This is a genomic window from Arthrobacter sp. AL12 (assembly GCF_029960645.1).
Lineage (GTDB): Bacteria > Actinomycetota > Actinomycetes > Actinomycetales > Micrococcaceae > Arthrobacter.
On sequence record NZ_JASBQY010000003.1, the window covers coordinates 246,679 to 304,349 of the forward strand.

51 protein-coding genes, 1 tRNA gene and 1 pseudogene (1 of these 53 running past the window's edge) are annotated in these 57,671 nt (G+C 68.7%); 37 read left to right on the plus strand and 16 right to left on the minus strand.

Features of this window, described 5'->3' with window-relative positions:
* Positions 1-192 precede the first annotated feature (192 nt).
* From alr to tsaD, 5 genes are all read left to right on the plus strand, one after another.
* A complete protein-coding gene (alr, locus tag QK291_RS05595) occupies positions 193-1,428 on the plus strand; it encodes an alanine racemase (RefSeq protein ID WP_282379885.1) in 1,236 nt (411 codons plus the stop codon).
* The gene (gene tsaE / locus QK291_RS05600) at positions 1,425-2,051 is read left to right on the plus strand and encodes a tRNA (adenosine(37)-N6)-threonylcarbamoyltransferase complex ATPase subunit type 1 TsaE (RefSeq protein ID WP_282379887.1); all 627 of its coding nucleotides are present in this window, start codon (positions 1,425-1,427) and stop codon (positions 2,049-2,051) included. Before alr ends, tsaE begins: the two co-directional genes overlap by 4 nt.
* Positions 2,051-2,722, plus strand: a complete 672-nt coding sequence (gene tsaB, locus QK291_RS05605) for a tRNA (adenosine(37)-N6)-threonylcarbamoyltransferase complex dimerization subunit type 1 TsaB (RefSeq protein WP_282379889.1) — start codon at positions 2,051-2,053, stop codon at positions 2,720-2,722. Before tsaE ends, tsaB begins: the two co-directional genes overlap by 1 nt.
* A 113-nt stretch (positions 2,723-2,835) precedes the next feature.
* A complete protein-coding gene (gene rimI / locus QK291_RS05610) occupies positions 2,836-3,303 on the plus strand; it encodes a ribosomal protein S18-alanine N-acetyltransferase (protein WP_282379891.1) in 468 nt (155 codons plus the stop codon).
* On the plus strand, positions 3,300-4,439 hold the full coding sequence (tsaD, locus tag QK291_RS05615) for a tRNA (adenosine(37)-N6)-threonylcarbamoyltransferase complex transferase subunit TsaD (protein ID WP_282379894.1): 1,140 nt from the start codon (positions 3,300-3,302) through the stop codon (positions 4,437-4,439). The genes rimI and tsaD overlap by 4 nt, the downstream gene beginning before the upstream one ends.
* A gap of 117 nt (positions 4,440-4,556) precedes the next feature.
* On the opposite strand, the gene QK291_RS05620 is transcribed toward tsaD, so the two are convergent.
* On the minus strand, positions 4,557-5,708 hold the full coding sequence (locus QK291_RS05620; RefSeq protein ID WP_282379896.1) for a glutamate--cysteine ligase: 1,152 nt from the start codon (positions 5,706-5,708) through the stop codon (positions 4,557-4,559).
* Positions 5,709-5,834: 126 nt separating this feature from the next.
* Here QK291_RS05620 and QK291_RS05625 point away from each other — a divergent pair, with 126 nt between their 5' ends.
* Positions 5,835-7,646: a glycoside hydrolase family 3 N-terminal domain-containing protein gene (locus QK291_RS05625; RefSeq protein ID WP_282379898.1), complete on the plus strand. Its 1,812-nt coding sequence runs from the start codon at positions 5,835-5,837 to the stop codon at positions 7,644-7,646.
* Positions 7,647-7,718: 72 nt separating this feature from the next.
* The gene (locus tag QK291_RS05630; protein WP_282379900.1) at positions 7,719-8,561 is read left to right on the plus strand and encodes a shikimate 5-dehydrogenase; all 843 of its coding nucleotides are present in this window, start codon (positions 7,719-7,721) and stop codon (positions 8,559-8,561) included.
* Between the two features lie 14 nt (positions 8,562-8,575).
* On the opposite strand, the gene QK291_RS05635 is transcribed toward QK291_RS05630, so the two are convergent.
* On the minus strand, positions 8,576-9,820 hold the full coding sequence (locus tag QK291_RS05635) for a class I SAM-dependent methyltransferase (RefSeq protein WP_282379901.1): 1,245 nt from the start codon (positions 9,818-9,820) through the stop codon (positions 8,576-8,578).
* Between the two features lie 56 nt (positions 9,821-9,876).
* On the opposite strand from QK291_RS05635, the gene QK291_RS05640 reads away from it, so the two are divergent.
* From QK291_RS05640 to groL, 3 genes are all read left to right on the plus strand, one after another.
* The gene (locus QK291_RS05640) at positions 9,877-10,350 is read left to right on the plus strand and encodes a hypothetical protein (protein WP_348994558.1); all 474 of its coding nucleotides are present in this window, start codon (positions 9,877-9,879) and stop codon (positions 10,348-10,350) included.
* Positions 10,351-10,660: 310 nt separating this feature from the next.
* Positions 10,661-10,957: a co-chaperone GroES gene (groES, locus tag QK291_RS05645; protein ID WP_069949240.1), complete on the plus strand. Its 297-nt coding sequence runs from the start codon at positions 10,661-10,663 to the stop codon at positions 10,955-10,957.
* Between the two features lie 77 nt (positions 10,958-11,034).
* Positions 11,035-12,645 (plus strand): chaperonin GroEL, encoded by a 1,611-nt coding sequence (groL, locus tag QK291_RS05650; RefSeq protein WP_282379902.1) that lies wholly within the window; start codon positions 11,035-11,037, stop codon positions 12,643-12,645.
* A 134-nt stretch (positions 12,646-12,779) separates the two neighbouring features.
* On the opposite strand, the gene QK291_RS05655 is transcribed toward groL, so the two are convergent.
* On the minus strand, positions 12,780-13,751 hold the full coding sequence (locus tag QK291_RS05655; protein WP_282379903.1) for a DUF389 domain-containing protein: 972 nt from the start codon (positions 13,749-13,751) through the stop codon (positions 12,780-12,782).
* A gap of 165 nt (positions 13,752-13,916) precedes the next feature.
* On the opposite strand from QK291_RS05655, the gene QK291_RS05660 reads away from it, so the two are divergent.
* The 3 genes from QK291_RS05660 to QK291_RS05670 all read left to right on the plus strand — a co-directional run bounded on the left by QK291_RS05660 (position 13,917) and on the right by QK291_RS05670 (position 19,622).
* Positions 13,917-15,977 (plus strand): acyltransferase family protein, encoded by a 2,061-nt coding sequence (locus QK291_RS05660; RefSeq protein ID WP_282380005.1) that lies wholly within the window; start codon positions 13,917-13,919, stop codon positions 15,975-15,977.
* Positions 15,978-16,159: 182 nt separating this feature from the next.
* Positions 16,160-17,671: an IMP dehydrogenase gene (gene guaB / locus QK291_RS05665; RefSeq protein WP_282379904.1), complete on the plus strand. Its 1,512-nt coding sequence runs from the start codon at positions 16,160-16,162 to the stop codon at positions 17,669-17,671.
* A gap of 109 nt (positions 17,672-17,780) precedes the next feature.
* Positions 17,781-19,622 (plus strand): ABC transporter ATP-binding protein, encoded by a 1,842-nt coding sequence (locus QK291_RS05670; RefSeq protein ID WP_282379905.1) that lies wholly within the window; start codon positions 17,781-17,783, stop codon positions 19,620-19,622.
* Positions 19,623-19,839: 217 nt separating this feature from the next.
* Here QK291_RS05670 and QK291_RS05675 read toward each other — a convergent pair whose 3' ends face one another.
* Complete coding sequence (locus QK291_RS05675) at positions 19,840-21,738, minus strand: S8 family serine peptidase (RefSeq protein ID WP_282379906.1); 1,899 nt, start codon at positions 21,736-21,738, stop codon at positions 19,840-19,842.
* A gap of 273 nt (positions 21,739-22,011) precedes the next feature.
* Between QK291_RS05675 and QK291_RS05680 the strand changes: the two genes are divergently transcribed.
* The 7 genes from QK291_RS05680 (at position 22,012) to QK291_RS05710 (ending at position 33,186) form a co-directional block, all read left to right on the plus strand.
* A complete protein-coding gene (locus QK291_RS05680) occupies positions 22,012-23,148 on the plus strand; it encodes a GuaB3 family IMP dehydrogenase-related protein (RefSeq protein ID WP_282379907.1) in 1,137 nt (378 codons plus the stop codon).
* A gap of 74 nt (positions 23,149-23,222) precedes the next feature.
* Positions 23,223-24,974: a glycerol-3-phosphate dehydrogenase/oxidase gene (locus QK291_RS05685; RefSeq protein WP_282379909.1), complete on the plus strand. Its 1,752-nt coding sequence runs from the start codon at positions 23,223-23,225 to the stop codon at positions 24,972-24,974.
* Between the two features lie 70 nt (positions 24,975-25,044).
* Positions 25,045-25,533 (plus strand): PTS sugar transporter subunit IIA, encoded by a 489-nt coding sequence (locus QK291_RS05690; RefSeq protein ID WP_282379911.1) that lies wholly within the window; start codon positions 25,045-25,047, stop codon positions 25,531-25,533.
* A gap of 178 nt (positions 25,534-25,711) precedes the next feature.
* The gene (locus QK291_RS05695; RefSeq protein ID WP_282379913.1) at positions 25,712-26,605 is read left to right on the plus strand and encodes an SURF1 family protein; all 894 of its coding nucleotides are present in this window, start codon (positions 25,712-25,714) and stop codon (positions 26,603-26,605) included.
* Positions 26,602-27,114 (plus strand): DUF3817 domain-containing protein, encoded by a 513-nt coding sequence (locus tag QK291_RS05700; protein ID WP_282379915.1) that lies wholly within the window; start codon positions 26,602-26,604, stop codon positions 27,112-27,114. Before QK291_RS05695 ends, QK291_RS05700 begins: the two co-directional genes overlap by 4 nt.
* A 108-nt stretch (positions 27,115-27,222) precedes the next feature.
* Positions 27,223-28,812, plus strand: a complete 1,590-nt coding sequence (gene guaA, locus QK291_RS05705; protein ID WP_282379917.1) for a glutamine-hydrolyzing GMP synthase — start codon at positions 27,223-27,225, stop codon at positions 28,810-28,812.
* Positions 28,813-29,085: 273 nt separating this feature from the next.
* The gene (locus tag QK291_RS05710; RefSeq protein ID WP_282379919.1) at positions 29,086-33,186 is read left to right on the plus strand and encodes an AAA family ATPase; all 4,101 of its coding nucleotides are present in this window, start codon (positions 29,086-29,088) and stop codon (positions 33,184-33,186) included.
* 79 nt (positions 33,187-33,265) lie between these two features.
* Here QK291_RS05710 and QK291_RS05715 read toward each other — a convergent pair whose 3' ends face one another.
* The 3 genes from QK291_RS05715 to QK291_RS05725 form a co-directional block, all read right to left on the minus strand.
* Positions 33,266-33,847, minus strand: coding sequence for an RcpC/CpaB family pilus assembly protein (locus QK291_RS05715; RefSeq protein ID WP_348994559.1), 582 nt, complete (start codon positions 33,845-33,847; stop codon positions 33,266-33,268).
* A 359-nt stretch (positions 33,848-34,206) separates the two neighbouring features.
* Entirely contained in the window at positions 34,207-34,464 is a 258-nt protein-coding gene (locus tag QK291_RS05720) for an FmdB family zinc ribbon protein (RefSeq protein ID WP_282379922.1), read from the minus strand.
* Between the two features lie 147 nt (positions 34,465-34,611).
* Positions 34,612-35,250 (minus strand): 5-formyltetrahydrofolate cyclo-ligase, encoded by a 639-nt coding sequence (locus tag QK291_RS05725; protein ID WP_282379925.1) that lies wholly within the window; start codon positions 35,248-35,250, stop codon positions 34,612-34,614.
* A 99-nt stretch (positions 35,251-35,349) separates the two neighbouring features.
* Between QK291_RS05725 and galU the strand changes: the two genes are divergently transcribed.
* The 11 genes from galU to QK291_RS05780 all read left to right on the plus strand — a co-directional run bounded on the left by galU (position 35,350) and on the right by QK291_RS05780 (position 45,408).
* Positions 35,350-36,267: a UTP--glucose-1-phosphate uridylyltransferase GalU gene (gene galU / locus QK291_RS05730; protein ID WP_282379927.1), complete on the plus strand. Its 918-nt coding sequence runs from the start codon at positions 35,350-35,352 to the stop codon at positions 36,265-36,267.
* A 5-nt stretch (positions 36,268-36,272) separates the two neighbouring features.
* Positions 36,273-36,893, plus strand: coding sequence for a GNAT family protein (locus QK291_RS05735; protein WP_282379928.1), 621 nt, complete (start codon positions 36,273-36,275; stop codon positions 36,891-36,893).
* Between the two features lie 116 nt (positions 36,894-37,009).
* The gene (locus QK291_RS05740) at positions 37,010-37,996 is read left to right on the plus strand and encodes a hypothetical protein (RefSeq protein WP_282379930.1); all 987 of its coding nucleotides are present in this window, start codon (positions 37,010-37,012) and stop codon (positions 37,994-37,996) included.
* Positions 37,997-38,116: 120 nt separating this feature from the next.
* A complete protein-coding gene (locus QK291_RS05745; RefSeq protein ID WP_282379931.1) occupies positions 38,117-38,917 on the plus strand; it encodes an NAD(P)H-binding protein in 801 nt (266 codons plus the stop codon).
* A gap of 46 nt (positions 38,918-38,963) precedes the next feature.
* Positions 38,964-39,036: transfer RNA gene (locus tag QK291_RS05750), tRNA-Ala, on the plus strand.
* 273 nt (positions 39,037-39,309) lie between these two features.
* Positions 39,310-39,849 carry a PadR family transcriptional regulator gene (locus QK291_RS05755; RefSeq protein ID WP_282379932.1) on the plus strand — a complete coding sequence of 180 codons (540 nt, stop codon included), beginning with the start codon at positions 39,310-39,312 and terminating at the stop codon, positions 39,847-39,849.
* A 5-nt stretch (positions 39,850-39,854) separates the two neighbouring features.
* Entirely contained in the window at positions 39,855-41,567 is a 1,713-nt protein-coding gene (locus QK291_RS05760) for an AarF/UbiB family protein (RefSeq protein ID WP_282379933.1), read from the plus strand.
* A gap of 36 nt (positions 41,568-41,603) precedes the next feature.
* The gene (locus tag QK291_RS05765; protein WP_282379935.1) at positions 41,604-42,071 is read left to right on the plus strand and encodes a GatB/YqeY domain-containing protein; all 468 of its coding nucleotides are present in this window, start codon (positions 41,604-41,606) and stop codon (positions 42,069-42,071) included.
* Between the two features lie 179 nt (positions 42,072-42,250).
* The gene (locus QK291_RS05770) at positions 42,251-43,354 is read left to right on the plus strand and encodes a class I SAM-dependent methyltransferase (protein ID WP_282380009.1); all 1,104 of its coding nucleotides are present in this window, start codon (positions 42,251-42,253) and stop codon (positions 43,352-43,354) included.
* A 59-nt stretch (positions 43,355-43,413) separates the two neighbouring features.
* Positions 43,414-45,006 (plus strand): ABC-F family ATP-binding cassette domain-containing protein, encoded by a 1,593-nt coding sequence (locus QK291_RS05775; protein WP_282379937.1) that lies wholly within the window; start codon positions 43,414-43,416, stop codon positions 45,004-45,006.
* 87 nt (positions 45,007-45,093) lie between these two features.
* Positions 45,094-45,408: a hypothetical protein gene (locus tag QK291_RS05780; protein WP_282379938.1), complete on the plus strand. Its 315-nt coding sequence runs from the start codon at positions 45,094-45,096 to the stop codon at positions 45,406-45,408.
* A gap of 58 nt (positions 45,409-45,466) precedes the next feature.
* On the opposite strand, the gene QK291_RS05785 is transcribed toward QK291_RS05780, so the two are convergent.
* The 6 genes and pseudogenes from QK291_RS05785 to QK291_RS05810 form a co-directional block, all read right to left on the minus strand.
* Positions 45,467-45,730: a hypothetical protein gene (locus tag QK291_RS05785; RefSeq protein WP_282379940.1), complete on the minus strand. Its 264-nt coding sequence runs from the start codon at positions 45,728-45,730 to the stop codon at positions 45,467-45,469.
* 169 nt (positions 45,731-45,899) lie between these two features.
* A pseudogene (locus tag QK291_RS05790) lies at positions 45,900-46,019 on the minus strand (AarF/UbiB family protein); the annotation flags it as partial.
* 2 nt (positions 46,020-46,021) lie between these two features.
* Complete coding sequence (locus QK291_RS05795) at positions 46,022-46,255, minus strand: AarF/UbiB family protein (protein WP_282379959.1); 234 nt, start codon at positions 46,253-46,255, stop codon at positions 46,022-46,024.
* 343 nt (positions 46,256-46,598) lie between these two features.
* Positions 46,599-46,745, minus strand: coding sequence for a hypothetical protein (locus QK291_RS05800; RefSeq protein WP_282379961.1), 147 nt, complete (start codon positions 46,743-46,745; stop codon positions 46,599-46,601).
* Positions 46,746-46,786: 41 nt separating this feature from the next.
* Positions 46,787-47,782, minus strand: coding sequence for a magnesium/cobalt transporter CorA (gene corA, locus QK291_RS05805; protein ID WP_282379963.1), 996 nt, complete (start codon positions 47,780-47,782; stop codon positions 46,787-46,789).
* A gap of 76 nt (positions 47,783-47,858) precedes the next feature.
* Positions 47,859-48,356, minus strand: a complete 498-nt coding sequence (locus tag QK291_RS05810; protein WP_282379965.1) for an Lrp/AsnC family transcriptional regulator — start codon at positions 48,354-48,356, stop codon at positions 47,859-47,861.
* Positions 48,357-48,536: 180 nt separating this feature from the next.
* On the opposite strand from QK291_RS05810, the gene QK291_RS05815 reads away from it, so the two are divergent.
* Positions 48,537-49,775: an MFS transporter gene (locus QK291_RS05815; RefSeq protein ID WP_282379967.1), complete on the plus strand. Its 1,239-nt coding sequence runs from the start codon at positions 48,537-48,539 to the stop codon at positions 49,773-49,775.
* 80 nt (positions 49,776-49,855) lie between these two features.
* Here QK291_RS05815 and QK291_RS05820 read toward each other — a convergent pair whose 3' ends face one another.
* Complete coding sequence (locus QK291_RS05820; protein ID WP_282379968.1) at positions 49,856-50,362, minus strand: Lrp/AsnC family transcriptional regulator; 507 nt, start codon at positions 50,360-50,362, stop codon at positions 49,856-49,858.
* A gap of 132 nt (positions 50,363-50,494) precedes the next feature.
* On the opposite strand from QK291_RS05820, the gene QK291_RS05825 reads away from it, so the two are divergent.
* Complete coding sequence (locus QK291_RS05825) at positions 50,495-51,658, plus strand: PLP-dependent aspartate aminotransferase family protein (protein WP_282379969.1); 1,164 nt, start codon at positions 50,495-50,497, stop codon at positions 51,656-51,658.
* Positions 51,659-51,711: 53 nt separating this feature from the next.
* Here QK291_RS05825 and QK291_RS05830 read toward each other — a convergent pair whose 3' ends face one another.
* Positions 51,712-53,031 (minus strand): MFS transporter, encoded by a 1,320-nt coding sequence (locus QK291_RS05830; RefSeq protein WP_282379970.1) that lies wholly within the window; start codon positions 53,029-53,031, stop codon positions 51,712-51,714.
* A gap of 90 nt (positions 53,032-53,121) precedes the next feature.
* Here QK291_RS05830 and QK291_RS05835 point away from each other — a divergent pair, with 90 nt between their 5' ends.
* Complete coding sequence (locus QK291_RS05835; RefSeq protein WP_282379971.1) at positions 53,122-54,105, plus strand: LysR family transcriptional regulator; 984 nt, start codon at positions 53,122-53,124, stop codon at positions 54,103-54,105.
* A gap of 190 nt (positions 54,106-54,295) precedes the next feature.
* Here QK291_RS05835 and QK291_RS05840 read toward each other — a convergent pair whose 3' ends face one another.
* Complete coding sequence (locus QK291_RS05840; RefSeq protein ID WP_282379972.1) at positions 54,296-55,342, minus strand: nitronate monooxygenase; 1,047 nt, start codon at positions 55,340-55,342, stop codon at positions 54,296-54,298.
* Between the two features lie 96 nt (positions 55,343-55,438).
* Here QK291_RS05840 and QK291_RS05845 point away from each other — a divergent pair, with 96 nt between their 5' ends.
* From QK291_RS05845 to rsgA, 3 genes are all read left to right on the plus strand, one after another.
* Complete coding sequence (locus tag QK291_RS05845) at positions 55,439-56,326, plus strand: BadF/BadG/BcrA/BcrD ATPase family protein (RefSeq protein WP_282380011.1); 888 nt, start codon at positions 55,439-55,441, stop codon at positions 56,324-56,326.
* Between the two features lie 46 nt (positions 56,327-56,372).
* Positions 56,373-56,825 (plus strand): NUDIX hydrolase, encoded by a 453-nt coding sequence (locus QK291_RS05850; protein ID WP_282379973.1) that lies wholly within the window; start codon positions 56,373-56,375, stop codon positions 56,823-56,825.
* Between the two features lie 302 nt (positions 56,826-57,127).
* Positions 57,128-57,671 carry the 5' portion of a ribosome small subunit-dependent GTPase A gene (gene rsgA / locus QK291_RS05855; RefSeq protein ID WP_282380013.1) on the plus strand. The gene runs 644 nt beyond the window's last position, so 544 of the gene's 1,188 nt are visible here — the first part of the coding sequence; it begins with the start codon at positions 57,128-57,130; its stop codon lies off the right edge, out of view.

Consider the following 57,671-nt stretch of genomic DNA (forward strand, 5'->3'; position numbering starts at 1 on the left):
TCCCGTGGGTGAGCAGGGGTGTGCGCGGGCCTGGACCCGGTGGCCGCGGGACATGCCCTCCCTGCGGGCTCAGGGATGGACATCATGCCATTGTGCCCATGCGTGGGCTCGAAGACTGGGCATGTCCCCCGGAGGGGCGGTGCAGGGAGGCCCGAATTAAGCCGCATGCGCAGCCACCCCTAGAATTGTTAAGTGACTTACCCAGCAGCAACAGGTGACTTCCGGCCCGTCCCGCACGCTCCGCAGGCCTCCGCCGAGGACCGCTCGGCAGTAATCGACCTCGAAGCCATCCGGCACAACGTCCGCCGCCTGGCGGCTGTGGCGTCACCGGCCCAGGTGATGGCGGTGGTCAAGGCCGACGCCTACGGCCACGGAGCCGTCCCCGTCGCCCGCGCCGCGCTAGGTGCCGGCGCCAACTGGCTGGGTACCGCCCATATTTCCGAGGCCCTGGCCCTGCGCGCCGCCGGCATCGAGGCCCCCCTGCTGGCCTGGCTACACACCCCGGAGAGCAACTTCGCCGCCGCGGTGGCCGCGGGCATCGACATCGGCTGCTCGGGCTGGGAACTGGAACGCATTGTTGCAGCGGCCCGCGAGCAGGAACGGCCGGCCCGCGTGCATCTCAAAGTGGACACCGGGCTGGGCCGCAACGGGGCGACGCTGGATGCCTGGGACAGCTTCGTTGGCGAAGCCATGGACTTCCAGGACCAGGGCCTGCTGCGGGTGGTGGGCATCTTCTCCCATCTGGCCGTCGCCGACGAACCCGAGCGCCCGGAAACCGACGACCAGCTGGCAGCCTTCCGCGAGGCGCTCGCCATCGCCCAGGACGCCGGCGTGGATCCCGAGGTGCGCCACCTCGCCAACACCCCGGCCACCCTGTCCCGGCCGGACACCCACTTTGACCTGGTCCGCGTCGGGCTGGGACTCTACGGACTGTCACCGTTCGACGGGCAGAGCTCGGAAGAGCTGGGCCTGCGCCCCGCAATGACGGTCCGCACCCTCGTGGCGCACTGCAAGGATGTGCCGGCCGGCCAGGGTGTCTCCTACGGACTGAACTACCGCACCGGCGGCACCAGCACACTGGGGCTGATCCCGCTCGGCTACGCCGACGGCGTCCCCCGCATCGCCACCGGAGGACCGGTCCGCGTCGGAGGCGTGAACTACCCGGTGGTGGGACGCATCGCGATGGACCAGATGGTGATCGACCTGGGCCCGCTCAACGTCTCCGCCGGCGGCCCCAGCGTCCTCGGCGCCGAAGCCGTGCTCTTTGGCAACGGCGACGACGGCGGGCCCACCGCCGAGGACTGGGCCAGAGCGGCCGGCACCAACAACTACGAGATCGTCACGCGCATCAGTCCCCGGGTGCCGCGCCGCTACATTAACGAAGAACCTCCCACCGAAGACCCCGCCAGCGGCGAGCCGCGGCCGTGAGCGCGCCGGCCTGGGTACGGACCCTCCGGGTCGGGACCGCGGACGAGACGCACGCCCTCGCGGCAGTCCTCGGCGCCCAGCTCCAAACCGGTGACCTGCTGGTTCTCACCGGCGAGCTGGGAGCGGGAAAAACCACCTTCACGCAGGGCGTCGGTGAGGGTCTGGGGGTCCGGCCCGGCATCATCTCACCGACGTTCGTGCTGGTCCGGATCCACCCGAACCTGCCCGACGGGCCGCGGCCGGGCGGCCCGGACCTGGTGCACGTTGATGCGTACCGGCTGGGTTCAGCCTCGGAAATTGATGACATCGACCTGGAAAACACGATGGACAGCGCCGTGACCGTGGTGGAATGGGGCCGCGGCCGGGTGGAGCACCTGAGCGAGAGCAGGCTTGAGGTGGACCTGGTCCGCAGCCTCGGCGGCGCCCAGGCGCCCGCACCTGCCCACTTCCCGGAATCCGCCCACGGCCCGGCCACAACCGGGGATGCTGAGGTGCTGGATTTTGACACCGACGACGACGACGAGCCCCGCACCATCGTGATCCGTGGCTTCGGTCCCCGCTGGGTGCACCCGCCCGCCCTCCCCGCGCCACAGCCGCCGCCCCACACCCCGGAAGGGACCTGATGCTGATCCTTGCCATCGACACCTCGGCGGTGGCCAGCGCCGCGCTCGTCTCCGATGACACCCCGGAATCCCTCGTGGGAAGCTTTGCCACGGAAGACACCCGGAGCCACGCCGAAGTGCTGGCGCCGGGAATTGAGGCGCTCCTGGCCGAGGCCGGCCTGAGCGGCGCCGACGTCGACGCGGTTGTCACCGGGGTGGGGCCGGGCCCGTTCACCGGACTGCGCTCGGGGATCGTCACCGCCCGCACGCTCTCGTTCGTCTGGGGCATACCGCTCTACGGGCTGATGAGCCTGGACGCCATCGCACTGGAAGTGGCGGAGTCCACGGACGCGGCGCCGGAGTTCATCGTCGCCACGGATGCCCGGCGCAAAGAGGTCTACTGGGCCCGGTATGCGCTCAGCAGCGGGCAGTTGCCGCAACTGCTGGACGGCCCGCATGTCGGTTTCGCCGCGGACCTTCCCGATCTTCCCGTCTACGGCGCCGGCGCCGGCTTGTATGCCGACGTCGTGAAGGCCGTCCCGGAGTTCCGCGACCGCCAGCCTGAGGCCCTCTCGCTGGGCCAGTTCGCGCTCGCACGGCTCGCTGCGGGGGAGCGGCTGCTGGACTCTACCCCGCTGTACCTGCGCGAGTCCGATGCCCAGGTCCCCGGCCCGCGGAAGAGGGCGCTGTGAACGCCGAGTCCGCACGACAAAACACCGGGCAAAACACGGGACAGAAGCCAGGACAGGGCCCGCGAACGGGAGCCGTGCCGGCGGGGCTGCCCGGCGGGGTGATGCTCCGGGACATGACCGAGGCGGACATCCCGGCCGTGCACGAGCTGGAGCGCAGGCTGTTCCCGGTGGACGCGTGGCCGCTGCAGATGTTCGCCGCCGAGCTGGCCCAGGCCGACACCCGGCGCTACCTCGTGGCCGAGCGTGCCGGGGAGATCGTCGGCTATGCCGGGCTGATGTGCATCCAGCCGATCGCGGACGTCCAGACCATCGCCGTCGTGCCGGACCAGGAAGGCCAGGGGATCGGTTCGGCGCTGCTGACCGAACTCATCCGGGAAAGCCGGCTGCGCCGTGCCGAGGACGTGCTGCTGGAGGTCCGGGCCGACAACCCCCGCGCACAGCAGCTCTACCGCCGCTACGGATTCGAACAGATCCACGTCCGGCCCCGCTACTACCGCGACGGCGTCGACGCGCTGATCATGCGGCTCCGGCTCGGCACCGCCGACTCCACCACCACCCCCAGGGAAGCAGACCGCCCATGAACAGCACCCAGCAGGACCGGCCGCTGGTCCTTGGCATCGAGTCTTCCTGCGACGAGACCGGCGTCGGGATTGTCCGCGGAACGCAGCTGCTGACCAACACCGTGTCCTCCTCCATGGACGAACACGTCCGGTTCGGCGGCGTGATTCCCGAGATCGCCTCCCGCGCGCATCTGGACGCCTTCGTCCCCACCCTCCGCGAGGCGCTGGCCGAGGCCGGGGTCACCCTGGCGGACATCGACGCGATCGCGGTCACCTCCGGCCCCGGGCTGGCCGGCGCCCTGATGGTCGGGGTCTGCGCCGCCAAGGCGCTCGCCGTCGCGACGGGCAAACCGCTGTACGCCATCAACCACCTCGTTGCGCACGTCGGCGTCGGGCTGCTCCAGACGGACGACGGCGGCCGGCACCCCTTCGCCGGCGCCCCACGGGAGAACCCGCAGAACCCGCAGGCCAACGCCCTGCCGGAAAACCTCGGGGCGCTGCTGGTCTCCGGCGGGCACACCGAAATCCTGCGGATCCGGAACATCACCGGGGACGTTGAGCTGCTGGGGTCCACGATCGATGACGCGGCCGGCGAGGCCTACGACAAGGTGGCGCGGCTCCTGGGCCTCGGCTATCCGGGCGGCCCGGCCATCGACAGGCTGGCACGCACGGGCAACGCCAAAGCGATCCGTTTCCCGCGCGGCCTCAGCCAGCCCAAATACATGGGCACCGCGGAGGAACCCGGGCCGCACCGCTACGACTGGTCCTTCAGCGGACTCAAGACCGCCGTCGCACGCTGTGTGGAGCAGTTCGAGGCCCGCGGCGAGACCGTGCCGGTGGCGGACATCGCCGCAGCCTTCCAGGAGGCCGTCGTGGACATCATCACCTCCAAAGCCGTGCTGGCCTGCCGGGAGAACGGCATCACCGAACTGCTGCTCGGCGGCGGCGTGGCAGCGAATTCACGGCTGCGGCAGCTCACGGAACAGCGCTGCAGCTCCGCCGGCATCCGGCTGACCGTCCCGCCGCTGGCGCTATGCACGGACAACGGCGCCATGGTTGCGGCCCTCGGCGCCCAACTGGTAATGGCCGGGGTCGCGCCGAGCGGCATCGGCTTCGCGCCGGATTCCTCCATGCCGGTCACCACAGTCTCGGCCTAAGACCGTCTGCGGGCCCGGGTAAATCTGACTGGCAGCTGCGGGGCGTTTAGAGCGCTGAAAACCGCTTCTGCTGCCAGCCAGGTGGGGAGCGCGGCGAAGCCGTCCGGGCTCTCGGGTCTAGGCTTCGGGGCCCTTGCGCATCTGCTGGACCAGATCAAGCACGACGGCGCGCAGGTCGCCGGCGTGCTCGGCGGCCACGCGCCGCTGCCGCTGGTACCCGGCGCCGCGCTCAATGATCTTCAGGACGTCGGCCAGCTCCGATACGCAGCCCAGCTTCACCGCCACGGGTTCTAGCCGGGCGACCGTCTCGCGGATGTGGTCCGTGACGAGCTGCTCGTTGCCCGCGGCGTCCAGGATGATAATGGCGTCCAGCCCGTAACGGGCCGCACGCCATTTGTTCTCCTGCACATGCCAGGGCGGCATGGTGGGGATGGTGCCGCCGTTGTCCAGCGTCGTGGAGAACTCGTCGACGAGGCACTGGGTCAGGGCGGCGATGGCGCCAACTTCCTCCAGCGTGGCCAGGCCGTCGCAGATCCGCATCTCGATGGTGCCGAAATGCGGGACTGGCCTGATGTCCCAGCGGATTTCGGAGAGTGAATCGATCACGCCGGTGGTGAACATGTCCTGGGCATAGGACTCGAAGTCCTCCCAGCTGCCGAACTGGAAGGGCAGACCGGCGGTAGGCAGCTGCTGGAACATCAGTGCGCGCTGCGAGGCGTAACCGGTGTCCTCGCCGCCCCAGAACGGGCTCGAGGCGGAGAGCGCCTGGAACTGCGGGAAATAGTTCACCAGGCCGTCCAGGACGGGGAGCACCTTGTCCCGGCTGTCCAGGCCCACATGCACGTGGACGCCGTAGATCACCATCTGGCGGCCCCACCACTGCGTGCGGTCGATGAGCTTGGCGTAGCGTTCCTTGTCGGTCACCCGCTGCAGCTGCGGCGGGCTGAAGGGGTGGCTGCCGGCGCAGAAGATCTCGACGCCCATCGGATCGGTGACATCACGCACGGCGGCGAGGGAACTGCTCAGGTCCGCCTTGGCCTCGGCCACGGTGTTGCAGACCCCGGTGACCAGTTCCACCGTGTTCAACAGCAGCTCCTGCTTGATGTGCGGGTGCTCGTCGTCCTCGTTCAGTTCGGGATGCCTCGCGGCGACCCCGCGGAGGACCTCTTTGGCCACGGAGGCCAGTTCCCCGGTTTCCGCGTCCACGAGGGCGAGTTCCCATTCCACACCAAGAGTTGATTGCCTGGATGAAGCGAAATCAATCTTCATGTGGTCCCTTCATTGTTTTGCTGGCCGTTCCCTGCCCCGTCCGGCTTTCGTCTTGGGCGGAATTGCCGGACAGTTGGCGAGGCAACGGTGGCTCAAGTCTAGTGCAGGGGTAGCATCTAGCCGGTGGTGAGATCGCAGCGAAGACGTGAAAGTGTTCACAAAACTACCCGTACCGCAGCGGTACTGACGGCAATTCTGGGCCTTGTCCTCGGAACCGTCTCCTGCTCCGGGACCCCGACGCCGGGTCCCGCGGCGGATTCGGCGGCCCCCGCGGATTCCTCCGCCCCCTCGACCACCGCAGAGACCGCAGCCACCGCACCCACTGCACCGGCGCCACAACCGGCGCCCCCGGCGCCCCCGTCGGATCCGTCAGCGACGCTGCCGGACGATCCGGATGCCTTCCCCCGCGCCGGGACCCGGCCGCTCGGCTGGGGCCCGCAGCAGCGGGACGCGAACGCCGCGGCGCGGGCCGTGGCCGCGATGACCCCCGAGCAGAGGGCCGGGCAGGTGCTGCTGCCGTTCTACCGCGGGCTCGACCACGAGGCCCAAGCCGCGCTCATCGAGCGACTGCACCTGGCCGGGTCCACCATCATGGGCGACAACGTGCCGAGAACACCGGACGGACGGGTCGACACCGCGGCGATGCACGGCGTCGCCAGCAGGCTCCAGGCCGCGGCACGGGCCGGCGGCCGCAGCTGGCCCGGGCTGATCGGCGTCGACCAGGAAGGCGGCGTGGTGGCACGGCTGCGCGCGCCACTGACCGAATGGCCTGCCCCGATGAGCTACGGCGCGGCGGGAAGCGGGGCGCTCGCCGGCGCGGCCGGCCAGGCCATGGCCTCCGAGCTCGCGGCGCTGGGCTTCAACACGGACTTCGCACCGACCTCCGACGTCACCATGGGCCCGGCCGATCCGACCATCGGAGCCCGGTCCATGTCAGGGAACGCCGACGCCGCGTCCGGCTTCGGCGTCGCCTTTTCCCAGGGGATGCTGGCCGCAGGGCTGCTGCCGGCCGCGAAACACTTTCCCGGCCACGGTTCGGTCAGCGATGATTCCCATACCCGGCTGCCGGTCCAGGGCGCAAGCCTGGAGCAGCTCCGGGCCAAGGACCTGAAGCCCTTCCAGGCTGCCATCGACGCCGGCCTGCCGATGGTCATGACCGGCCATATCGCAGTACCGGCGCTCGAGCCAGGGGTTCCAGCCTCCCTGTCCGGGGCGGTCTACGCCGAACTGCGCAGCATGGGATTCCAGGGTGTGGCCGTCACTGATGCGCTCAACATGGGCGCCGTCAAGGAACCGTACCCCAACGACTCCGCCGCTCCGCTGGCCCTGGCTGCCGGTGCCGATCTGCTGCTGATGCCTGCCAACGTGGAGGCGGCCCACGCAGCGATCATCGCAGCGGTGCGCAGCGGCGCCCTGTCGCCCGAAAGGCTCGCCGAAGCAGCGCAGCGCGTCGTCACCATGATGATCTGGCGCGCCCGCGCGGGCGCCGGACCCGGAACGGCGCCCGGCAGCGGCACCGGCCTGTCGCGGGACGTCGCCGCGGCGGCCATCACCGTGCTGGCCGGGCCCTGTGACGGGCCGATCGTGCCGGCCAGCGTCCGGGTGGCGGGCGGCTCGGCCCAGGACCGGGCGCGGTTCGCCGCCGCTGCCCGGAACGCCGGCATCAGCGTCGGTGCGGCGGGACCCCTGGTCTCGCTGATCGGCGCCACGGAATCACCATCCTCACCGGCTGGGCCGCAGACGCCGGCCGACGTGGCGGTCGCCCTCGACGCGCCCTGGCCGCTGGCACACTCCACCGCCGCTGCCAGGATCGCACTCTACGGCCGGAGCCAGGGCGCTTTCGACGCGCTGGCCGCCGTGCTGGCCGGACACGCCCGGGCCCCCGGCAAGCTTCCGGTCGACGTCGGGTCCCAGCCCCCGGGGACCGGCTGCGCGTGACAGCTGGCCGGCGCGGGCCGGCCAGCGCCAGGGAACGCGGCGGCCCGGCCCGGCTTGTCGTTTAATGGAGACGTGCCCATCCTGAATAAAGACATGACCCTCTGCATCTCGCTCTCGGCCCGGCCGAGCAACAACGGGACGCGCTTCCACAACCACCTGTACGACCAGCTTGGCCTGAACTGGATCTACAAGGCTTTCGCCCCCATGGACCTCGGCCAGGCGATCGCCGGCGTGCGCGGCCTCGGAATCCGCGGCTGCGCCGTGTCGATGCCGTACAAGGAGGACGTCATCGCGCTCGTGGATGTGATGGACCCGTCCGCGAAAGCCATCGACTCGGTCAACACGATCGTCAACGACGGCGGCACGCTCACCGCCTACAACACCGACTACACGGCGATCGAGCAGCTGCTGCAGCGCAACGCCGTGCCCGCGGCCTACTCGGTGCTGCTCCGGGGCGCCGGCGGCATGGCGAAGGCCACCGCCGCGGCCCTGCGCGACGCCGGGTTCCGGGACGTCACCGTGATCGCGCGCAACGAGGAGGCGGGACGGGCGCTCGCCGGACTCTACGGTTTCGCCTGGCGCGCCGACGTCGATTCCCTGACCGCCGACATGATCATCAACGTGACCCCCATCGGTATGGCAGGGAGTATGGGAGGGAGCATGGCAGGGGGTCCCGACGCCGAGGCCCTGTCCTTCCCGCAGGAGGCCGTGGACGCCGCGACGGTGGTGTTCGACGTCGTCGCGCTGCCGGCCGAAACCCCGCTGATCAAGGCCGCCCGCGCAGCCGGCAAGACGGTGATCACCGGTGCGGAGGTGGCGACCATCCAGGCGCTGGAACAGTTTGTGCTGTACACCGGCATCCGGCCCACCGACGAGCAGGTCCGGGCCGCCGAGGACTTCATGCGGGACCAGTAGCCTGCTGGCCGGACCTAGACCGGCTCCACCGAGATGGCCACCCGCTCCTCCCCGATCCTGGTGAGGACCAGGGTGGCTGGCTTTTTGCCTTTGCTCCTGCCGCTGCCGGCCTTGCCTCCCGTTTTCCCGCCGGGGAGGAGCTGTTTGCGCAGCTCCTCCGGGGTGACCGAGGTGCCGCGCTTCTTGATGTCCAGGACGCCGATGCCCTGGTCCTTGACCCAGGCCTTGAGCGCCTTGACGTTGTACGGCATCACCTCGAGCACCTTGTAGGGCCGGGCAAAGGGGGTGTCCCGCAGTTCCGGGGCGCAGATGTAGGCGATGTGCTCGTCCACCAGGTGCCCGCCCAGCTGGAGCGCGACGTCGGCCACCAGCCCGGCGCGGATGACGGCGCCGTCGGGCTCGTAGAGGTAGCCCTCGACCGGCCCCACCGGGGCGACCGGGCCGCCGTCGAAGTCCTCGGCGCTGGTGAGCTCCGCCGCGCCCGCGGGGCCGAGCAGCAGGGCCGCCCGCCGGATTCCCGGCCGCCGGACGGCGTTGAACCACAGCGCCACTTCGGTGACGTCCCCGCCCACCGACACCCACTGGGCCTCGCAGTTCTTGGGCACCGAGTCGTGCGGCATGCCGGGGCCCATCTTCACACCGACGGCCAGTCCGGCGCCGGCCAGGGACTCGACGAAGGACAGCGGCGGGGAAAAGTCCTCAGGATCCCAGAGCCTCTTCGTGCCCGAGGTGGAGGTGGTCCGGCGTGCCGGGTCCAGCCATACGCCGTCCATCCCGTCCAGGGCCACCGTTGTCGCGTCGGAATGGACCACGGAGGCGTTCCGGAACGGGATCAGGTTCATCGTGGCGCAGGCCGCCGTCGTCTCGTCCCTTTCCACCGCCGTGACCTGGATGTCCAGCGAAGCGAGCGCCATTGCATCGCCGCCGAGGCCGCAGCCAAGGTCCGCCACATGCTGCACACCGGCCGCAGCGAAGCGCTGCGCATGCCGGGCCGCCACGGTCAGCCGGGTGGCCTGCTCCAGGCCCGCCTGGGTAAAAATCATCTGCCGGGCGAACTCGCCGAACTTGGCCTCGGCCTTGGTCCGCAGCCTCGACTGGGTGAGGACGGCGGAGACGAGTTCGGGGGAGTGGCCGGCCTTCCGGAGGGAGGCGTTGAGGCGGAACGCCTCGTCCTCCTTGTAGGGGCCCAGTGACGCCAGCAGCTCCCAGCCCTCGGGGTTCAGCAGCGGGGCGATTTGGTCCTGCGGTGCGTCAGACATGGGATCAAGCCTAGTTCAGCGCGGTGCGGAGCCGTGCGCCCGATATGGTTGACGGCATGGATGAGAGCGGCACGGCAAACAGCGGCACGGACGAGTACGACCCGGAGGGCGGCGCCGCCCAGCAGAACGCCGGTGCCGCCCAGCAGAACGCCGGTGCCGCCCAGCAGATCGCCGGCGGCGGCCGTCCCGCCCGTCAGGGACTCGCCCGCTACGCCCGGCCGGCGCTGATCGCCGGCGGCATCATCGCCGTCGTGTCAGTGGCCCTGCTGGTCATCATCTTCTTCCTGGATTCCTTCAACGCCACGGTCTATTCAGTCGGCGGCCAGGACGTCCAGGACGCCACCGACCAGGCGAAGGCCATCCGCGAGAACTACGCCGGGGTCCGCGCCGGCGGCATCGTGTTCCTGGTCCTGGGTGTTGCCCTGGCCGCGGCCGGGGGCCTGGTGCTGTACCGGCACCGGAACGAGGCAGGCTCCGACGACGGCGAAAACGGCGAGGACGTCGACTTCGAGGACCTCGCCGGACGGTAGTCCGGCACCGGCACCGCGGACATGTCCAGCGCCCGGCGCCGGCATGGAGCACAACGCCCAAATGTCCGCGGGCCGCGCCCGGGAATGGGCATGTCCCCCGGAGGCCAGCGTTCACCGGGAACGAATTTCTGGCACTCGCCTTGACCGAGTGCTAACTCCTTACATAGAGTCGTCATTAGCACTCTCCCTAGGAGGGTGCTAACACCTGAAGCTTTACAGCCAGGCTGCTGCCGGCACCGCGACGACGGTCTGTACGCCTTGGCACCACAGCTTTAAAGTCCACGAATTTGCTGACGAAAAGGAGAGGTCATTGTCGGTCTCTATTAAGCCTCTTGAGGATCGTATTGTTGTCCGCCCGCTCGAAGCCGAGCAGACCACGGCTTCCGGCCTGGTCATCCCGGACTCCGCGCAGGAAAAGCCGCAGGAAGGCGAAGTTGTCGCAGTAGGCCCCGGCCGCTTTGACGACAACGGCAACCGCGTTCCGATCGACGTCACCATCGGCGACGTTGTTATCTACTCCAAGTACGGCGGAACTGAAGTCAAGACCGGCGGCACCGAGTACCTCGTGCTGTCCGCCCGCGACGTCCTGGCGATCGTCGTAAAGTAACTCTCTTGGACCCCGCGCCGCCGATCCTCCTTTGACGGGTCAGTTGCGCGGGGTTCTGTCTTTGAAAGGACAAAACCATGGCAAAGCAGCTTGCGTTTAACGACGCTGCCCGCCGGTCGCTTGAAGCCGGCATCGATAAGCTCGCCAACACGGTCAAGGTGACGCTTGGCCCTCGCGGCCGCAACGTCGTGCTGGACAAGAAGTGGGGCGCCCCCACGATCACCAACGACGGCGTCACCATCGCTCGTGAAGTCGAGCTGGACGACCCCTACGAGAACCTTGGCGCGCAGCTGGCCAAGGAGGTCGCCACCAAGACCAACGACGTTGCCGGTGACGGCACCACCACGGCCACGGTGCTGGCACAGGCCCTGGTCAAGGAAGGCCTCCGCAACGTTGCGGCAGGCGCCGCCCCGGGCCAGATCAAGCGCGGCATCGAGGTCTCGGTTGAGGCCATCGCCGCCCGCCTGCTCGAAAACGCCCGCCCGGTCGAAGGCACCCAGGTCGCCAACGTCGCCTCCATCTCCGCCCAGAGCGATGAGATCGGCGAGCTGCTGGCCGAGGCATTCGACAAGGTCGGCAAGGATGGTGTGATCACCATCGAGGAATCCTCCACCACGCAGACCGAACTGGTCCTCACCGAGGGCATGCAGTTCGACAAGGGCTACCTGTCCCCGTACTTCGTCACCGACGCGGAACGCCAGGAAGCTGTCCTCGAAGACGCCCTGATCCTGATCAACCAGGGCAAAATCTCCTCGGTCCAGGACTTCCTGCCGCTGCTGGAAAAGGCGTTGCAGAGCTCCAAGCCGCTCTTCATCATCGCCGAGGACGTCGACGGCGAGGCACTCTCCACGCTGATCGTCAACCGCATCCGCGGCACCCTGAACGTCGTCGCCGTCAAGGCGCCGGGCTTCGGTGACCGCCGCAAGGCCATGCTGCAGGACATCGCAACCCTCACGGGCGCGCAGGTTGTCTCGCCGGAACTGGGCCTCAGCCTGGACACGGTCGGCCTTGAGGTGCTGGGCACCGCACGGCGCATCACGGTCACCAAGGACAACACCACCATCGTTGACGGCGCCGGTTCGGCAGAGGACGTCGCAGCCCGGGTTTCCCAGCTGCGCGCCGAGCTGACCCGCACGGACTCCGACTGGGACAAGGAAAAGTTGCAGGAACGCCTGGCCAAGCTGGCCGGCGGCATCGGCGTGATCAAGGTCGGCGCTGCCACCGAGGTCGAGCTCAAGGAAAAGAAGCACCGCATTGAGGACGCCGTGTCCTCGACCCGCGCTGCCCTGGAAGAAGGCATCGTCGCCGGCGGCGGCGCAGCCCTCATCCACGCCCTCAAGGCGCTCGACGAGGACCCGGCCGTACAGGCCCTCGAGGGCGACGCGGCAGCTGCTGTCGGCATCGTCCGCCGGGCACTGACCCAGCCGCTGCGCTGGATCGCCCAGAACGCCGGCTTCGACGGCTACGTCGTCGTCGCCAAGGTCGCGGAATCGGCCAACAACCAGGGCTTCAACGCCAAGACCGGCGAATACGAAGACCTGATTGCTGCCGGCGTCATCGACCCCGTGAAGGTGACGCGTGCGGCCCTCCGCAACGCGGCTTCCATCGCAGCCCTGGTGCTCACCACGGAAACCCTCGTGGTCGAGAAGCCTGCCGAAGAAGACCAGCACGCAGGACACCAGCACTAAGGTTCACTGCATCAAGGTCCACGTGCGGCGCCCCCGCGGGCGACGCAGCGCCACCGGGACCGGCTGAACGAAAAGACCGGACCAGCACCAGCTGGTCCGGTCTTTTCGTTGTCTGTGGGGCCGCCCCGCCCGGATCAGCTGCCGGAGGAGCCGAGGGCCTTCCGACGCAGCCGCAGGTCCTCGCCGCGCGGAAGACGTTTGGTGACGAGCCGGTAGAAAATCAGCACGGCCACTGCGGCCACGACAATTCCCACAAGGTTCAGTCCCAGCTGAAGGGCCGAGCCGACCGCCTTCTGGTACTCGCCCAGCACGAGCGCGACGGCCACGAACCCCGCCGCCGGCACCGTCGTCACAGAGATGAAGACCCCGACCAGGGCCGCGGACCGCCGGCTGATGACGGACAGCATCCCTGCGGTCCCTGCCAGCACGGCAACGATCAGCGAATAGGGACCAGGGTGGTAAATAAATTCCACGGCGGAGCCGCGCTCGAGCACATCGGCGGGAAAGAGGCCAAGCGGCACCGACAGCCACGCCGTGAAGGCTGCCGCCAGCATGGCCACGGGGAAGCCGACGCCGAGCGCCAGTGCAGCGCTGCGCCCAAGCTGCCATTGCCGTCGCACAAGGGCCACGGCCAGGGCCGCCAGCGGGCCGAATTCCGGGCCCACCGCCATGGCCCCGACAATAGCGATGGTCGAATTCGTGACGATCCCGATGGCGGCCAGCTGGGTCGCCAGTATCAGGAAGGCGAGATAGCTCCAGGTCAGGCGCGAGTCCTCGCCGGTCTGCCGGGACACCTCGTCCCAGATCACGGCGTCCGCGCCCTCGCCGGGCGCGTCTACAGTCGCCTTGTCGGCCCGGTCGGAGAGCACCAACTCCGGCATGCTGACCGAGATCGAACCCTGCTCCTGAACCTTCAGGGCCTGGAGCTTCTCTATCAGCCGCTCGACGGACTCCCGCGCCAGCAGGACATCGATGACGTCCCCCGGCGGGAGTACGGACGCACCCGGCTGGCGGGACACTTCGGCGACGCCGAGCTCTCCGGTGGAGCAGTCCATCACGGCGTCGGACAACTTTTCCGGGACACAAATTCGCAGCTGTGCGATCACGATGCGGCCTCCTCTGGCTCGTTACAGGGTAGCCTCCGGGACCACCCAAATCCGGCGACCGGGGGGCCGCACGCGCCGCCGTGGTTGGCCAGAAAAATTACGGCTCGGTAAGATAGTTGCTTTGGAAACCGGCCTGGAGGGTCCCGAGTGTCGATTGAGCGAACCATGGCCACCCCGCAGGCTGCGGGTGGGCAGGCCCCCACGCGCGCAACGCCGGGCTACCGTCCCGAGGTCCAGGGCCTCCGTGCCCTCGCGGTCCTCATGGTGGTCAGCTACCACGTGTGGCTCGGGCGGGTCTCCGGCGGGGTCGACATTTTCCTGCTGATTTCGGCGTTCCTGATGACGCTCAGCTTTGCCCGCAAGGTCGAGGCCGGCAAGCCCCTGCGGCTCCTGAGCCACTGGCTCCACCTGCTCAAGCGGCTGCTTCCCGCCGTCGTCGTGGTCATCCTTGGCGTGCTGGCAGGCACCCGCGTCGTCCTGCCCCAGAGCCGCTGGCCGGACGTGCTGGACCAGGCCTGGGCCTCGCTGCTGTACCGGCAGAACTGGCTCCTCGCGGATACCGCCGTCGACTACTACGCGCAGGACCACGCCGGGGCCAGCCCGCTGCAGCACTTCTGGTCACTGTCCATCCAGGGCCAGGTGTTCCTGCTCTGGCCGCTCGTGTTCGCCGGCGCGGCCCTGCTGCTGCGCCTCCTGCGCCGGACCCCGCTGGGGGACCGGGTCAGCTATCCCGCCCTCCTGGGCGCGGCGTTCGGGGCGATCTTCGTGGTGTCCCTGGTGTTTTCGATCGAGCAGACCGCCACCAACCAGTCCTACGCCTACTTCGACACCCGAACCCGCCTCTGGGAGTTCGCCCTCGGCTCGCTGCTGGCGCTCGCGCTGCCGCACCTCAACCCCGGCAAGGCGTTGCGGCTGGTCCTCGGCTGGGGTGGCCTCGCCGCGATGCTCTCCTGCGGCCTGCTGCTCACCGTGGACCGCTCCTTCCCCGGCTTCATCGCGCTGTGGCCAACGCTGGCCGCGGCGGCCATCATCGTCGCCGGGCAGAGCGGCAGCCGCTTCGGTGCGGACCGCTTCCTGACCTGGAAGCCGCTGGTGGCGCTCGGGGACAACTCCTACGCCCTGTACCTCTGGCACTGGCCGCTGCTGGTGCTGGCCCTCGCCGCGACCGGCATCACCGCCCCGAACCTGGTCCAGGGCCTGGCGATCGTGGCCGCCTCGATCGTGCTGGCCGTGCTGACCACCCGGTTCGTGGAGAAGCCGCTGCGCGAGTGGCACTGGCCGCAGCGCCGGACCTGGCGCACCGCCGTCGTCATCGCGGCGTGCGGCGCGCTGCTGGCGGGCCCGGTGTCCGTGTGGCAGAGCAAGCTGGTGGCAGACGAGGCCGCGGCCGCGGCACAGCCGAGGGAACTGACCCCCGGCGCGGCCGCCCTGGCGCCCGAGAACGCGGGCAAGCCCACGCCGGACGCGAAGATCATCCCGGCCCCGGCCGCCATGAAGAACGAGTGGGCGGACATCGACGGGCTGTGCACGGACGGGAACGTCCCGGGCGATCCGCTGCTCGCGGGATGCCTGCAGAACAACCGCCCGGACACCGTCACAAAACGCATCGTGGTGCTCGGTGACTCCCACGCCCAGCAGTACATGGCCGCGCTCGGCCCGATTGCCCGCAGCCACGGCTGGGAAGTCGTGGCCCTCCTGAAGGGCAACTGCCGCTTCGGCGCCGAATCCCCGGACCGGGACGCCGACTGCAACGCGTTCAACCGGGCCAGCGCCCAGTACGTCCTGGACCACCGGCCCGACGCGGTTTTCACCGTCGCCTCGCTGACCCACAAGGACGCACCCTTCGAAACCGAGGTGCCGCAGTACCTCGAAGGCATCGAACCCTTCGCCGACACCGGCATCGAAGTCGTCGGCATCCGCGACAACCCCCGCTTCAACATGAACATGCCCGAGTGCGTCCAGAAGCACGGCCCGGAGGCACCGAAATGCCGGGTGCCGCTGCAGGAATCCCTGGCCGAGTCCTCCCCGCTGGACGCCTACCGGGGGAAGGTGCCGCGGCTGCACCTGATGGACCTGAGCGAGTTCATCTGCGCCGGCGGGATCTGCCCGGCCGTCGTCGGGAATGTGTACGTCTACAAGGACGACAACCACCTGACCAAGACGTATGTCCAGAGCATGGTCCCCATGTTCGAACAGCGCCTGCTGGCGGCCACCGGCTGGACCTGACCCGGCGGCGCGCCGGCCCGTCCGGTGCCGTTGCTCACATTACTGCCGCGGAATATGGGGATCGCCGCCTAGGTTCTAGTATTTATTCAACACTTCTGCACAGGCCATGCCCGTAATGACGGGCTGGTCATCTGTTGCAACCCCTACCCGTGACCCCAAAACCCAAGGTAAGAGGCGCACTCATGACCCAGCCCGAACACGACCCCTTCGGCTTCATCGGACTGACGTACGACGACGTCCTGCTGCTGCCCGGCCACACGAATGTCATTCCCTCCGAGGCCGACACGTCCTCCCGGATCTCCAAGCGCATCACGGTCCAGACCCCGCTGCTGTCCGCGGCGATGGACACGGTCACCGAGTCGCGGATGGCGATCGCCATGGCCCGCCAGGGCGGCCTCGGCGTCGTCCACCGCAACCTCTCCATCGCCGACCAGGCGGACCAGATTGACCGGGTCAAGCGCAGCGAATCCGGCATGATCACCAACCCGCTGACCATCGGTCCGGAAGCCACCCTGGCCGAACTCGACGAAATCTGCTCGCACTACCGGGTCTCGGGCCTGCCCGTCGTTGACGAGGGCATGCGGCTGCTGGGCATCGTCACCAACCGCGACACCCGCTTCGTCCCCGAGGCGGATTTCCCGATCCGCCTGGTCAGCGACGTGATGACCAAAATGCCGCTGGTCACCGGGCACGTCGGCATCAGCCGCGAGGAAGCCTCGCACAAACTGGCGACCAACAAAATCGAAAAGCTCCCGCTCGTTGACGAGCAGGGCCGGCTCAAGGGCCTCATCACCACCAAGGACTTCACCAAGGCCGAGCAGTACCCGCTGGCCACCAAGGACGACGAGGGCCGGCTGCGCGTCGGTGCCGCTATCGGCTTCTTCGGCGACGGCTGGGAGCGCGCCATGGCGCTGATCGACGCCGGCGTGGACGCCCTCTTCGTTGACACCGCCAACGGCCACTCCCAGGGTGTTCTGGACATGATCCGCCGGCTCAAGTCCGACCCGGCGGCCGCGCACGTGGACATCATCGGCGGCCAGGCCGCCACCCGCGAAGGCGCCCAGGCGCTCATCGACGCCGGTGCCGACGGTATCAAGGTCGGCGTGGGTCCGGGCTCCATCTGCACCACCCGCGTGGTCGCCGGCGTCGGCGTCCCGCAGATCACCGCCATCTACGAGTCCGCCAAAGCCGCGATCCCCGCCGGCGTGCCGCTGATCGCCGACGGCGGCCTGCAGTACTCGGGCGACATCGGCAAGGCCCTGGTGGCCGGCGCGGACACCGTGATGCTCGGCTCCCTGCTCGCCGGCTGCGACGAGTCCCCGGGTGACCTGATCTTCGTCAACGGCAAGCAGTTCAAGCTCTACCGCGGCATGGGTTCCCTCGGGGCCATGCAGACCCGCGGCAAGAACACGTCCTTCTCCAAGGACCGCTACTTCCAGGCCGACGTCTCCGGCGATGACAAGCTCATCCCGGAGGGCATCGAGGGCCGGGTGGCCTACCGCGGCCCGCTCGCCTCGGTCGCGTACCAGCTGGTCGGCGGCCTCCGCCAGACCATGTTCTACACCGGCGCCCCGACCGTGCCGGAACTGAAGGCCCGCGGCAAGTTCGTCCGGATCACGGCGGCCGGGCTGAAGGAGTCCCACCCGCATGACATCCAGATGACCGTGGAGGCACCGAACTACGGTTCGCGCTAGACCCCACTGCGCAGGTCACCCAGGTAACTCCCAGCAGGGGCCGTTTTGGACGCTCATAACGGCCCCTGCCGCGAGCCGGTTGGGCAGGCGGGTGTCCTAGGCTGGAGGCATGTCCGAACTCAGGCCCGCCCGCGAGCCGAAGCGCAAACTGGCGCTGCGGCCCTACGCCCGCGCGGTGGCGCAGGTGCTGCGCGTCAGCTTCCAGGCCTCGCCCGCCGCCGTCGTAATGAAGGTCGCGGGCTCGCTGATCTCCGCGCTGCTCCCGCTCGTCACCACCTACTTCGCCGCCCTGACCACCACGTCCCTCGCGGCCGCCTACGCGGGCGACGCCGCCGCGGGCCAGCAGGCCATTGTCTACGTCATCATCACCGCCGCTTTGGGCTTGTTCTGGGGCGCCTTCAGCAGCGTGGACCGGTACATCCAGCAGCTCATGAGCTTCAAGGTCGGCGCGATCGTGGGCGACCTCATGTACGAGCGGTTCCTGGCGCTGGAATTCTGGCGCTACGACGACAAGGAAACGGTGGACCTGTACGACCGGGCCAAGCGCTTCTCCGACTCCTACGCCCGGGTCCTGGACCGGATCGCGGCCATCTTCACCCAGCTCGTCTCCGTGATCCTGGCGATCGGCGCGCTGCTGCTGGTCAGCTGGTGGATCGCCGTGATCGTGCTCGTGGCGATCGTGCCCAGCGTGTACCTGCAGTTCAAGCTCTCCCGCGAGCAGATCGCGCACTGGAACACCCAGATCGACTCACGCCGGCAGCGGCGGATGATCGAGACCAACCTCCTGCGCCCGCAGCACATCGCCGAGATGCGCCTCTACGGGATCGTCGGGTACCTCATGGAGTTCCGCTCCCGGCTGCGGGACGCGGACGAGCGGCGGCGGCTGGATTTCCAGAAACGCTATATCCCCAAACAGCTCGCCGCCGACGCCCTGCAGTACGGCGCCGAGGTCGTGTCGCTGATCTGGGTGGTCGGGCAGATCATCGCCCGGGCGCAGCCCGTCGGGCAGTTCCTCTACGTCCAGCAGATCGTCAGTCGGGCCCTGTCCACGGCCAACAGCCTCGTCTCCTCCCTCAGCTCCATCGACGAGGACCTCGCGAACCTCAAGGACTACGAGCTCTTTATGGCGCTGCCGGTCCCCTCCGGCCAGGCGCCGCCGCTGCTGCAGGCGCCCACCACCGTGGAACTGCGGGACATCCGCTTCACCTACACGGGCAGCGACCTGGAGGTCATCAGGGGGATTTCGCTGACCATCCGCGAAGGCCAGCACATCGCCATCGTGGGGGAGAACGGTGCCGGCAAGTCCACTCTCATCCGCGTCCTGGCCGGGCTCTACCGCCCGGACTTCGGGCAGGTGCTGCTCGACGGCGTTGATCTCGCCGCCGTCGACGTCAAGTCCTGGCACCGCCATCTGGCGGTGCTCAGCCAGGAGTTCCTGAAGTACGAATTCGCGACCGCGGCGGAGAACATTTTCTTCGGCGACGTCGATTCACCGCGCGACGACGGGCGGATCCGCCGCGCCGCGGCCGACGCCGAAGCGCTCGAATTCATCAACAAGCTGCCGAACGGCCTGGACAACCACGTCAGCAACTGGATGGAGGATCCGCGCGGACGGAAGGGCAGTGGGCTGTCCGGCGGGCAGTGGCAGCGACTGGCGATGGCCCGGAACTTCTACCGCAATGCCCCGTTCATGGTCATGGACGAGCCGACCTCGGCCATCGACGCACTCGCCGAGCACCGGATCTTCACCCGGCTTTTCGCGGACCGCAGCAGCACGATCATCGCCATCAGCCACCGCCTCGCCACGATCGAGAAGGCGGACATCGTCTACATGCTGGAGGACGGCCGGATTGTGGAGCAGGGCACGCACAAGGAGCTGGTGGCCCTGCGCGGCCGCTACTTCCGGATGTTCGAGTCCCAGCTCAGCGTGGATGAGGCCGAAGGCATCTGAGGGGAGGGCCGGGGCAGGGAGCCTGCGGAGGCCCTGCCCGCCCGGCCTGTCCGGACTGACTGCCCTGCAGACCTGCCGGAGCTGCGGTCCCCGCGGGACATGCCCCCCGTGAGCCTGGTCCACTGGACATAACGCCGCTATGCCCACTCCCGGGCACAAAGAATGGGCATGTCCTCCCCGGCGGGGAGGACATGCCCATTTTTGATGCCCGGCGTTGCTACGAGGCCGTCACCGATGTGTCGTCCACGAAGAAGTAAGTCTTGAGCGAGGAGTCCTCCACGCCCAGAAAGCGCAGGGTGACAGTCTTGCCCTTGAACGCGGACAGATCCAAAGTTTTCAGCACATACCCGGTCGATTTGTTGAGGTTGGAGTAGGTGGCAAGCGTCGTCGTGACGCCACCGCTGATGGCCTGGACCTTCAGGGTGTCGTAGGCGGTCGCGGCTGTCTCGTCGGTCAGCGTCTTCAGGTAGAAGGACAGGCTGGAACCCGTGACGGAGGAAGGGATGGAGAATATCTGGTCGAGCTTGTACGACGTCGCCTGGCCCCAGCCGTTCAGGCCAGCGAAACCGCTGCCCGTGCGCGCGTTGGTTCCGGTCTCAAAGGTGTCCGCGTGGTCGGCGGTCCAGGATGCCGAGCCGCTCTCGAAGCCCGGGTTCAGCAGCAGATTGCCCGACGGCGGCGGGGTTGTTCCGCCAAGCAGCCCCATCGTGGCGGTGGCATCGGAGAGTCCGGCGCCGCACCCCTTGGTGCAGCCGCCCGGCATCGTCCGGGTGCCCTGCCGCAGCGTGGACTCCACCTGGGCCGGGCTTAGTGCGGGGGACTTGGACTTCATCAGGGCCACGAGGCCGGCGACGTGCGGAGCCGCCATCGAGGTGCCCTGGTAGTTGGCGTAGCCGGCCCCGCCCGGCGTCGAAGTTCCGGTGTTGATCGTGGAGAGGATGCCGCCGCTGCTGACGCTGGTGTCGCCGCCCGGGGCGGTGAGGTCCACGGTGGCGCCGTAATTGGAGTAGTAGGACAGGCTGCCGCTGGGGTTGCTAGCGGCGACGGTCACCACGGAGGTGCAGTTGGCCGGGCGGAAGCCGGCAGCGTCCTGATTGCTGTTGCCGGCAGCCACCACCACCGTGGAGCCCCGCGACACCGCGGAGTTGATCGCGGCCTGGTAGGTGGTGCCGCAGGTGCCGGAACCGCCCAGGCTCATGTTGATGACGTTGGCCGGGTTGGCGTTGGCGGGGATCCCCGAGACGGTGCCGCCGGAGGCCCAGATGATGGCGTCCGCGATGTCGGAGAGGGAACCGCCGCACTTGGCCAGAACGCGGACCGGAAGGACCTTCGCGTTCGGGGCGACCCCGGCCACCCCCGTGGAGTTGCCCGTTACGGCGGCAACGGTGCCGGAGACGTGCGTGCCGTGCCAGGAAGAGTTGGCGGCTGCGGTCTGGCCGCATTCCCCGCCGGCGTACCAGTCGCCCTGGTCCTGGGCATTGGAGTCCCGGCCGTTGCCGTCGCGCGCCGCGGTGGCATCGGAGACGAAGTCGTAGCCCGGCAGCACGTTGGCGTCCAGGTCCGGGTGCGCAGTAATGCCGGTGTCTATCACGGCGACGGTGGCCCCTGACCCGGTGGAGACATCCCAGGCGCCGGGGATGCGCATGCCGTTGGCCCCGGTGAAGTCCCACTGCTCCCCGTAGCGGGTGTCGTTCGGCGACAGGACGGCCGTCATGCGGGCATCTGGTTCCACGGCGTTGACCGCTCCGGAAGCGACGATTGCGTCCATGAAGTCCCGGGCGGCCTGATCGGAAAGCGCCTTGTCCGAGGCGATCAGGGTTCCGCCGGTGGCCAGGGCACGCAGTTCCCGCACACTCACCCCCTGCTGCCTGGCCGCGGCGCCCCACGCGTTCGCGCGTCCGTTGGGCGTGGCGTTGCCCGGCGTGTTCTTGAAGCTGACGATGAACTGCGTGTAGGATTCGCCGGCGTTGACGTCCGGAGCCGGAACATTCTCCGAGGCCACCGGCCCGGTGCCGGGGGTGGCGAGCGCCGGGGGGACGGCGAGGGTCATGGTGCCGACGACGGCGGCCAGCGACAGGGCCAGGACGCGGTACGTCCTGAGTGATGCACTTCCCATGGGTTCTGCTTTCTGTAACCGGGCATTGCGGAATGACCGGAACTGGAGGTGGAAGCCGCTGGATGAAATGCGGCCGGACGAAAGCAAACGTAAAGGCATTTTCACGATTTGTAAACCATTGACAAAGTCTGTCAAGTTAGTGTTGACTATCAATTAATTGGTGGGCGGCGGAGAGTCTTCCCGCAATGCGGGCAGCGGCCGCCGCCGCGCCCTCCGCGGCCCGGTGGCGCGGCCCAATGCCGGGTCAAGGGCAGGGTCAAGTAAAGTGGGCACGTGACTTACGAGATTGAGATTGGCCGTGGCAAACGTGGGCGTCGTGCCTACTCCCTGGATGACATTGCGATCGTCCCCAACCGACGGACGCGTGACCCCAAGGAAGTGTCCGTAGCCTGGCAGATCGACGCCTACAAGTTCGACATGCCGGTCATCGCCGCTCCCATGGATTCGGCCATGTCCCCGGAAACCGTCATCGCTCTGGGCCGGCTCGGCGGACTCGGCGTCCTCGACCTCGAGGGCCTCTGGACCCGATATGAGGACCCGCAGGCCGTGCTGGACCAGATCGGCGCGCTCGAGGACGAAACCAACAGCCCCGCCGTCACCCGGCGCATGCAGGAGCTCTACCAAGCCCCGATCCAGCCGGAGCTGATCACCACCCGGCTCGCGGAGATCCGCGCCGCCGGCGTCACGGTTGCCGGGTCCCTCACCCCGCAGCGGACCCAGGAACACTACAAGACCGTGGTGGCCGCCGGCGTCGACATCTTCGTGATCCGCGGCACCACCGTCTCGGCCGAGCATGTCTCCAAGGCCCACGAACCGCTGAACCTGAAGCAGTTCATCTACGAACTCGACGTTCCGGTCATCGTCGGCGGGGCCGCCGGGTACACCCCGGCGCTGCACCTCATGCGCACCGGAGCCGCCGGCGTGCTGGTCGGCTTCGGCGGAGGCGCCACGAGCACCACTCGCCGCGCCCTCGGCATCCACTCGCCCATGGCCTCCGCCATCTCGGACGTCGCCGCTGCCCGCCGCGACTACATGGATGAGTCCGGCGGCCGCTACGTCCACGTGATCGCCGACGGCGGCATGGGATCCTCCGGCGACATCGTCAAGGCGATCGCCATGGGCGCCGACGCCGTAATGCTCGGCAGCGCCCTGGCCCGCGCCGAGGAAGCCCCGGGCAAGGGCTGGCACTGGGGCCAGGAAGCGCACCACCTGGAACTTCCCCGCGGTGACAGAGTCAACGTCGGCACCGTCGGGCCGCTCGAGGAGGTCCTCTTCGGACCGGGCCACCACACCAACGGAACGTCCAACCTGATCGGTGCGCTGCGCCGTTCGATGGCGACCACCGGCTACTCGGACCTGAAGGAATTCCAGCGCGTCGACGTCGTCGTCTCGCCCTACGCCGGCAACTGACAGCCCCCTGCCCATCCGGGGAAGTTGGAAGTAGTGTGGTGCACTACGAGCGTTGAGACAGATGGAGGCGTGAAATGAACAGTTTTCCCGGCGGTTCTCCCAAGGCCGGCGGTGCCCTTGGGCCTGCGGAACGCGAAGCTTCACTCGCGGTACTCAGGGGCACCACCGAACCGGGGAAGGAACTCGACATCTTGATTGTCGGCGGCGGCATCGTCGGCACCGGCGCGGCGCTGGACGCCATTACGCGCGGCCTGAGCGTCGGCATCGTCGAGGCCAACGACTGGGCCGCCGGTACCTCTTCCCGCTCTTCAAAGCTGATCCACGGCGGCCTCCGCTACCTGGAGATGCTCGATTTTGCCCTCGTCAAAGAGGCGCTGCACGAACGCGGCCTGATTCTCTCCGCTCTTGCCCCGCACCTCGCCCGGCCTGTTCCCTTCCTGTACCCGCTGACCAAGCCGTTCTTTGAACGGCCCTACGTCGGCGCCGGCATCGCGTTGTACGACGCCATGTCCATCTCCACCGGCCAGCGCCGCGGCGTTCCGTTCCACAAGCATCTGAGCCGCCGGGGGACCCTGCGGGCGGCGCCGAGCCTCAAGGACGATGCGTTCGTCGGCTCCATCCGGTATTACGACGGCCAGGTCGACGACGCCAAATACTGCGCCAACCTGGTCCGCACCGCGGCCTACTACGGTGCCCACGCGGTGAACCAGATGTCCGTGGTGTCCTTCCTCCGCGAAGGCGAACGGGTGGTCGGCGCGAAGGTGGTCAACCACGAGGACGGGTCCTCGTTCAAGATCAAGGCCAAGCAGGTTATCAATGCCACGGGTGTCTGGACCGACGAGACCCAGGCCATGGTTACCGACCGCGGCCAGTTGAAGGTCCGGGCCTCCAAGGGCATCCACCTGGTGGTCCCACGGGACCGCTTCCAATCGACCGTGGGGCTGATCCTGCGGACCGAGAAATCCGTCCTGTTCGTCATCCCCTGGGGCCGGCACTGGATCATCGGCACGACCGACACCGACTGGCAACTCGACAAAGCCCACCCGGCCGCGTCCAGCAAGGACATCGACTACATCCTCGAGCATGTGAACCGGGTTCTGAAACGCCCGCTCACCCGCGAGGACGTCGAGGGGGTCTACGCCGGGCTCCGCCCGCTGCTGGCCGGCGAAAACGACTCCACCGCCAAACTGTCCCGCGAACACGTCGTCGCCCACCCGGTGCCCGGGCTCGTCGTCGTGGCCGGCGGCAAATGGACCACCTACCGGGTCATGGCCAAAGACGCCGTCGACGAGGCGACCCGCAGCATGGACGAACGCGTCCCGCCCAGCTGCACGGAATCCATCCCGCTGCTGGGCGCCACCGGATTCAAGGCCGCATGGAACAAGCGGAACCGGATGGCGGAGGAAACCGGCGTCCACGTGGCGCGGATCGAGCACCTGCTCAACCGCTACGGTTCGATGGCCCGGGAGGTGCTGGCGCTCATCACCGAGAACCCGGAACTGGGTGAACCGCTGCCCGGTGCGGACGACTACCTCGCCGCTGAGGCCGTGTACGCGGCCACCCATGAGGGCGCCCGGCATGTGCAGGACGTGCTGACCCGCCGGACCCGGATTTCCATCGAGGCCTGGGACCGCGGTGTGTCCGCCGCACCGGTAGTCGCTAAACTGATGGGAGATGTCCTCGGCTGGAGCGATGCGCAGCGCGAGGGCGAAATCAAGCACTACCTGGCCAGGGTCGACGCCGAACGGCTCAGCCAGGAACAGCCGGACGACGAATCCGCTGACGCAGCACGCCTGGGCGTCGAGGACATCGTTCCGCTGCGTTAACCGGCAGCGTCCGCCGGCAGCCTCGATCCGAGGCTGCCGGCGCCTTGACGCCACTTTGAAGGGATACCTCTTGGCGGAACCACTGGACCGGTATGACGCCGAGCTCACCACCCCGGAAATGGTGATCCTCGAGATGGACGCCATCGACAAGCTAGACGCCACGGCCCAGCTGGCGGAGCGGATGCACGCCGCCGGACGCATTTCAGACCTTCCGGGCTTCCTCAGGCACGTCAACGCCCGGGAACACCAGCTGGCCACCGGCCTTCCCGGCGGCATCGGCCTGCCCCACGCCCGCAGCGAGTTCGTCTCCCGGACCACCATCGCGGTCGGTATCACCAAATACGGCAGGGCGCTCGACTTCGGAGCAGCCGACGGGCCGGCGACGGTGGTCCTCCTGATCGCGACCCCGGCCAGCTCCTTCTCCGAGCACCTCGAGGTGCTGGCCACGCTGGCGAGGTCCTTGTCGAAGGAGTCGTTCCGCGAATCGCTCCGCCGGGCCTACGACCCCGAAGTGATCGCGGAACTCATCAACTCCAGCCTCGTCTTCTTCGATCACTGAGATTGGGGCAGGCCCTTTCGTGTCGACTCCGTCGCCACGTAGGGACCCTGCTGCCCCACTCTGGGGGCAGGCCCTTTGTGTCGACTCCGTCGCCACGTAGGGACCCTGCTGCCCCACTCTGGGGGCATTCTTCCACCACGTTTCGTTGTTCTACACACTGACGAAGTACGGTTAAGGGGTGCTGAAAACTGCCCTCAAACCCCGCTGGATCGCTGGGCTGGTGTTCGCGATCGTCGTATCAGGGGTGTTTGTGCTGCTCAGCCAGTGGCAGTTCGGACGCTCGACCACGCCTGAGGTGACGGTCTCCGCCACGACCGAGGAACCAAAGCCCCTCACCACGGTGCTCCAGCCCGGGGATTTCTTTCCCGGGTCGGTCGCTGACCAGGTCGTCACCGCCACCGGCAGCTACGACCCGCAGAAGCAGGTCCTCGTCCCTGGCCGGCTAAACGACGGCGCCACGGGCTACTGGATCGTTTCGGCCCTGGCCGTGGATGGCGCCCCCGCCCTGACCGGAGCAGGGGCTTCGCCGCAGACGTGGATCCCGGTGGCCCGCGGCTGGGTTGCCGACCCCGCGGACGTACCCGCGCCGCCGGCGGGCACCATTGAACTCAGCGGACGGCTGCTGCCCTCCGAAGCCCCGCTCACCGGGACCGACGCCGGCCCCGGCCGGGCCAGCGCCGTCTCCGTCGCGGAGCTCATCAACATCTGGGAAGTCAGCAGCTACCCCGGCTTCGTTGCCGCGAGCTCCGAGGCCGCCGGCGGCAGCGACGTCAGCGCCGCCGCCTCCAGCGGCGAGGTCCGGCCGCTAAACATCGGACCGCAGCCGCCGGCCGAAAAGGTCAACTGGCTGAACCTGTTCTACGCCGCGGAGTGGGTTGTGTTCGCCGGCTTCGCGCTGTTCATCTGGTGGCGCCTGGTGAAGGATGACTACCGCCGCGGACTCGAGGACGCCCTCGACGAGGAGCACGAAGCCGCGGCACGGGACCTCCCCGAACGGGACCATGCTGAACGGGACCCCAGCCAACCGGACCGCCCCGCACCGCACCCCACCGACACGAAAGTGCAATCATGATCGAGCCCCAGCCCGCCGTCCAGCCGCAGCAGTCCAGCGCCACGGGAAACGGACGCGGCAAGAAGCGCCGCTTTGGCGGCACCGAGGCCCAGATCCGTTCGGCGTTGAAGTTCTACAAGGTGCTCGCCTACATGACCGGAGCCATGCTGCTCCTGCTCTGCGCCGAGCTGATCGCCCGGTACGCCTTTGGCCAGTACCTTTTCGTGGGCGGCACCAACGCAGTCACCGGTGAGCCCTTCGGCTTCGGCTTTGCCGACGCCGAGCCCCCCGGCGTCGTCGGCGGGGTGAATCTCTCCGTCGCGGTCCTGATCGTGCACGGCTGGATGTACGTCGTGTACCTCATGTCCAACTTCCGCCTATGGTCGCTAATGCGCTGGCCGTTCACGAAGATGATCGTCCTGGCGCTCGGCGGCGTCGTGCCGTTTCTGTCCTTCATCGTGGAGAAGAGGGTCCACGCCGAGGTGGAGGCCGAGCTGGCCGCCAACCCGCAGGCTCCGCAGCGCTACTGAGCGCACGGCATCGGGTCCCGTGTGAGTTCGCTTACCCGGCGGCCGTTCCGGGGCCCGCGGAGGCTTCTCAATGTGCGGGCGGACGGCGCCGCAAAGTAGTCTAGGACGGTGACTACTCCCTCTGCATCCCAGACGTCCCACAAGCCCGTGCTGGTTGTTGACTACGGTGCCCAGTACGCGCAGCTGATCGCCCGCCGCGTCCGGGAAGCGAATGTGTATTCGGAAGTGGTTCCGCATACCTACAGCACCGAGCAGCTCCTGGCCAAGAACCCCGCCGCGATCATCCTCTCCGGCGGTCCCGCGAGCGTCTACGCCGAAGGCGCCCCCAGCGTCGGCGCGGAGCTGTTCGAAGCCGGCATCCCGGTCTTCGGCATCTGCTACGGCTTCCAGGCCATGGCCAACGCCCTCGGCGGCAAAGTGGCCCAGACCGGGCTCCGCGAGTACGGCGCGACCGAAACCACCACCATCGGCGAGGGCCGCTCCATCCTGAACGGCATGCCGCAGCACCAGAGCACCTGGATGAGCCACGGCGACTCGGTGCATGAGGCCCCGGAGGGCTTCGAGGTCCTCGCGACGACGGCCGGGGCCGAAGTCGCCGCCTTCGCCAACGAGGAAAAGCGCCTCTACGGCGTGCAGTGGCACCCGGAGGTGAAGCACTCGGCCTACGGCCAGCAGGTGCTGGAGAACTTCCTGTTCAAGGGCGCCCGGCTGGAACCGAACTGGACCGCCGGAAACATTCTCGAGGAGCAGGTCGACCGGATCCGCGAGCAGATCGGCGACGCCCGGGTCATCTGCGGCCTCTCCGGCGGCGTTGACTCCGCCGTCGCCGCAGCCCTGGTCCAGCGTGCCGTCGGCGAGCAGCTGACCTGTGTGTTCGTGGACCACGGACTGCTGCGCGAAGGCGAAGCCGAGCAGGTCGAACGCGACTTCGTGGCCGCCACCGGCGTCAAGCTCTATGTCGCCAACGAGCAGGAGCGATTCCAGGCCGCCCTGGCCGGCGTCAGCGACCCCGAGACCAAGCGCAAGATCATCGGCCGCGAGTTCATCCGCGCCTTCGAGGAAGCCGAGCTGGCGATCATCGCCGAGGCGGCCGCGCACGGGGAGAAGATCAAGTTCCTCGTGCAGGGCACCCTGTACCCGGACGTCGTCGAATCCGGCGGCGGCGAAGGCGCAGCGAACATCAAGAGTCACCACAACGTGGGCGGACTGCCGGAAGACCTGCAGTTTGAACTCGTCGAACCGCTGCGCGCCCTGTTTAAGGACGAGGTCCGGGCTGTCGGCGCCCAGCTGGGCCTGCCGCAGGAAATCGTGGGACGCCAGCCGTTCCCCGGACCGGGCCTCGGCATCCGGATCGTCGGTGAAGTCACCAAGGAGCGGCTGGACCTGCTGCGCAAGGCGGACGCCATCGCGCGGGCGGAACTGACCGCCGCCGGACTCGACAACGAGGTCTGGCAGATGCCGGTCGTCCTGCTGGCCGATGTCCGCAGCGTCGGCGTCCAGGGCGATGGCCGCACCTACGGCCACCCGATCGTGTTGCGCCCGGTCTCCTCCGAGGACGCCATGACGGCGGACTGGTCGCGGCTGCCCTACGACCTGCTGGCCAGGATCTCCAACCGCATCACCAACGAAGTGGACGGCGTGAACCGAGTCGTGCTCGACGTGACCAGCAAGCCGCCGGGAACCATCGAGTGGGAATAGCCCGGTAACGGGTTAGTCGGAATGGCCGGTCTCCTGGGGAGGCCGGCCATTTCCCGTTGGCCCGGGACTGCCCGGGCGGACTCCGGCAACCGCACTGGGCGCAGACCGGCGAACCTGTGATTTCGGCCGAATTTGTTGCCCGCCAGTGTTGCGAAGACTCACCGGGGCCGGATTCGGGCTACCCTCGAATGCATGCCGGTATTGTTCAGGACGTCCCGCGCGAGCACGGAAAACGTGAGCAAAGTAAACGCGAGTACAGAAAAGAAGGCAGCAGTGTCAGTTGGTCAAGGCCACCCCGAGGGCTCCGAGGAGCTCAGGAAATGGCTGTCCGGGCTCAAACCCGTCACCGGAGCAGACACCATGCTGCGCTTCACCAAAACGCCTGAGGGCTCCATCGACCTGACCCACGCGCATCCGTCCGGACTGGCGCAGTTGATGGCCGGCCGGCGCACCAGGCTCTCCACCCTGATCCGCGACCAACAGCAGTACGTCGTCGCCGCGAGGGCCTCGCGCAATCTGCGGTCCAAGATCTTCGAACTCGCCAATGACCGCGGCATCGACGCGGGCTACTTCTCGGCCGGCACGGTGGTCTGGACCTCCGCCGTTGGGGGCAAGCCCCAGCGTGTGTCTGCCCCCGTCATGCTGGCCTCCATCTCCCTCACCGTGCGACCGGGCGAGGACGACTACGAACTGCAGCTCACCGAACAGGCCCGGATCAACCCTGCCCTGGTCCGGCACCTGAAGACCATCCACGGGATCGTCTTCGACGTCAACGCCGTCACCCGCATGGCGTACAGCACCGCCCGGTTTGATCCCCAGCCCGTCCTTGACCGCCTGGGCACGCTGATCGAGCCCATCCACGGCGCCGGCGTCGAGCACAACCTCCTGGTCTCCACGTTCGCGGACCTGTCCGGGAGTCTTGAGGATCCGTGGATCAACGAGAACCATCCCCTCGTCGGGGCGCTGGGGCGCGCGGCGGCCGGCGGGACCGTGGAGGTCCCCGAGCTCAAGGCCGGGCGCTTCCCGAGCACAGACGAGCGCGACCCGGCCGATGAGCTGCTGCTGCTCGACGCCGACGCCGACCAGCAGTACGTCGTCGACGCCGTCCGCGCCGGTGACTCGCTTGTGGTCAGCAGCCCGCCGGGGACCGGCCAGACCCAGACAGCCATCAACACCATCGGCGCCCTCGTCGATCAGGGCAAGACCGTCCTCGTGGTGGGGGACCGGCGCGCCAGCCTGGGAGAGATCTCCGCGGAGCTGGACACCCTGGGGCTGGACTCCACCCTGTTCCAGCTCGCCGGCAACACCACCCCGCTGCAGCTCAAGGGCCAGCTGGTCCGGGCCATCATGCGCAACGAAAAATCCCTGGAGCCACAGCTCCGCAACCTGCACACCACCCTGATCGAGCACCGCCACGCCCTCCGGGACCACGTCGCGTCGCTGCACAACGTCCGCCAGCGCTGGGGCTGCTCGCCCTACGAAGCCATGCAGTCGCTGGCCGGGCTGACTTCGATCCAGCCTGCCCCGGCCACCACGGTCCGGCTCAAGCGCAGCGTGCTGGACAACATCCGCGACCGCGAGGAACTCGCCGGCCGGCTCCACCGCGCCGCCGAACTGGGCAGCTTCAGCCGGTCCTCGACCACAAGCCCCTGGCACGGCGCCCGCCTCCTGACCCGCAAGGAGACCCAGGAAGCCCAGCAGGTGGCCCGCACGGTGGCCGGCAAGCTGCCGGAGCTGCGCGGACTAATGAACGGCGTCGCCGACCACGCCGAAATCCGCCTCGGCGGCACCTTCGCCGAGTGGGGCGACCAGGTGGAGCTGCTCGTCGCGGTCCGCGAGAGCCTCGACAAATTCACCGCCGATATCTTCGACCGCCCGGTCCATGACCTCATCTCCGCCACCGCAGCCTCCTCCTGGCGCCGCGAACGGAACATCGAGATGCCGTCCATGCAGCGGTCCCGCCTGCGCCGGGTGGCTAAGGAATATGTCCGCCCGGGCGTCCACATCGCCGACCTGCACAGCTCCCTGGTCCTCGTCCAGGAGCAGCGGGCCGCGTGGTCCGGCTACGCCACGACACAGCGCCACCCGGCGGTCCCGTCCGGCCTCGGCGAGATCATTTCCGTGTACCGCGAGCTGGAAACGGAGCTGGCCGAGCTGGGCCGGGCGGTCCAGCACACCGCCGCCGGCGGCGACCTGCACACCACGCCCTATGAAGAACTGATGGAGCGGCTGGAAAGGCTGGTCGCCGACACCGGAACGCTCGAGACGTTGCCGGAGCGGACGCTTCTGGTCGAAAACATGCGCGAGCATGGTCTCGGTGAACTGCTCGCCGACCTTGCCGAGCGTGAGGTGCCGGCCGAGTCGGTCGCCACCGAGCTTGAGCTCGCCTGGTGGCAGTCGGCGCTTGAAGCCATGATCAGCGGGGACGACTACCTGGCCATGTCCGACGGTGACGCCCTGCGCCAGCTCGAAGCCGAATACCGCCTCGCCGACAACGCCCACATTGCCAGCGGAGCGGCCCGGCTGCGCTGGCAGCTGGCCGAACAGTGGCGGGCTGCCATCGCGGAGCACCCGCGCCAGGCGGAGCTGCTGCGCAGCCTGCTCAAAGACGGCCGGGTAACGCTTTCGGCGCTGACCGGGCAGGCAGCGGAACTGCTGCCCATGCTGGTGCCGGTGTGGTCGGTGAGCCCGTATCTCCTGACGGCAGTCCTTCCCGTGGAGCAGAGGTTCGACGCTGTGGTCATCCTCGACGCCGAGGCGACGTCGCTGCAGGCTGTCCTGCCGGCCATCGCCCGGTCCAAACAGGTCATCGCCTTCGGTGACGACCGGATTGCCAGCCCGCGGACCTTCACCGTCAGCGTGGAGCGGCTCGCGGCTGGCGAGAGCTCCCACCAGGGTGTGGAGAGCGCCTACCAGGCACTGACGAACGTGTTGCCCACCTGGAGTCTGCGCACCGTCTACCGCGCCGTCGATGAAGACCTCGTGCGGCAGCTGAGCAAGGGCTTCTACGACGGCGGACTGCGCCGTTTGCCGGAGGGCCAGTCCGCGACCGGGCTGGACCGTGCCCTGACGGTGGAATACCTGCCGGACGGAACTGGGCTGCCCAGCGCCGACCAGGACGGCGTCGAATCCGTCGTGGCCGAGGTCAACCGTGCGGTGGAGCTTGTCTTCGAACACGCCCGGCTGCGGCCGCGGACGTCGTTGGCTGTCGTCACCGGCAGCCTCCGGCACGCAGCCCGGATCGGCGAGTCCATCCGGCTGCAGCTGCCCAATTACCCGATGCTGGCCAGTTTCTTCACCGCCGGCGACGAATCCTTCCGGGTGGTGGACCTGGAACGCGCCCAGGGACTGGTCCGCGACCATGTGATCTTCTCCCCGGGGTACGGACGCACCCCGCACGGGCGGGCGCTCCACAGCCTGGGACCGCTGTCCCTGGACGGAGGGCGGGCCAAGTTCGCCCTCGCCATGACACGGGCACGACGGTCGCTGCACGTGCTGAGCTGCTTCCGCCCCGAGGACCTCGACGTTACCCGGCTGAACAACGGCGCCGTCGACTTCTACGAACTGCTGAACCGTGAAATTGCGGGCAACTCCGATCTCGGCAGCCCGGCATCGCGGGCCGCCGCCAGCGAACAGGCCCTCGGGGCTGACCCCCTCGTGGCGGACCTCGGCGACCGCCTGCGGGCCCGGGGTGCCCGGGTCTGGCATCAGTACGACGGCGCCCTGAACATGGTGGCCGCCGCCGACCCGTTGAGCACCCTCGGACTGGACGACGCCGAGATTCCCCGGCCCGTGGCGATTGAGTCCGACGGCACCGAGCAGTACCGGCGGCTGACGGTCCGCGAACGCTGCAGGCTCCGCCCGCAGCTCCTGGAAAGACTCGGCTGGCGCTACATGCCGCTATGGACCATAGAGGTTTTCACCGATCCGTCGGCCTGCGCCGACCGCATCGGCGAATACCTGGGCTTGGAAAAGCCGGCCGCGACGCACCTGAAACCGGCCTCGCCCGGATTCTTCGATGACGACGTCGAGAACCTTGCCGTCAACGAGGCGCAGGCCTCGGAGCGGCGGGCCTCGTCCGGACAGCCGGACACTGCGCAGGAGTACAGAACAAATCAGGGCAGTGAGGAGGCCGGTGGCATGACTGCGGACGGCGATACCCGGAACCGGGGAGCGAGCCAGAACGATCGCGGCACCCATACCAGCGGCGAAGGCCGCGACCACGTGACGCAACCAGCCGCACCGGGGGCAGCCCCGGCCGGTGTGCTGCCGAACAAGGCCACCGAGGACGATCCGAGGCGCTGGGGCGACGAGCCCGGCGGCTACGACCACGACTCTTGGCTCGAGGAACAGAAGCCTCCGCACTGGGGCTGAGACCCTCCTCGGCCCGGACCGCATGGGAGTGGGATTTTGCGGGAGCCCCTGCCTGGGGGTCACCTGCCGGGCGGGTCGGCTAGCCATGAGCCGCCGCCACAAGAACAAAGAACAGCTTCCCCTGCGTGGAGGCACCGGCGAGGCGACCGGCCTGATCGGCGTCGGCAGCGACGACCAGAAGGCCGTCAGTCTCCCCGGTGGCCAGCCATTGGCCGTCCCCGTTGCCGTGTTCGGATGTCCACAGCACCGGAACCGCGGCGGCCAGCACCTGGGTAGCTGCCGGCTGGTCAAAGCCGTTGCCGGTGGTCATCACGACGGTGACGAGTTGCCCGGGGGAGAGCAGCTGGATCGAGGCGGGATCGGCCATCCGGAGTGGCACTGCGGCAGATCCCGGAGGGCTTCCCGCCAGCAGGCCGGGACCAAGGAGCTGGGCGTCAGACAGTAGTTGGCCCTTGCGCAGGGCCACCGCCAGCTGTTTGCCCTGCAGCGACTCGGTGCTGCCGTAGCTGCCGGCGGGCACCAGACCGCGCGGGACGCTCAGCGCCGTGAGGTCATCGGGGCCCAGTGTCTCCCCGGCCGGGAGGTCCCGTGCGGCGGCGAAAGCGGAGACCGTGAAAGCCGGGGCCGGCGTCAGCTGCTGGACCGTGAGACCCGCCGCCACGCACAGCAACAGCGCAACCGCCAGCCTCCTGTTGCGGGCCAGCCACCGGGCCAGCTGCCTGCGGGGAGCCTGCCGAGCGGGTCCTGGCCGGCGCCGCGGGCTTCCGGAGGTCGACCGGACTGGCTGGCGCCGACGGGGACCGCCGTTGCGCAGAACCGACAAAGGGTGCCACGCGCCACGAAAAAAGTCCCCCAGGATGACCTCAGGGACGACGCCTACGGACGGGACGGGAGGGGCAGGGATGGGCATAGCCCGACACTACGCACCGGCGTGGAAGCACGGCAGGCGGTCTTCGGGCTATGTGGACAAACGGCCCGCGCGCAATCGAACCGGGGCGGGCCGCGGCCCGCATGGAATGCCTAGCTGGCGGAAGCGGTGGCAGCCGCCGGAGTTGCGGCCGTGGCCGGCGCAGGTGCAGGGGAGACAGTGCTGCCCTTGGCGTCGCGGGAATCGGTCCGGTAGAAACCGGATCCCTTGAAGACGACGCCGACGCTGTTGAACTTCTTGCGCAGGGTCCCCTGGCACTCGGGGCAGGACGTGAGGGAGCTGTCGGTGAACGACTGCACGATCTCGAAGGCGTGGCTGCAGTCCTTGCAGGCATATGCATACGTGGGCACTGGAAATCCTCCTCTGGGACAAACGAGCAGGTCCCGTACTGCCCGGTGGGGACCGCAGCCGACATGTCCGTCGCCGCAATCCGCCCCTTAGCAGTCGCAGGGCCTGAGTGCCAATTCTATCACCCCTGCGGCGCGTCCTTTGATGAGCTACCGCGGCTGCAGCGGCAACAGGCCCGCCGGGGTCAGGGCGCCGGCCACCTTCCGATCAAAGGGCTCTGCCGGGATGCTGCCGGCGGGCAGGACCTCATCCTCGTACACGACGGCGGCGGTCGGCAGGGGCGGCAACAGCCCGCCGTCGGACGCCGGGGCCCCGGGCGGGAGGAAGGCGGCCAACAACGCCAGGACCTTGTCGTAGTAGCCGCCGCCCTGGCCGATCCGGTTGCCGGAGTAGTCGACGGCGGTGGCCGGCAGGAAGATGCCGCGCGTGTCCTGCATGACGGCAGTGCCGTGGCGTTCCCCCACGGGCTCCTGGATCGGCGCGTAACGGCTCCGGACAAATTCGGAGGCGGGGGTCCAGTACACCCAGCTCAGCGCCAGGCCGGGCTCGCAGACCGGAAGCAGCACCCGGTGCCCGGCCTCGTGCAAAGCTGCCAGCAGGGGAACGGTCGGTGGCTCGGAACCCACCCCAAGATAGGCGGCGAAAGTGCCCGGGCTGCCACCGGCCAGGCCGGTTGCCCAGGCAAGTCCGTGCCGCGCAATGCCCGCCCCGGCGCTCTCCAGCAGGGCCGGCGTCAGCTTGGCACGCCGGGCGCGGTGGCATCCCCGGATCTCTTCCTTCGACGCCATGCCCCTAATTCCCTCCGCGTGATGCAGCCCGGCCAACAGCGGTTCCCCTGGCGGCTCGAATGATTACCCAATGTTTGGTCCCTCCGTTAGATTAGTCCAGTGACTACACCCAACGCTCCCGTCCGCAAGGCCGTCATCCCCGCAGCCGGCCTCGGCACCAGATTCCTGCCGGCCACCAAGGCCATGCCCAAGGAAATGCTGCCCGTCGTCGACAAGCCGGCCATCCAGTACGTTGTGGAGGAAGCCGTTAAAGTCGGCCTGAACGACATCCTGATGATCACCGGCCGCAGCAAGCGGGCGCTGGAGGACCACTTCGACCGTGTCCCCACGCTGGAAGCCACCCTTCAGGCCAAGGGCGACACTGCCAAGCTCGAGTCCATCCAGGCGGCCAGCAACCTTGGTGACATTCACTACGTCCGCCAGGGCGATCCGATGGGCCTCGGTCACGCCGTCCTCCGTGCAAAGCAGCACGTGGGCTATGAGCCGTTTGCGGTCCTGCTCGGCGATGACCTGATTGACGCCCGCGACGACCTGCTGAGCACCATGATCGAGGTCCAGGCGAAGACCGGAGGATCGGTGGTCGCCCTGATCGAGGTTGAGCCCTCTGAGATCAGCGCCTACGGCTGCGCCGACATCGAAGCGATCGGCGGCGAAGAGTACGTCCGGATCAACCATCTGGTCGAGAAGCCTGATGTCAAGGACGCACCGTCGAACCTGGCCATCATCGGTCGCTATGTCCTCCACCCGGCGGTCTTCGAGGTGCTGGAACGCACCGCGCCCGGCCGCGGCGGCGAAATCCAGCTCACCGACGCGCTACAGGAGCTCGCCGCCGGCGACGGCGAGGGCTACGGCGTATACGGCGTCGTCTTCCGCGGCCGCCGCTACGACACCGGCGACAAGCTCAGCTACCTGAAGGCCTGCGTCCAGCTGGCCTGCGACAGCGACGACCTGGGTCCCGGCCTGCGGGAATGGCTGCCGGGCTTCGCCGCGAGCCTGGCTCCCACCCTGGCCAAGTAGCCCCGGTGGGGGGCAGCTTCCACTGGCCGGTGACGCTTGAAAGCGGCGACCTTGCGTTGCGCCCCATCCGCTACCGGGACCGCAAGGAATGGACCGAGGTCCGTTCCCGCAACAGCGAGTGGCTGGCCCCCTGGGAAGCGTCCAACCCCGTTCCCGGGGGCGGCCTTCCCGACTACCGCCACATGGTGCGTTCCCTCAAGGCGCAGGCCGCCCAGGCCACGGCCCTGCCGTTTCTGATAACCGAGCGGACCCCGGGCTTCCGGGAACCTGTCATTGTGGGTCAACTGACGGTCTCCTCCATCGTGTGGGGCTCGGCCATGATGGCCACACTCGGCTACTGGGTGGACAAGGACCGGGCAGGGCACGGCATCACGCCGACCGCCGTGGCACTGGTGACGGACTATTGCTTCCAGAACCTGGGGCTGCATCGGATGGAAATTAACATCCGACCCGAGAACGGACCCAGCCTCCGGGTCGTCGAGAAGCTCGGCTTCCGTGACGAGGGCTACCGACCGAGGTTCCTGCACATCAACGGTGAATGGGCCGACCATCGGAGCTTCGCACTGACCTCTGAAGAAGTGCCGGAGGGGCTTCTGGCGCGGTGGCAACAGGGCCGCCCCGCGTAGCCGCCAGACCCTTCCTGACCGGCCCTAACGTCATCAATCCAGTCAATTGACAGTTCCCCCGCGACACACCGGGGACAATGCGGCCGCGGACCCCGCATTGCTCATACGGTTTTGATGTGGATATCCCTCTCAGCAGCTCTGTCATCCTTGTCATTGCTGTTGCGCTCTGGATTGTGTGGGTTGCCCCCTACATGCTCCGGCACGGACGCCACCTGCTGCAGCCCGCGGGCGAGCTTGCGGCGGACTCCATCGATCTCGAAACAGCAGCCCCCCAAGCCGGGAACGTCATGAAGATGTCGGCCCAGCAGGAGAAACCCATGACCAGCACCCAGCGCACCGAGCCCGTCCCGGGAACCACCGGACCCGGGGGCGGCCCCAACATTGCAGCCACCGGTCCGGCGTTCAGAATCCGCTATGGCCGGTTGGCCCTCGCCCTGGCGGGTCTGCTCTCGCTGCTCACCGGCGTCGTCTCGGCGGCCCTGCGAATTTTCGGCCTTGGGTCACCCTGGCTGCCGTTCGCGGCGCTGTTCGGCGCCGCTGCCGCGGTCTTCATGCTCCGCTGGCTCGCCGTTCGGGACCGCCGCCGAAAAATGAACGATGCGTTCCGAGCGGCCATGAGCACACCGGTCCGACCGGCCGAATACGCCCCGGAGCGTGCCCCGCTGCGGGAGCCGGCGGGCGAGCCCCGCCAACGCGCCGAGAGCCAGCTCTTTGACGCCCAGGCCGACGCCGCCGAACGAAAGCCGGCACCCCGGCCCCTGACCGCACAGGAACTCCGCCAGGCGGCACTGGCGGAAGCCATGGCGTCGGGCGACACATCCGTCCGCGGCGCCGCGGGCACCCGCACCGCCGAAGGATCCAGCTGGGAACCGGTGGACGTCCCCAAGCCCACCTACGTCGAGGCGCCGAAGGCCGAGCGGGCCGCCCCTGAGCCGCTCGACCTGCCGGAAACCCCGAAGGCGGTTGGAAAACCGTCGCTGAAGCAGGGCCTCCCGCAGGCGCCGGCGGGCAGCCCCGGCGCGGACGCCGAGCAGAAGCCGTTGGGCAAGGCCCAGAGTGCCCTGAGCAACCTGGACGACGTCCTGCAGCGACGCCGGGCCTGAGCTTCGTTCTTCCGGCCCCGGGCAGCCAGCCATGGCTGCCCGGGGCTTTTTTTGCCCGCGGATCAGTGGCCGGCGCGTCCACGTCGCCCACGAACCCGGTGGGGGCGGTAGCCTCAGGGCATGACTCGAATTTGCGTTGCGGGGGGAACCGGCCAGGTCGGCCGGGAGGTGGTGCGGCAGGCCGTCGCGGCCGGGTTCGGGGTGGCGGTCCTCTGCCGGAATCCGCCTCCTGCCGGGGACCCCGCCCGGGCCGCCGGTGCGGAGTACTTTCCGGCCGATGTGACCACCGGTGTGGGGCTGGCCGCGGCGCTGGCCGGAGCCGACGTCGTGATCGACTGCCTGGAGGGGCGGTCCGGGAAGGCGCTGAAAGACTTCGCCGACGGCGGCGCCCGCCTGCTTGCGGCCGCACAGGACGCCGGCGTGGCCAGGGCAGTGGTGTTGTCCATCGTCAATTGCGACAAGAGCCGCTTCGGCTACTACAAGTCGAAGGCAGCCAAGGAACTGGTCTATGAGCGGTCCGGACTCGAGACCGTCGCGCTCCGCGCGACACAGTTCCATTCCCTCCTCGCAAGCACTTTTGCCGCCGGCTCGAAAATGCGGATCATCCCCGTGGTCAGGGGCGCCCGTTTCCAGCCGATTGCACCGGCCGATGTCGCGGCAGCCCTGCTCGAGGAGGCCCTGGAGCCCGCAACGGGACGCCGGCACAGCGTCAGGACCATCGGCGGCCCCGAGATTCACGGGATGGGGGAGTTCGCCCGGCAGTGGAAGGCCGCGACCGGTTCCCGTGCACGGCCGGTGCACCTGCCGCTGCCCGGTGCGATGGGAAAATACCTGCGCGCGGGCCTGAACCTGGTGCCGGAGGAACGCCACGCCGGTGAGACTTTCAGCGGCTGGCTGGCAAAGCACGCGGATAGTTTGTAGCCTAGGGACACCGGCAACGCCGTTCCTCCGGGACCGGCGTTGCTTCGGGGCTATAGCTCAGTTGGTAGAGCGCTTCGTTCGCATCGAAGAGGTCAGGAGTTCGAATCTCCTTAGCTCCACAATTTGCAGGTCAGCTTTCCGTCCATCACTTCGGCGATGCAGTTCTCGCCCGTGGCCGGCCAGAACTGGCCGGTGGCCATTGCGGCCAAAGACTCTGCCACTCCCGGTTCACTCAGGTGCTGCGCCGGTCGCTGGACACCAAGCCGCGGCCATGTCTCAGAGTTCTCTTTTCGGACCCTTGGGTAGGCCGGGAGCCGCTCTTGGTTTCGTGTCCTTAAGATGTATCGTTGACTATCGTTGTATATCGTTCGCGACTTTCTGAGGAGAGCAAGATGCGCAGTTCATACCCGGCAGGTGGATTCCGCGGCAACAATGTCGACAGCATGTGGGAGGCCGTTGAGGAGTTGCGTTCGAGGTTCGAGAAGCGCGCGGGTTCCCGCGCGGGGCGGGGCGAGGTGCGCTCGGCCGTGCTGGCCCTGCTCGCCGAGCGGTCGATGCACGGCTACCAGATCATTCGTGAAATCGAGGAGCGCAGCGGAGGCAGCTGGAAGCCCAGCGCGGGCTCCGTCTATCCCACTCTCCAGCTGCTGGCTGACGAGGGCCTCATCCGTGCCGAGGAATCCAACGGCCGGAAGATCTATTCGCTGACAGAAGCGGGCCGGGAGGCCGTAGCGGGTGCCGACGCGTCAGCGCCCTGGGACTCGACCGCACCGGCGTCGGCGGGGTTCGCGGCGCTGCCCAAGGCGGGCGTCGAGCTCGCACAAGCCGCGTCCCAGGTGGGCCGCACCGGCACGCCGGAGCAGGTGCAGGAAGCCGTGGCGGTGCTCAACGACGCGCGTCGCCGGCTGTACGCGATCCTCGCCCAGGGCTGACCGGGGTGACGTCGGCTCGCCGGGACCGCGCAGATCCGCTACCCCGCGGCGGGGCCTACCGCGCCCGTTACCGTCGCATCCTGCGCTTCGCCGCGTGGCATCTCGCGGTGACCTGGTGGTTTGAGCTGTTCCTTCCTCGTCTCGGGCTGGTGAGGGTTGCCGAGCGCACCAGGGCGAAGCGGATGCTGCTCTTCGCGCAGCGCTTCCATGTCATGGCAGTGGACCTCGGCGGTCTCATGATCAAGGTCGGTCAGTTCCTGTCCTCCAGGCTCGACGTGCTCCCGCCCGAGATCACCAAGGAGCTGGAGGGGCTGCAGGATGAGGTGCCCCCGGTGTCCTTCTCTGCGATCCGCACCCTCGCCGAAGCTGAGCTGGGCGCGCCGCTGGAACAGTTGTTTGCCTCGGTCGAGGAGACACCGATCGCAGCAGCGTCCCTCGGGCAGGCGCACCGGGCGCGGCTTCGCGCGGGCGACGCCGCCGACACCGGGCTTGATTGTGTTGTGCTCAAGGTCCAGCGGCCGGGCATCGACGCGATTGTCGACGTCGATCTGGCGGCGCTGCGCAAGGTCGCCGGCTGGCTCAGCCGGGTTCGCCTGGTGTCCGACCGGGCCGACATGCCCGCCCTGGTTGAGGAGTTTGCGGAGACCAGCCTGGAGGAGATCGACTACCTGCATGAGGGGGCGAACGCGGAGCGGTTCGCGGCTGAATTTGCCGATGACGCCCGGGTGGGCGTGCCCGACGTCGTCTGGGAGCGGAGCACCCGCCGCGTGCTCACGCTCGAAGACGTCACGGCGATCAAGATCACGGACACGGCAGCGCTGCTGGCCGCGGGCATCGATCCGGCGCAGGTTGCTCCCGTTTTCGCCTCGGTCATGTTCGACCAGATGTTCACGACGGGTTTTTTCCACGCCGATCCCCACCCCGGCAACATCTTTGTCACGCCGGATAACAGTCCATCCGCAGAGCGCCCCTGGAAGCTTACGTTCATCGACTTCGGCATGATGGGCGAGGTTCCGGCGAGCACGCGCAGCGGGCTGCGGAAGCTGCTCATCGCGGCCGCTTCGCGTGACGGCGAGGGGCTGGTGACCGCCATCCGGAACGTGGGTGTGCTGGTGCCCTCGGCCGACACGGTGGAGCTTGAGCGGGCAATGACGCACCTCTTCGCCCGCTTCGGCGGGATGGGCTTCGCCGAGCTTCGCGAGGTGGACCCCCGGGAGTTCCGGGACTTTGCGGTGGAGTTCGGCGACGTGGTCCGGTCCCTGCCGTTTCAGCTGCCGGAGAATTTCCTGCTCATCATCCGGGCCATGTCGCTGACCTCGGGAGTGTGCAGCTCGCTGGATGCACGGTTCAATCTCTGGGACTCGGTGGAACCCTACGCGGCGCAGCTGCTGCGCGACGAGCGCGGCAACATCGCCCAGGACGTGGCCCAGCAGGCGATCGACACCGCCGGACTGGCCCTGGGCCTGCCGAAACGGTTGGATCGGCTCCTGACCCGGCTGGAGGACGGTTCACTGGCGGTCGCCACTCCGCGCCTCGAGCAGCAGGTCAAGCGGCTGGACCGCACGGTGCAGCGGTCGGCCTCGGCCCTGGTCTTCGGTGCCCTGCTCATCGCAGGTTCCGTGGCCCGCGCGGATGACACGGTGCTCGGCAGCGTCCTCATGCTCGCGTCGGTGGTTCCGCTGCTGCACGGACTGTGGGCGGGGCGCAGCGGCCTCTGACAGCCCGATATCCTGTCCAGTGAGACGAGGAGAATCATGACCACCCTGAAAGAACAACTGCACGCCGACGTCGTCGGCCACATGAAGGACCGCAACAAGGTCGCGCTCACTACGGTGCGCAACGTCCTGGGCGAAATCGAAACCCGCGAGAAGTCCGGCAAGACCCCGATCGTGCTGGACGACGCCCAGGTGACGTCCCTGCTGCAGAAGGAAGCCGCCAAGCGCCGCGACACCGCCCGCATCTACACCGAGGCGGGGGAGGCCGAACGGGCCGCGGCGGAAATCGCCGAAGCCGAGATCATCGAGGCCTACCTGCCGCAGGCACTGACTGCCGCCGAGGTGGAGTCGATTGTCGACGAGGTGATTGCCGACCTCACCGCCGGCGGCACTGAATTGACGATGCGCCAGCTGGGCGCGGTGATGAAGCCGGTGACCGCCAAGGTCGCCGGACGCTTCGACGGCAAAGCCGTCAGCGAGATGGTACGCAGCCGCATCGCACAGTGACAGGACGCCCGCCTGTATCCTGAGAAGGTGCGTCCCGCCGCATACGTCAGTCTCCGATCCGCCCCTCGGACTCTGGGATTGGAACTCTTATCGCAACCGCCGTGCCGGATCAACCCCTGGCAGTCCCGACGCCCTCCCGCACGCCCCCGCAGGCAGCCGCGGAGGATGCCCCTGCCGTCGTGACGTGGGCAGAGGGCGGCCAGAGCAGGACCGCCCGCTGGCGGTCGGCGAACGGACGGCCTGCGCCCGCCCGCATCGAAGTGGTCACCGACTCGCTCACCGCCGATGAGGCGAACCGGATGGCGTCCCAGGGCACCGCGATGCTCTGGCAGGGTGATTTCCACAACGCGCGGCAGATCCTCAACGCCCTGGACCGGCGCGTGGGCTCCGGGAAGAAAAAGACCGCTCCCACCCCGGCCGATGAGTTCTACCGGCACCGCCAGTCCCGCTCGCACCGGGCACGCATTCTCGGCCTGCTGCTGGTTCCGCTTGACCCCGGACCGGCGGTGCCGCTGCGGCGGGCCCCGGATCTCCGGCAGGCCGCCGAGGAGGCCTACGGGGACATCGGCGAGCCTTCCGTGGTGTCGCTCCACGAACTCGTCGGGGCCATCGGAGCGCACGAGTGGCGAAAGAACGGCGTCTACGTCGAGGCCCTGCAGGACCGGATCCACCCGCACTACGGCACGTTCTTCCCGACCCGCAGCGAATACGTCGATCTGGTGGCCGCAGCTCCGCTGCCCTCCGACAGCCTGGCGTTCGACGTCGGCACAGGCACCGGTGTGCTCGCTGCCGTGCTCGCCCGCCGCGGCGTCCGCCGGGTGGTGGCGACGGACAACGAACCCCGCGCGATTGCCTGCGCCGGCGAGAATTTCCGGAATCTGGGCGTCCAGGACAGGGCAGAAGCGGTCCTGACCGACATGTTCCCGGCCGGCCGTGCGCCGCTCATCGTGTGCAACCCGCCGTGGATTCCGGCCACGCCGCACTCGTCCCTGGACAATGCCGTCTACGACCCCGGCAGCCGGATGCTGTTCCGTTTCCTGAACGAGCTCTCCGACCATCTGGAGCCGGGCGGTGAGGGGTGGCTCGTCCTCTCGGACCTGGCCGAGCACCTGGGGCTGCGGTCCCGTGCCGACCTGCTGGGCGCCGTCGGGGCCGCCGGGCTGAAGGTGCTGGAACGGTCCGACACCAGGCCAACCCACCCCAAGGCATCCGACCAAAACGATCCCTTGTTCGGTGCCCGGTCGGCCGAAGTCACCTCGCTGTGGCGGCTCGTGCCCCGTTAGTGCCGCGCTCCGCCGTGTGCCCCCTGCCGAACAGATCCTAAATCGAAAGAGAAATACCCATGAGCCTGATCCGGCTGCAAGATGTCAGCGTGCGCTTCGACAACACCCAGATTCTCCGGGAAGCGTTCTTCCGCCTCGAGACGGGCGACCGGGTGGGCCTGATCGGCAAGAACGGCTCCGGTAAGACGACCATCCTCAAACTGGTCCTCGACCAAGTGACACCGGACACCGGCACCGTCACCCTGGAACTGGGCACCAAGGTGGGCTACTTCTCCCAGTTCTCCGAACTCAACGGGGACGCCACGATTCTTGAAGTCCTCGACGCGCTTTTTACCGAGATCAAGGCGATCGAGGCCGAGCTGGCCGCCATTGACGCCGCCATCGCCGCCGACCCGGCGGACGCCGAACTCGACCGCCTCATCAGCCGCCAGGCCGAGCTGTTCGAGGACATGGAACGGCTCGACGGCTGGGACTACCCGCGGCGCATCGACACCGTCCTCACCACACTGGGCTTCGACGCGGCGCACCGGAGCTGCGCCATCGACGAGCTGTCCGGCGGCTGGCGCAACCGCGCAGCCCTGGCCAAAATCCTGCTCGAAGGCCCCGACGTGCTGCTGCTCGACGAGCCGACGAACTTCCTGGACGTGGCCGGAGTCGAATGGCTCGAAAGCTGGTTCCGGGACTTCAAAGGCGCCGCGATCATCGTCTCGCACGACCGGAAGTTCCTCGACGCCGTCGTCACCCGGATCATCGAGGTGGAAAACTTCCACCTGCACGAATACCCGGGCAACTTCGGCGAATACGTGGTGCAGAAACAGTTCCGCCTCAAGACCCTGGAACAGCAGTTCGTGCACGAATCGGAGCTCCTGGCCTTTGAGGCCGAGGGGATCTCCGACCGCCGCGAGGCGGCCAAGGCCGCCAGCAGCGGGCTGGGCAACCAGCTGGCCAAAATCAAGAAGTCCCGCACACCCCGCCCGGTCGACCAGATCGTCACCGAGATCTACGGCGGCCTGCACGTAAAGGACGTCCTCTGCAGGGTCGAGGGACTGGGCAAGTCCTACGGCGAAAAGCTGCTGTTCGACGGCCTGAGCTTCGAGATCCGCCGCGGCAACCGGATCGTGGTGCTCGGCTCCAACGGCAGCGGCAAGTCCACGCTTCTGAAGGTCCTGACCGGCGAAGAGCGTGCCGATTCCGGCGAGGTGGCCTGGGCCAAGGGGCCAGGCTTCGTCTCCTACAACCAGATGCTCGAGGACCTCGACGACGCCGACACCGTCTCGCACGCGGTCAACGCGCTGCCTGACAGCCTGGCGTTCAGCGCCACGAAGAAGTCCGTCAACCGGTTCCTGGCGATGTTCCAGTTCTCCGAGGCGGACCTCAAGCAGAAGATCGGGAACCTCTCCGGCGGGCAGAAGGCGCGCGTCGCGATGGCGCAGTGCCTCCTGTCCGGTGCGTCGGTCCTGCTGCTGGATGAGCCGACCAACCACCTGGACATGTCCAGCACCCAGGTCATGGAACGCGCGCTTGTGCACTTCCCCGGCGCCGTTGTGGTGGTCAGCCACGACCGGTTCTTCAGCGAAAAAATCGCCAACCGGCACCTGGTGTTCGGCGCCGACGGCGCCGCGCCGGGCGAAATCGACGTCCGCGCCGCGTAGGGCCGGTCAACCCAGACAGCTCGCGGGGAATGTGACCGCACGTCATCCGGACCCCCTCAACCGCCGTGTCCGCGGGATAATGGAATCATGACCGAACAGGACCAGGACCGCGACCCCTGGGAGGAGTTCGACCGGCTTAGCCCGGCGGGACCTGACAAGGTGGCGGGGTACCCCGGGGGTGAACCCGTGGGCTTCGGCTTCCGCACGGGCGTCCGCAGCGCGAAGGTAGCCATCGGATTCGCCGTCTACGCCCTGACCCTGGGCACGATCCTCGTGGTGGTCGGCGCCGTCGTCTTTATCGGCGAAAGCCAGTGGCTGCTGCTCGGGCTGATGGTGCTGATCGAGGCGGTGTTTGTCCTGGCGTTTCGCCGGCTGGTCGCGCAGGCCCGGCGGCGCCGCTGAAGCCCAGACGCCGCCGCAGCCCAGAAGCCGCTGAGCGCCCAGGCGTAGTGCGGCCGCGCTATTTCCGGTGCCGGGAGGTCAGGGCCAGGTAGACCCCCAGCGCGCCGACACCGCCGATTCCCGCGGTGAAGAGGGTCTTCGGCCAGTTCCGCCAGTTCTCCGGCTGGGCGGACACCAGTTCCCCGACGGCGTTGATCAGGGCGGCGGTGATCAGTCCGGCGACGATCCGGTTCCCGGTCTTCTCCGCTTTGTCCATCAGCCGGTCCAGCTCCTCGGCCCGGAAGTGAATGTCGATGCCTCCGCGCTCCAGGACATCCACCACCCGGCGCATGATCTCCGGCGCCTCCGTCCCGAAGCGCAGGGCCCAGGTCCGTCTGCAGCCCGCCGAAGCGGCCGCCTGCCTGCGCCCCGCACAGGCGGACCAGGGCCGTGGTCAGCCGGGCGGCGTCCTGGTCCACGACGGCGACCAGCATCCTGACCAGCTGGTCACGCGCCGAGTCGCCGATGTGGCCGACCATGCCGAAATCGATGATGCCCAGCCGCCCATCCGCCTCCACGAAGAAGTTTCCCGGATGCGGGTCAGCGTGGAAGAACCCGTCCTCGAACACCATCTTCAGCGGGACGTTGCAGGCCGCCGGGCCAGCTCCCCGGCGTCGATCCCCGCCTCCCGCAGGGCGGCCGCGTCGTCGACTTTGATGCCACGGATCCGCTCCAGTGTCAGGACCCGGGCTGTTGTGGTGTCCCAGAAGACCAGGGGGATGTGGACGCGGCCGTCGCCGGTGAAGTTCGCGGCGAAGTGCTCCTCGTTGACCTGGGCCACGACGCCGGGCCGGCGCACTTTGACCACGACGTCGATGCCCCGGCTGCCGGGGGCCGCGGCACCGGGGATGCCTGATGCAGCCTCCTCCGGGTCCAGAGTGATCCGGCCGCAGTGGGCCTGGCCGATGGGCCGGTGGCGAGGGGGGTGTCGTCGAGCGACGCGAGCAGCCGGTCCGCTGCGGTGCCGAGCTCCTCGGTGATGACGGCGCGGACCTCGGCGGCTGCAATGGGCGGGGACGCGTCCTGGAGTTTGGCAAGCTCGGTGGCGTACTCCGGCGGAAGCACGTCGGTGCGCGTCGACTCGATCTGGCCGAACTTGATGTAGACGGCGCCCAGGTCTTCGAGCGCGAGCCGGACGCGCACCGGCAGGCTCAAGCCCGGGGCGGACGCCGGCGCCGCGCCGCGGCCCCGTCCGCGGGCCGGACCCGGTCCAGCCCAAGGGTCCCCAGCGCGAAGCCCAGCCCATGCCTCGTCAGGGTTTCCACGATGTCCCGGAACCGGTCCCGCCGTGCGCTCATGACGCCAGACTACACTCGGGTCCGCCAGACGGATCCGTCCGTCAGAGCCAGCCCTTCCGCTTGAAGATGCCGTACATCAGGGCGGCGGTGGAGCCCATCAGCCCGATGGCCATCGGGTAGCCGTAGCTCCACTGCAGCTCCGGCATCCCGTCAAAGTTCATGCCGTAGATGCCCGCCACAATGGACGGGGCGAAGAAGATGGCCGCCCAGGACGAGATCTTCTTGACCTGCTCATTCTGCTCGGCGCTGGCCTCGTTCTGCCGGTTGGCCGTCAGCGTGCCGTCCAGGGTGAGGGCGTTCTGCAGGAGGTCCCGGAAGGAATCGGCACGGGAGATCAGCCGCTCCACGTGGTCTTCGACGTCGCGGAGGTTGTGCTGGAGCTCGGGTTTCACTTCATATTTCTCGAAGCCGCCCCGGAGCAGCTGCATCATGGCGGGGAGCGGATGGATCGCGCGCTGGAACTGGATGACTTCGCGTGCCAGTTCGTAGATCCGCCGCGAGACCGTGGAGTCGCCGCTGAACAGCTGGTCCTCGATCTCATCAATGTCGTTCTCCAGGCCGGACACGACAGGTACGTAGTCGTCCACCACCTGGTCCATCAGGGCGTATAGCACAGCCTCGGGGCCGTGGCAGAGGAGGTCGGGGCGCTTCTCCATTTTTCGCCGCACCTGTGCCACCCCGCCGGTTTCGGCGTGCCGGACGGTGACGACGAAGTTCTTCCCGGTGAACACGTGGAGTTCACCGAATTCCACGGTTTCCGTCGCGTCGAGGTACCGCGCCGGCCGCAGCACCGTGAAGAGGATGTCGTCGTAGCGTTCGAGCTTGGGGCGCTGGTGGGCCGAAATGGCGTCTTCCACGGCGAGGCTGTGCAGCCCGAACTCCGCGGCGACAGCGGCCATTTCAGCCTCCGTCGGCCGGTACAGTCCGATCCACGCCATCCCGCCGTGCCGGCTCAGGGTCTCAAAGGTCTGCTCGAGGCTCTGCGGCTCGGCGCTGCGCACGCCGTCAACGTAGACGGCGTTATCGATGATAGTCACGGGCTCATTATCCAGTCTTCTGTGGCCGTGGCCGCCCAGGACGGGCCGCCCCCGGGGTGAGGGCCGGGCGGACGGGTCACGAGGACCTGGCCGGTGCCAGCGAACTGCCCTGGGCCAGCCGGCTGATCAGCGGTTCGGTGCGGTACTGGATGTGGGTGTGCAGGGCCAGGACGGTTTCGGTCCGGATGACGCCCTTGATCCGGAGAATGGAGCGCAGCGCGGCCTGCAGGTTGTGGGTGTCGGTGGCCACCACGCGGCACCACACGTCGCCGCGTCCGGAGATCTCGTGGACCTCCAGAACCTGCGCGATCAGGCGCAGGGCTCCCACGACACCGTCGAGCTCCCGGTGGTTGACCTCGATCGTGACGAACGCGACGACGTCGTAGCCCACCGCCTCAAGATCAATCTCGCGGCCGCCGTCGTGCAGCAAACCCGAACGCTGCATGCGCCGGACGCGCGACTGCGCAGTGTTACGGGCAACGCCCAGTTTTTCGCTGAGGTCGCCGATCTGGATCCGCGGATCCCGGATCAGCTCCAGCAGGATTTTCAGGTCGGTGGGGTCCAGGCTGTTCAAATCGTCACTCCGGGTCACTTGGGCGGCGGCTGATTGATTGTTTTGATCAATTTTGGCACGGAATTTGGCTGCAACAAGCAGCAATGCAGCATTCTGGGAGTATCGAATCAGAACGGGCTGGCGATTCCCCATCGGGGGGAAGGCGCGGCCCGCTTTCATGCAAGGGGCAAGGGCAAGGTCATGACGGTCTTCAGCGAACTTCGCATGCGCCCCGCCACGGCAGACCGCTGGGGCTGGGACGCTTCCACCACGGCACGGCTGGTGATGGCCGGCGTCGTGATCTTCACGCTGCTGGTCGGCGCGAATCTGGCCACGCCGCTGTACCCGCTGCTGCAGGCCAAACTGGGCATTACCGCCTTCGGTGTCACGGTGGCCTTCTCTGCCTATGTCCTGGCGCTGGTGGCGACCCTGATCCTGGCCGGCCACTGGTCAGACCACATCGGCCGCCGGGCCGCGCTGGTCCTTGCCGTGCTCGTGGGACTGGCAGGCGGCTCCGTTTTTGCCGCGGCGGACACACTGTTCGCGCTGTGTGTCGGCAGGGCGCTGCAGGGCATTGCGGTGGCGCTCGCCACCGGCGCCAGTTCGGCGGCCCTGCGGGAACTGCTGCCCAGCCGCCCCGAGTGGGCCTCGCGGTTCACCCTGCTGGCGTCCGCCGGGGGCGTGGCGGCCGGCCCGGCCATCGGGGGAGTGCTCTCGCTGCTGCCCGGGCCCACCACCACGCCGTACTACCTGCATTCGCTGGTCCTTGCCGCGCTGCTGGTCCCGCTGTACCTGCTGAAGGCCCGTCCGGCCATTACGTCGGTCGCGGGTCCGCAGCCGTTGCGTGTGCTGGCGCCCCGCCGGCCGTCGGTGTCCAGCGAGGCGCGCGGCGCCTTCTGGCTGGCGTCCTCGGTGGGGTTCCTCAGCTTCGCCGTATTCGGCTTCTGCCTCTCCCTGGCGCCCAGCTATTTCGCCCAGATCGTTCACGCCGATTCGCGGCCGCTGATCGGCCTGCTGGCGGGACTGACGCTCGGGTCCTCCGCGCTCAGTCAGCTCCTCGCCGTGCGGGGCCGCTTTGTGGTGCCGATCGGACTGGGCATGCTCGCCGGGTCGGTGCTGCTGATCGCCGCGGCCGCCGCCTGGAACAGTCCCTGGCTGCTCATCCTCGCGAGCATCACCGCCGGTCTGGGCCAGGGTGTGTCCTTCCGGACCGTCTTCAACGACGTGGCCGGGAAAGTCGAGCCTTCCCGCCACGCCCAGATCATCAGCACGGTCTACGTCATCACCTACCTCGGCAGCGCCATTCCCGTCATCGGGCTGGGGCTCGCCGCCGGCGTCGTCGGCCTGCAGGCGGCGGTCGCCGGCTTTGTGGTGCTCTGCTCGATCGCCGGGATCACCCTCGCCGCCATCACGCTGCGCGCGGCGCTGCGCCGCGCCTGAAGGTCCCCGTCGGAGCCGGAACGGCGCCGGCGTTGAAACGGCGACTGAAGGTCCCCGCCGGCGTTGAAACGGCGCCGGCTCTAGTCGGGCAGCGGGCTCTGGTTGCCCTGGATGTGGTCGAACACGAGGGTGGTCTCGGTGTGCCCCACCACCGGATCCGTGGCCAGATTGTCCAGCACCCAGTCGCGGAGGTCCTCGGTGGTGGCGACGGCGATGTGCAGCAGATAGTCCACCGAGCCCGACGTGTGGAATGTCGAGAGCACGGCCGGGAGCTTCGGGACCCGGGCCGTGAAGCGGTCGATCTGTTCCCGGTCGTGCGCTCGGAGCCTGACGGCGATGAGGGCCTGCACGGAGCGGCCGATCGCGGACAGGCTCAGCTTCGCCTCGAAGCCCTGGATGATCCCGCGCTCGGAGAGCGCCCGGGTGCGCATCAGGGCCGTGGACGGCGCGATGCCGACCAGCTCGGCCAACTGCTTGTTGGAGATCCGGGCGTCGGCCACGAGTGCAGCGAGCAGGCGCTCGTCGATAGCGTCCAGCGGCTCGCCGGCACCCGCTCCCGGCCGAAGATTCTTCGCACTGCTACTCACGGATCCTCCTTGATGGGTTGTCAGTTCATCATAAACGGCGAATTCCGACACTTCCATTCGCGGGGCCTACAAAACTCCGAATTATTGCCAGATACTTGCGGAATTCAACGGTGAATATTCATAAGGAGCAAGGTGCTTTCTCAAGACTCGCTGGCCGTCCACGCCGGCCGCAACGGACTCACTGAACTGGGCGTGCACGCCGTGCCGATCGACTTGTCCACCACGGCGCCACTGCCCTCCGTGCACGACGGCGGGCTCGCCTATGAGCACATGGCCACCGGCGGCACCCATGTCGAGGGCCAGAGCACCGTCTACCAGCGGCTTTGGAACCCCACCGTGGCGCGGTTCGAGGAGGGCGTCGCCGTCCTCGAGGACACTCCGGAGGCCGTGGCGTTCGCCACCGGCATGGCGGCGCTCAGCGCGGTGCTGCTCGCCGTCGTCGCCACCGGCAAGAAGCACGTTGTCGCGGTGCGGCCGCTGTACGGCGGCAGCGACTACCTGCTGGCCTCGGGCGTGCTCGGCAACGACGTCACGTTTACCACCCCGGAGGGCGTGCACGCAGCGCTCCGCCCTGACACGGGCCTGGTGATCCTGGAGACGCCCGCCAACCCGAGCCTGGAACTCGTCGACATCGCCCTCGTGGCAGCGGCGGCGGACGGCGTCCCGGTCCTGGTCGACAACACCTTCGCCAGCCCCATCCTCCAGCGGCCGTATCTGCACGGCGCGGCGATGGTGCTGCACAGTGCCACCAAATTCCTCGGCGGACACGGTGATGCCATGGGCGGCGTGGTGGCCGCGGCTCCCGAGTGGACCACGAGGCTGCGCCAGATCCGGGCCGTCACCGGCGGCATCCTCACGCCCTGGCCCGCCTACCTGCTTCACCGCGGCCTGGCCACACTGCCGGTCCGGGTGCGGGCGCAGCAGGCCAGTGCGCAGAAGGTTGCCGCCGCCCTGGCCGGGCACGGGCTTGTCCGGCGGGTCTTCTATCCGGGGCTGCCCGAGTGCGATCCGCAGCGGCTGATCGGAACGCAAATGTCCGGCCCCGGCTCGCTGCTCGCCTTCGAGGTGGGCAGCGCCGAGCACGCCGAACGGATCCCGTCCGCCGTCGGCATGATCACGCATGCGGTCTCGCTCGGCGGCATCGACACCCTGATCCAGCACCCGGCCGGGCTGACCCACCGGCCCGTTGCCGCCGACGCCAAACCGCATGCCAGCCTGCTGCGCGTCTCGGTGGGCCTGGAGGACCCGTCCGACGTCGTGGCCGACCTCGTGCAGGCCATCGAAGCTACCCGCTAACGCGCACTGCGCCCCTCGCCGCCGGCTGCGCCCCTGCGCCGCCGGCTGCAGCTTCAGTTGCCTGCACCGGCCGGCGCCTCGGCCGACGGGCGGGCGGGATGCACGACGGCGGTGATCACCGCCGTCGTACCGGCCAGGCCGATGACGGTCAGCGCCAGCGCGGTCCAGCCCAGCGACTGGAACACCAGCCCGCCGGCCCAGCCGATGACGCTGGACCCAAGGTAGTAGGCGAGGTTGTAGAGCGAGGCCGCCTGAGCGCGGTCGGTCGTGGCAATCACGCCGGTCCAGCCGGCGCCGACGCTGTGCGCCGCAAAAAAGCCCGCGGTGAACAGCAGCAGGCCCGCCATGATGAGCCCGAGAAGTTGAGTCAGCGTCAGGGCCAGGCCCGCCACCATGAGCACGGTCCCCGCGATTAGCACCGTGCGCCGCCCGAAACGCTCCGTCAGTCCGCCGGCCCAGCGGGACGAGACCGTGCCGGAGAGGTAGGCCAGGAAAATCAGGCTGATGACGGTGGCTGGCAGGCTGAAAGGTTCCCCGGAAAGCCGGAATCCCAGGTAGTTGTAGACGGCCACGAAGCCGCCCATGAGCAGGAATGCCTGGACGTAGAGGGCCAGCAGCCGCGGATTCCGGCTGTGGCCCGCCAGGGTCCGGAGGGCCCCGCGGAAGCCGCTGGCCGCCGCGGCTGTGAAGCCCCGGGCCTGCGGCACCAGGACCACGAAGAGGGCGGCGGCCACGGCGGCCAGGATCGAGACAGCCAGGGCCGCGGCCCGCCATCCCCAGAGTTCGCCGACGAAGCCGGCGAGCAGCCGGCCGGCAAGCCCGCCCAGGGTGGTGCCGGCGACGTAGGTTCCGGCCGCCAGGGCGGCATGGGCCTTGTTGACCTCCTCGTTGAGGTAGGCGATGGCGATGGCGGGGATGCCGCCCAGCGCCATGCCTTCGAGCATCCGCAGGCCCAGTAGCATCGGGAAGCTGGAGGCGAGCGGGACCAGCAGCCCCAGGGCCGTGGCGGCTGAGATGCCCCACAGCATGGCCCGGACCCGGCCGATCCGGTCGGCCAGGAAGGACCACGGAAGCACGGTCAGGGCCAGCCCGATGGTGGCCAGCGAGATGGTGAGTGCCGCCTCGGCCGCCGTGACCTGCAGGTCCGCCGTCATCATTGGCAGCACCGCCTGGGTGGAGTAAAGCTGGGCGAAGGTGGCGACGCCCGCGAACGCCAGCCCGGCCAGAATCTTCCGGTAGGCCGCGGACCCCTTAGGGTGCCCCGGCCAGGCAGCACCGGGGCCCTCTGTAGGGTCCGGCTGGACCTGGCCGTGGATATCGCCGTGGATTTCGCCCTGGGCAGCGGGGCGGCGGAGCAGTGGAGGTCGGGGCATCTCCCCAGAATAGGCGGCCGAAAGGCATGCTTCCAATGCATGATTCTCATAGAATACATAGCAAATACGGAACAATCTGGAGGGTGTGCCATGGACGTGGAGCACAAACAGCTGGTCCAGCTGCTGCCGCTGCTGCCCCTGCTGGCCGAACTCGGGCGCACCCAGCACATTACCGAGACTGCCGAAGTGCTGGGACTGCCCCAGTCGACAGTCAGCCGGGGAATCGCCCGGGCCAGCAGCATCATCGGGACGGAACTGTTGATCCGCGACGGCCGCGGCGTGCGGCTGACCCCGGCCGCGAAGGCGCTCCTGCCGCACATCGAGGCCGCGCTGGGCGAGTTCCAGACCGGGCTGGACCTGGTCCGGCACGAGTCGGAGGTGGTGCGCGGCCGGATCGCGGTGACGTTCCAGCACACCTTCGGTGAGGCGATGCTGCCGCTGCTGATCAGCGCCTTCCGCAGCCGGCATCCGCAGCCGGCCTTCGACCTTAGCCAGGGCGCCCGGGACGGCTGCCTGGCCGAGCTGGCCGCCGGCGACGCGGACCTGGCCCTGACCGCCCCGGTCGCGGCGCCGAGCCGGCTGATCTCCTCCGCCGCCCTCTACCGGGAACCGCTGCGGCTCGTGGTCCACCACCGGCATCCCCTGGCGAAGCGCCGCAGCGCGGGCCTCGCGGAGATCCGGCAGGACCCGTTCGTGGCGATGGGCGCCGGCTACGGCATGCGCTCGCTGACTGACGCCCTGTTCCGGGAGGCGGGGTTCCGGCCCCGCATCGCCTTCGAGAGCCAGGACTCCCACACGGCGAGGGGACTCGTCTCGGCAGGACTCGGTGTGAGCATCCTCCCTCCCGGCGGGCCCGCCCCGGGACGCCACAGCCCCGGGCATTCCGGCGACCTTGGCTGGGTGGAGCTCGCCCTGGATTCCGGCCTGGCCTTCCGGGAGATCGGCCTGGCCTGGCGGGAACGCCGCGGCGGAGCGGACACCGAGCCGGACCCTGTACGGCTGTTCCGGGAGCTGGTGCTCAGCGAAGGCCCGGCACTCCTGGCCGGCTTCGTCCGCGGCCGCTCCGGCACCTGAGCCGGCCGCTGCGCGTGTGGCGCCAGTTCGCCGGAAAGCGTCGATTTCGCAGGGAAACTTCCGGCGATCCGGCACCGTTCCGGCGACCTCGGTGGGTTACTCGCCGGTGGTGCGCCGTGCGTAGGTGGTTCCTCGGGTGTGGTCCGCGGGGGTCCGCGGGGGTGCGAGTGGTGCGCGGTGTGGCCGGCGGTCAGCCCAGCAGCCCCGCCATGACCTCAGCGGCGGAACCGGTCCGCGCCAGCTGCCAGCCCGCCCCGGCCCAGAGGTTGAGCCGCTCCGCATCCCCGGCGGCGGCCGCGGCTGCGCGCAGGGGAGCGGTGAGGTGGTGCACGGCGGGGTAGGACTCCGGAGCGTCCGGGTGGTCGAGGACGAACTCATTGACCAGTGCCCGGGCCTGCCGTCCGGTGAAGGCCCGGGTCAGCGCCGTCCGGGTGAAGTTCGGACTGGCGAGGGCGTCCTTATGCAGCTGCCGGGCGCCGCTCTCGCGCGTGCGCAGGAATGCCGTGCCCAGCTGGGCCGCCTGGGCACCCGAGGCCAGCACGTGCCCCACTCCGGTCCGGTCCATCACTCCACCGGCGGCCACCAGCGGGAGCCCGACGGCGGCCCGCACCGTCGCGACCAGTTCCGCCGTTGTGCCCGGCTGGCTGTCAGCATGTCCGGCATCGTGAACCGCAGCGCCCGGCTGGAACGCCGCGCTGTGGCCGCCGGCGCTCCCGTGCTGCACCACCAGCGCATCCACGCCCTGCCCGGCGGCCTCAAGCGCCTCATCCACCGTCGTGACCGTGGCGAGCACGGCGGAGCCTGACCGCTGCAGCGCCCGGACAACATCGGACCCGGGCAGCCCGAAGGCAAAACTGACCAGTTCCACCGGATCGGCCAGCAGCGCGTCGATCTTGCCCTTCCAGTGGTCGTCGTCGTCGAGCCGCAGCGGCGGGACCTCCACGCCGTAGCGCTGGGCATCCGGCCGGAGCCGGGCGCGGTAGTCCTCGAGCTGTGCCCGCACCGCTGCGGACGGCGGGAGCTGCGCGGGATCGGGAACGAAGACGTTCATGCCGAAGCGTGTCCCGGAGGCCCGGGCGCTGCGGATCTCCGCCTGCATGGCATCCACGCTCTTATAGCCCGCGGCCAGGAAGCCCAGACCGCCGGCGTCGTGCACGGCCGCGACGAAGGCCGGCGTGGAGGTCCCGCCCGCCATCGGGGCGGCAACGATGCGGGTACCAAAGATGTCGTGCGACATGGCTCACTCCTGGAAAGGATTCAGTAGGCTGTTCCGGTGACTCATTCTGACATCCCGCCGGCGGCGGACTCCGTTGCCCCGACCGCATCTGCCGCCGTGATCGGACTCGATATTGGCGGGACGAAGACCCGCGGCGTCCGCTTCGAGGACGGCACCGCGGTGGCCGACGAATCGGTGGGCAGCTCCAACGTCCAGAACGTCAGCCGCGAGGAGGCGGCCCGGCACCTGGCGGAACTCTTCGCCCGTATCGGCGGCGGAACCGTCGCCCAGGTCTACGCGGGAGCCGGCGGCATCGATACCGACGAGGACGCCGCCGCGCTCGCTGCCCTGATCGCGCCGCACGCGCCGGGCGCCCGGATCACCGTGGTCCACGATTCAAGACTCCTGCTGGCGGCCGGCGGCGCCAGCACCGGCGTCGCCAGCACCGGCGTCGCCGTCATCGGCGGAACGGGCTCGGCCGCGTGGGGTCGGAACAGCCTCGGCGGGGAGGCCCGCGCCGGCGGCTGGGGCTATCTGCTCGGCGACGAAGGCAGCGGGTACTGGCTGGGCCGCGAGGCGGTCCGGCACAGCCTGCGGCGGATGAACCAGGGGCTGGAACCCGACGAGCTCACCACCGCCGTGCTGGCCTCCTGCGGTGTGGATGACCCCAACAAGCTGATTGCGCTCTTCCACTCACCGGAGACCGGACGCCGGTACTGGGCCGAGCGGGCCCGGCTCGTGGTCGGCGCTGCCGCCGCCGGCCACTTCGCCAGCCGGGAACTCGTGGACCAGGCCGGACGGGACCTGGCGGCCCTGGCGCTGCAGACGGTCCGGAAGCTCGGCATCGACGGACCGGTGATCCTGGGCGGCGGCCTGGGCATGAACGTCCCCCGCCTGCAGGAATCGTTCCGCGCCGCCCTCGCCGCCGGGGGAATCACCGACGTCCGCGTCCTGGAGCAGGACCCTGTCTTTGGAGTGCTCCAGCTCGTGGCCGAACAGGGCTGACCCGGACCGCCGGGCTACCGCGCCCGTCGGCCACTACGCTGGAGGAATGAGCCTGAACTTCGACACCCGTCCCGCTGCCTACGCGGTCATCATCCGCGACGGCGCCATCCTCCTGGCGTACTGGAAGCAGGGCGGCAAGGAAGGCTGGACCCTGCCGGGCGGCGGCCTGGACCTCGCCGAGCATCCCGTTGATGGCTGCCGACGGGAAATCCACGAGGAAACCGGGTATCACGCCGAGGTCGGCGCCATGCTGGGAATCGACGTCGGGCACTGGCCCGCGGAGATCCGGATCGACGGCGGCGAACGGGACTTCCAGTCCCTCCGGCTCATCTACGAGGCATCGATTACCGGCGGGGAACTGCGGCACGAGGTGGACGGCAGCACCACGCACGCGGACTGGATCCCGCTCGAGGACGTTCCCGGGCTTAACAAGGTCTCGCTCGTCGACGCCGCGCTCCGGCTCCACCGCGAGCGGCCCCTGAACGGGCAACTGTCCTGAACGGGCAACTGTCCTGACGGATGCCTAGCCAGGCCCGGGGCATCCGGCTATTCTAAAAACCGGCGGTAAAGCCGACAGCGGGAACGGGGAGGTGGAGAAGATGACTGCAACAGTCCGGTGCGCACTGCGCGCCAACATCAGCCAGGCCATCATTCCTGCCCCGGCCATCAGCACCCTCTAGCCGCAGCCTGCCAGGTTCCACCCGCAGCGCGGCACGTGCACCGGGGCCCATCAAAGGGTTTTCGTTGACTACTTCAAGTGCACGTCCAGGCGCGTCCGGCGCCACCCACCCCATCCACCCCATTCCGAGTACCATCCCCAAGGATCTCCCCGCGGGCCCCGCCGCGCTCCCCGCGGGCCCGGCGGGGTACGGCTTCACCGCCGCCGTTGCCGCACGGTTCGCGGCCCATCCCGTGCCGGGCGGCACCGGCACGGGCCGGGTCATCCGCGTGGACCGCAACCTGGTCCTGATCGCCACCCACGATACGATCCTCCATCTGCCGTATCCCGGCACCGGGGAACTGCCCGCCACCGGCGACTGGGTCTGGCTCGGATCCAACACCGCGGGGGAGCCCGCCATCGCGGGGATCCTGCCGCGGCACTCGGAACTGAGCCGCAAACGCGCCTTTGACGCCTCCTCGGAGGCGCAGGTCCTCGGGGCAAACATGGACGTCGTCGGGGTCGTGGTCCCCGTGGACCGGCCGCTCACCCACAACCGGCTCGAGCGCACCCTCGTCGCCGCCTGGGATTCGGGGGCCACGCCGCTGGTCATCATCACCAAGGCGGACCTCGCCGACCTCGCGGACGACGTCGTCGGCAAGGTGGTCCTCCAGGCAGCCGGCGTCG

Bases quoted from the DNA above. Each gene is read 5' to 3' on its own strand.
- QK291_RS05835 (WP_282379971.1), top strand. From the start codon at position 53,122: ATGGACGTGGAGCACAAACAGCTGGTCCAGCTGCTGCCGCTGCTGCCC.
- tsaB (WP_282379889.1), top strand. From the start codon at position 2,051: ATGCTGATCCTTGCCATCGACACCTCGGCGGTGGCCAGCGCCGCGCTC.
- QK291_RS05745 (WP_282379931.1), top strand. From the start codon at position 38,117: ATGACTCGAATTTGCGTTGCGGGGGGAACCGGCCAGGTCGGCCGGGAG.
- QK291_RS05640 (WP_348994558.1), top strand. From the start codon at position 9,877: ATGGATGAGAGCGGCACGGCAAACAGCGGCACGGACGAGTACGACCCG.
- QK291_RS05775 (WP_282379937.1), top strand. From the start codon at position 43,414: ATGAGCCTGATCCGGCTGCAAGATGTCAGCGTGCGCTTCGACAACACC.
- QK291_RS05840 (WP_282379972.1), bottom strand. From the start codon at position 55,342: ATGTCGCACGACATCTTTGGTACCCGCATCGTTGCCGCCCCGATGGCG.
- QK291_RS05830 (WP_282379970.1), bottom strand. From the start codon at position 53,031: ATGCCCCGACCTCCACTGCTCCGCCGCCCCGCTGCCCAGGGCGAAATC.
- QK291_RS05815 (WP_282379967.1), top strand. From the start codon at position 48,537: ATGACGGTCTTCAGCGAACTTCGCATGCGCCCCGCCACGGCAGACCGC.
- QK291_RS05700 (WP_282379915.1), top strand. From the start codon at position 26,602: ATGATCGAGCCCCAGCCCGCCGTCCAGCCGCAGCAGTCCAGCGCCACG.
- guaB (WP_282379904.1), top strand. From the start codon at position 16,160: ATGACCCAGCCCGAACACGACCCCTTCGGCTTCATCGGACTGACGTAC.
- QK291_RS05800 (WP_282379961.1), bottom strand. From the start codon at position 46,745: ATGAGCGCACGGCGGGACCGGTTCCGGGACATCGTGGAAACCCTGACG.
- QK291_RS05620 (WP_282379896.1), bottom strand. From the start codon at position 5,708: ATGAAGATTGATTTCGCTTCATCCAGGCAATCAACTCTTGGTGTGGAA.
- QK291_RS05635 (WP_282379901.1), bottom strand. From the start codon at position 9,820: ATGTCTGACGCACCGCAGGACCAAATCGCCCCGCTGCTGAACCCCGAG.
- QK291_RS05755 (WP_282379932.1), top strand. From the start codon at position 39,310: ATGCGCAGTTCATACCCGGCAGGTGGATTCCGCGGCAACAATGTCGAC.
- groL (WP_282379902.1), top strand. From the start codon at position 11,035: ATGGCAAAGCAGCTTGCGTTTAACGACGCTGCCCGCCGGTCGCTTGAA.
- QK291_RS05725 (WP_282379925.1), bottom strand. From the start codon at position 35,250: ATGGCGTCGAAGGAAGAGATCCGGGGATGCCACCGCGCCCGGCGTGCC.
- QK291_RS05685 (WP_282379909.1), top strand. From the start codon at position 23,223: ATGAACAGTTTTCCCGGCGGTTCTCCCAAGGCCGGCGGTGCCCTTGGG.
- rimI (WP_282379891.1), top strand. From the start codon at position 2,836: ATGACCGAGGCGGACATCCCGGCCGTGCACGAGCTGGAGCGCAGGCTG.
- QK291_RS05675 (WP_282379906.1), bottom strand. From the start codon at position 21,738: ATGGGAAGTGCATCACTCAGGACGTACCGCGTCCTGGCCCTGTCGCTG.
- QK291_RS05850 (WP_282379973.1), top strand. From the start codon at position 56,373: ATGAGCCTGAACTTCGACACCCGTCCCGCTGCCTACGCGGTCATCATC.
- tsaD (WP_282379894.1), top strand. From the start codon at position 3,300: ATGAACAGCACCCAGCAGGACCGGCCGCTGGTCCTTGGCATCGAGTCT.
- QK291_RS05670 (WP_282379905.1), top strand. From the start codon at position 17,781: ATGTCCGAACTCAGGCCCGCCCGCGAGCCGAAGCGCAAACTGGCGCTG.
- QK291_RS05780 (WP_282379938.1), top strand. From the start codon at position 45,094: ATGACCGAACAGGACCAGGACCGCGACCCCTGGGAGGAGTTCGACCGG.
- QK291_RS05660 (WP_282380005.1), top strand. From the start codon at position 13,917: ATGGCCACCCCGCAGGCTGCGGGTGGGCAGGCCCCCACGCGCGCAACG.
- QK291_RS05765 (WP_282379935.1), top strand. From the start codon at position 41,604: ATGACCACCCTGAAAGAACAACTGCACGCCGACGTCGTCGGCCACATG.